49 protein-coding genes (2 of these 49 cut by a window edge) are annotated in these 56,626 nt (G+C 73.5%); 23 read left to right on the forward strand and 26 right to left on the reverse strand.

The features are described from left to right. The 9 genes from FRCN3DRAFT_RS0241325 to FRCN3DRAFT_RS0241365 form a co-directional block, all read right to left on the reverse strand. Window positions 1-393, reverse strand: the beginning of a protein-coding gene (locus tag FRCN3DRAFT_RS0241325) for a hypothetical protein (protein ID WP_007515577.1). It extends 960 nt beyond the left edge of the window; the window shows 393 of its 1,353 coding nt (coding positions 1-393); its start codon is at window positions 391-393; the stop codon falls past the left edge of the window. Further along, on the reverse strand, window positions 390-1,430 hold the full coding sequence (locus tag FRCN3DRAFT_RS0241330) for a class I SAM-dependent methyltransferase (protein ID WP_007515576.1): 1,041 nt from the start codon (window positions 1,428-1,430) through the stop codon (window positions 390-392). Before FRCN3DRAFT_RS0241330 ends, FRCN3DRAFT_RS0241325 begins: the two co-directional genes overlap by 4 nt. Before the next feature lie 153 nt (window positions 1,431-1,583). Next, window positions 1,584-2,726: an acetamidase/formamidase family protein gene (locus FRCN3DRAFT_RS0241335; protein ID WP_007515575.1), complete on the reverse strand. Its 1,143-nt coding sequence runs from the start codon at window positions 2,724-2,726 to the stop codon at window positions 1,584-1,586. Further along, complete coding sequence (locus FRCN3DRAFT_RS0241340; RefSeq protein WP_007515574.1) at window positions 2,723-4,027, reverse strand: aromatic ring-hydroxylating oxygenase subunit alpha; 1,305 nt, start codon at window positions 4,025-4,027, stop codon at window positions 2,723-2,725. The genes FRCN3DRAFT_RS0241335 and FRCN3DRAFT_RS0241340 overlap by 4 nt, the downstream gene beginning before the upstream one ends. A gap of 94 nt (window positions 4,028-4,121) precedes the next feature. Then, window positions 4,122-5,576, reverse strand: coding sequence for an amidohydrolase family protein (locus FRCN3DRAFT_RS0241345; protein ID WP_007515573.1), 1,455 nt, complete (start codon window positions 5,574-5,576; stop codon window positions 4,122-4,124). A gap of 3 nt (window positions 5,577-5,579) precedes the next feature. After that, window positions 5,580-6,800, reverse strand: a complete 1,221-nt coding sequence (locus FRCN3DRAFT_RS0241350) for a methyltransferase (protein WP_007515572.1) — start codon at window positions 6,798-6,800, stop codon at window positions 5,580-5,582. A 149-nt stretch (window positions 6,801-6,949) separates the two neighbouring features. After that, window positions 6,950-8,011, reverse strand: coding sequence for an alcohol dehydrogenase catalytic domain-containing protein (locus tag FRCN3DRAFT_RS0241355; RefSeq protein WP_232794416.1), 1,062 nt, complete (start codon window positions 8,009-8,011; stop codon window positions 6,950-6,952). Window positions 8,012-8,577: 566 nt separating this feature from the next. After that, window positions 8,578-9,411: a DUF7507 domain-containing protein gene (locus FRCN3DRAFT_RS55720; RefSeq protein ID WP_007515570.1), complete on the reverse strand. Its 834-nt coding sequence runs from the start codon at window positions 9,409-9,411 to the stop codon at window positions 8,578-8,580. A 171-nt stretch (window positions 9,412-9,582) separates the two neighbouring features. Continuing rightward, window positions 9,583-10,362: a L,D-transpeptidase gene (locus FRCN3DRAFT_RS0241365; RefSeq protein ID WP_035931262.1), complete on the reverse strand. Its 780-nt coding sequence runs from the start codon at window positions 10,360-10,362 to the stop codon at window positions 9,583-9,585. Window positions 10,363-10,910: 548 nt separating this feature from the next. Here FRCN3DRAFT_RS0241365 and FRCN3DRAFT_RS0241370 point away from each other — a divergent pair. From FRCN3DRAFT_RS0241370 to FRCN3DRAFT_RS50440, 3 genes are all read left to right on the forward strand, one after another. Further along, window positions 10,911-11,414 (forward strand): VOC family protein, encoded by a 504-nt coding sequence (locus FRCN3DRAFT_RS0241370; protein ID WP_007515568.1) that lies wholly within the window; start codon window positions 10,911-10,913, stop codon window positions 11,412-11,414. Next, window positions 11,411-11,896, forward strand: coding sequence for a nuclear transport factor 2 family protein (locus FRCN3DRAFT_RS0241375; protein ID WP_157845335.1), 486 nt, complete (start codon window positions 11,411-11,413; stop codon window positions 11,894-11,896). The genes FRCN3DRAFT_RS0241370 and FRCN3DRAFT_RS0241375 overlap by 4 nt, the downstream gene beginning before the upstream one ends. 341 nt (window positions 11,897-12,237) lie before the next feature. Beyond that, the gene (locus FRCN3DRAFT_RS50440; protein ID WP_007515807.1) at window positions 12,238-13,566 is read left to right on the forward strand and encodes a PucR family transcriptional regulator; all 1,329 of its coding nucleotides are present in this window, start codon (window positions 12,238-12,240) and stop codon (window positions 13,564-13,566) included. 98 nt (window positions 13,567-13,664) lie between these two features. Here the strand turns inward: FRCN3DRAFT_RS50440 and FRCN3DRAFT_RS0241385 are convergent, their stop codons facing one another. The 3 genes from FRCN3DRAFT_RS0241385 to FRCN3DRAFT_RS0241395 all read right to left on the reverse strand — a co-directional run bounded on the left by FRCN3DRAFT_RS0241385 (window position 13,665) and on the right by FRCN3DRAFT_RS0241395 (window position 17,013). Then, entirely contained in the window at window positions 13,665-14,489 is an 825-nt protein-coding gene (locus FRCN3DRAFT_RS0241385) for an SDR family oxidoreductase (RefSeq protein ID WP_035932117.1), read from the reverse strand. Between the two features lie 278 nt (window positions 14,490-14,767). Then, entirely contained in the window at window positions 14,768-15,916 is a 1,149-nt protein-coding gene (locus FRCN3DRAFT_RS0241390; protein WP_027141406.1) for an acetyl-CoA C-acetyltransferase, read from the reverse strand. A 116-nt stretch (window positions 15,917-16,032) separates the two neighbouring features. Then, window positions 16,033-17,013, reverse strand: coding sequence for a LysR substrate-binding domain-containing protein (locus FRCN3DRAFT_RS0241395; RefSeq protein WP_007515810.1), 981 nt, complete (start codon window positions 17,011-17,013; stop codon window positions 16,033-16,035). Between the two features lie 83 nt (window positions 17,014-17,096). Between FRCN3DRAFT_RS0241395 and FRCN3DRAFT_RS0241400 the strand changes: the two genes are divergently transcribed. The 9 genes from FRCN3DRAFT_RS0241400 (at window position 17,097) to FRCN3DRAFT_RS0241440 (ending at window position 25,796) form a co-directional block, all read left to right on the forward strand. Further along, window positions 17,097-18,602, forward strand: coding sequence for a 2-hydroxymuconic semialdehyde dehydrogenase (locus tag FRCN3DRAFT_RS0241400; RefSeq protein WP_198536225.1), 1,506 nt, complete (start codon window positions 17,097-17,099; stop codon window positions 18,600-18,602). 23 nt (window positions 18,603-18,625) lie between these two features. Further along, window positions 18,626-19,420 (forward strand): 2-keto-4-pentenoate hydratase, encoded by a 795-nt coding sequence (locus tag FRCN3DRAFT_RS0241405; RefSeq protein WP_007515812.1) that lies wholly within the window; start codon window positions 18,626-18,628, stop codon window positions 19,418-19,420. Then, on the forward strand, window positions 19,417-19,836 hold the full coding sequence (locus FRCN3DRAFT_RS0241410; RefSeq protein ID WP_007515813.1) for a RidA family protein: 420 nt from the start codon (window positions 19,417-19,419) through the stop codon (window positions 19,834-19,836). Before FRCN3DRAFT_RS0241405 ends, FRCN3DRAFT_RS0241410 begins: the two co-directional genes overlap by 4 nt. Before the next feature lie 30 nt (window positions 19,837-19,866). After that, window positions 19,867-20,442, forward strand: coding sequence for a 3-hydroxyanthranilate 3,4-dioxygenase (locus tag FRCN3DRAFT_RS48925; RefSeq protein WP_007515814.1), 576 nt, complete (start codon window positions 19,867-19,869; stop codon window positions 20,440-20,442). Between the two features lies 1 nt (window position 20,443). Further along, entirely contained in the window at window positions 20,444-21,517 is a 1,074-nt protein-coding gene (locus tag FRCN3DRAFT_RS0241420; RefSeq protein ID WP_007515815.1) for an amidohydrolase family protein, read from the forward strand. Beyond that, entirely contained in the window at window positions 21,514-22,806 is a 1,293-nt protein-coding gene (gene kynU / locus FRCN3DRAFT_RS0241425) for a kynureninase (protein WP_007515816.1), read from the forward strand. Before FRCN3DRAFT_RS0241420 ends, kynU begins: the two co-directional genes overlap by 4 nt. 2 nt (window positions 22,807-22,808) lie before the next feature. Next, on the forward strand, window positions 22,809-24,251 hold the full coding sequence (locus FRCN3DRAFT_RS0241430) for an FAD-dependent oxidoreductase (protein WP_007515817.1): 1,443 nt from the start codon (window positions 22,809-22,811) through the stop codon (window positions 24,249-24,251). Further along, on the forward strand, window positions 24,248-25,036 hold the full coding sequence (locus tag FRCN3DRAFT_RS0241435) for a tryptophan 2,3-dioxygenase (RefSeq protein WP_232794417.1): 789 nt from the start codon (window positions 24,248-24,250) through the stop codon (window positions 25,034-25,036). Before FRCN3DRAFT_RS0241430 ends, FRCN3DRAFT_RS0241435 begins: the two co-directional genes overlap by 4 nt. 121 nt (window positions 25,037-25,157) lie before the next feature. Then, entirely contained in the window at window positions 25,158-25,796 is a 639-nt protein-coding gene (locus FRCN3DRAFT_RS0241440; RefSeq protein WP_007515819.1) for a LysE family translocator, read from the forward strand. A 54-nt stretch (window positions 25,797-25,850) separates the two neighbouring features. Here the strand turns inward: FRCN3DRAFT_RS0241440 and FRCN3DRAFT_RS0241445 are convergent, their stop codons facing one another. Together FRCN3DRAFT_RS0241445 and FRCN3DRAFT_RS0241450 are read right to left on the reverse strand one after the other, a co-directional pair. Then, the gene (locus tag FRCN3DRAFT_RS0241445; RefSeq protein WP_007515820.1) at window positions 25,851-26,699 is read right to left on the reverse strand and encodes a patatin-like phospholipase family protein; all 849 of its coding nucleotides are present in this window, start codon (window positions 26,697-26,699) and stop codon (window positions 25,851-25,853) included. A gap of 341 nt (window positions 26,700-27,040) precedes the next feature. After that, window positions 27,041-28,381, reverse strand: coding sequence for a hypothetical protein (locus FRCN3DRAFT_RS0241450; RefSeq protein WP_007515821.1), 1,341 nt, complete (start codon window positions 28,379-28,381; stop codon window positions 27,041-27,043). A 363-nt stretch (window positions 28,382-28,744) separates the two neighbouring features. Between FRCN3DRAFT_RS0241450 and FRCN3DRAFT_RS0241455 the strand changes: the two genes are divergently transcribed. From FRCN3DRAFT_RS0241455 to FRCN3DRAFT_RS0241470, 4 genes are all read left to right on the forward strand, one after another. After that, on the forward strand, window positions 28,745-29,533 hold the full coding sequence (locus FRCN3DRAFT_RS0241455) for an alpha/beta hydrolase family protein (RefSeq protein WP_007515822.1): 789 nt from the start codon (window positions 28,745-28,747) through the stop codon (window positions 29,531-29,533). Between the two features lie 68 nt (window positions 29,534-29,601). Next, window positions 29,602-30,153, forward strand: a complete 552-nt coding sequence (locus tag FRCN3DRAFT_RS0241460; RefSeq protein WP_007515823.1) for a helix-turn-helix transcriptional regulator — start codon at window positions 29,602-29,604, stop codon at window positions 30,151-30,153. Beyond that, the gene (locus FRCN3DRAFT_RS0241465; protein ID WP_007515824.1) at window positions 30,150-30,869 is read left to right on the forward strand and encodes an ABC transporter ATP-binding protein; all 720 of its coding nucleotides are present in this window, start codon (window positions 30,150-30,152) and stop codon (window positions 30,867-30,869) included. Before FRCN3DRAFT_RS0241460 ends, FRCN3DRAFT_RS0241465 begins: the two co-directional genes overlap by 4 nt. Beyond that, window positions 30,869-32,374 (forward strand): FtsX-like permease family protein, encoded by a 1,506-nt coding sequence (locus FRCN3DRAFT_RS0241470; protein WP_007515825.1) that lies wholly within the window; start codon window positions 30,869-30,871, stop codon window positions 32,372-32,374. The genes FRCN3DRAFT_RS0241465 and FRCN3DRAFT_RS0241470 overlap by 1 nt, the downstream gene beginning before the upstream one ends. Window positions 32,375-32,564: 190 nt before the next feature. Here FRCN3DRAFT_RS0241470 and FRCN3DRAFT_RS0241475 read toward each other — a convergent pair whose 3' ends face one another. The 6 genes from FRCN3DRAFT_RS0241475 to FRCN3DRAFT_RS0241500 form a co-directional block, all read right to left on the reverse strand. Continuing rightward, on the reverse strand, window positions 32,565-33,803 hold the full coding sequence (locus tag FRCN3DRAFT_RS0241475; RefSeq protein ID WP_051467528.1) for an ABC transporter substrate-binding protein: 1,239 nt from the start codon (window positions 33,801-33,803) through the stop codon (window positions 32,565-32,567). A 161-nt stretch (window positions 33,804-33,964) separates the two neighbouring features. Continuing rightward, window positions 33,965-35,227, reverse strand: coding sequence for a branched-chain amino acid ABC transporter permease (locus FRCN3DRAFT_RS0241480; protein ID WP_007515828.1), 1,263 nt, complete (start codon window positions 35,225-35,227; stop codon window positions 33,965-33,967). Beyond that, window positions 35,220-36,131, reverse strand: a complete 912-nt coding sequence (locus FRCN3DRAFT_RS0241485) for a branched-chain amino acid ABC transporter permease (protein WP_007515829.1) — start codon at window positions 36,129-36,131, stop codon at window positions 35,220-35,222. The genes FRCN3DRAFT_RS0241480 and FRCN3DRAFT_RS0241485 overlap by 8 nt, the downstream gene beginning before the upstream one ends. Beyond that, window positions 36,128-37,081, reverse strand: coding sequence for an ABC transporter ATP-binding protein (locus FRCN3DRAFT_RS48930; RefSeq protein WP_007515830.1), 954 nt, complete (start codon window positions 37,079-37,081; stop codon window positions 36,128-36,130). Before FRCN3DRAFT_RS48930 ends, FRCN3DRAFT_RS0241485 begins: the two co-directional genes overlap by 4 nt. Further along, window positions 37,078-38,016, reverse strand: a complete 939-nt coding sequence (locus FRCN3DRAFT_RS48935; protein WP_063630344.1) for an ABC transporter ATP-binding protein — start codon at window positions 38,014-38,016, stop codon at window positions 37,078-37,080. Before FRCN3DRAFT_RS48935 ends, FRCN3DRAFT_RS48930 begins: the two co-directional genes overlap by 4 nt. 1,007 nt (window positions 38,017-39,023) lie before the next feature. Continuing rightward, the gene (locus tag FRCN3DRAFT_RS0241500; RefSeq protein WP_007515832.1) at window positions 39,024-39,599 is read right to left on the reverse strand and encodes a TM2 domain-containing protein; all 576 of its coding nucleotides are present in this window, start codon (window positions 39,597-39,599) and stop codon (window positions 39,024-39,026) included. Window positions 39,600-39,866: 267 nt separating this feature from the next. Here FRCN3DRAFT_RS0241500 and FRCN3DRAFT_RS0241505 point away from each other — a divergent pair, with 267 nt between their 5' ends. Further along, window positions 39,867-41,234: a hypothetical protein gene (locus FRCN3DRAFT_RS0241505; RefSeq protein ID WP_007515833.1), complete on the forward strand. Its 1,368-nt coding sequence runs from the start codon at window positions 39,867-39,869 to the stop codon at window positions 41,232-41,234. 215 nt (window positions 41,235-41,449) lie between these two features. Here the strand turns inward: FRCN3DRAFT_RS0241505 and FRCN3DRAFT_RS0241510 are convergent, their stop codons facing one another. The 3 genes from FRCN3DRAFT_RS0241510 to FRCN3DRAFT_RS48940 all read right to left on the reverse strand — a co-directional run bounded on the left by FRCN3DRAFT_RS0241510 (window position 41,450) and on the right by FRCN3DRAFT_RS48940 (window position 44,365). Continuing rightward, complete coding sequence (locus tag FRCN3DRAFT_RS0241510; protein ID WP_007515834.1) at window positions 41,450-42,580, reverse strand: acyl-CoA dehydrogenase family protein; 1,131 nt, start codon at window positions 42,578-42,580, stop codon at window positions 41,450-41,452. A gap of 17 nt (window positions 42,581-42,597) precedes the next feature. After that, the gene (locus FRCN3DRAFT_RS0241515) at window positions 42,598-43,770 is read right to left on the reverse strand and encodes an acyl-CoA dehydrogenase family protein (protein ID WP_007515835.1); all 1,173 of its coding nucleotides are present in this window, start codon (window positions 43,768-43,770) and stop codon (window positions 42,598-42,600) included. A 73-nt stretch (window positions 43,771-43,843) separates the two neighbouring features. Next, the gene (locus FRCN3DRAFT_RS48940) at window positions 43,844-44,365 is read right to left on the reverse strand and encodes a MarR family winged helix-turn-helix transcriptional regulator (RefSeq protein ID WP_007515837.1); all 522 of its coding nucleotides are present in this window, start codon (window positions 44,363-44,365) and stop codon (window positions 43,844-43,846) included. Between the two features lie 386 nt (window positions 44,366-44,751). Here FRCN3DRAFT_RS48940 and FRCN3DRAFT_RS48945 point away from each other — a divergent pair, with 386 nt between their 5' ends. The 3 genes from FRCN3DRAFT_RS48945 to FRCN3DRAFT_RS0241535 all read left to right on the forward strand — a co-directional run bounded on the left by FRCN3DRAFT_RS48945 (window position 44,752) and on the right by FRCN3DRAFT_RS0241535 (window position 49,207). Then, window positions 44,752-46,950, forward strand: coding sequence for a glycerol-3-phosphate dehydrogenase/oxidase (locus FRCN3DRAFT_RS48945; protein ID WP_007515838.1), 2,199 nt, complete (start codon window positions 44,752-44,754; stop codon window positions 46,948-46,950). A gap of 65 nt (window positions 46,951-47,015) precedes the next feature. After that, entirely contained in the window at window positions 47,016-48,533 is a 1,518-nt protein-coding gene (locus FRCN3DRAFT_RS0241530) for a dihydrolipoyl dehydrogenase family protein (protein WP_007515839.1), read from the forward strand. A gap of 161 nt (window positions 48,534-48,694) precedes the next feature. Then, entirely contained in the window at window positions 48,695-49,207 is a 513-nt protein-coding gene (locus FRCN3DRAFT_RS0241535) for an NUDIX hydrolase (RefSeq protein ID WP_269799877.1), read from the forward strand. A 54-nt stretch (window positions 49,208-49,261) separates the two neighbouring features. Here FRCN3DRAFT_RS0241535 and FRCN3DRAFT_RS0241540 read toward each other — a convergent pair whose 3' ends face one another. Both FRCN3DRAFT_RS0241540 and gnd read right to left on the reverse strand, forming a co-directional pair. Further along, the gene (locus tag FRCN3DRAFT_RS0241540; RefSeq protein WP_007515841.1) at window positions 49,262-50,377 is read right to left on the reverse strand and encodes a DMT family transporter; all 1,116 of its coding nucleotides are present in this window, start codon (window positions 50,375-50,377) and stop codon (window positions 49,262-49,264) included. Between the two features lie 281 nt (window positions 50,378-50,658). Further along, on the reverse strand, window positions 50,659-51,678 hold the full coding sequence (gnd, locus tag FRCN3DRAFT_RS0241545) for a phosphogluconate dehydrogenase (NAD(+)-dependent, decarboxylating) (protein ID WP_007515842.1): 1,020 nt from the start codon (window positions 51,676-51,678) through the stop codon (window positions 50,659-50,661). A 479-nt stretch (window positions 51,679-52,157) separates the two neighbouring features. Between gnd and FRCN3DRAFT_RS0241550 the strand changes: the two genes are divergently transcribed. From FRCN3DRAFT_RS0241550 to FRCN3DRAFT_RS0241560, 3 genes are all read left to right on the forward strand, one after another. Then, complete coding sequence (locus FRCN3DRAFT_RS0241550; protein ID WP_007515843.1) at window positions 52,158-53,204, forward strand: dihydroxyacetone kinase subunit DhaK; 1,047 nt, start codon at window positions 52,158-52,160, stop codon at window positions 53,202-53,204. 61 nt (window positions 53,205-53,265) lie between these two features. After that, complete coding sequence (gene dhaL / locus FRCN3DRAFT_RS0241555; protein WP_007515844.1) at window positions 53,266-54,054, forward strand: dihydroxyacetone kinase subunit DhaL; 789 nt, start codon at window positions 53,266-53,268, stop codon at window positions 54,052-54,054. A 276-nt stretch (window positions 54,055-54,330) separates the two neighbouring features. Continuing rightward, window positions 54,331-55,938 carry a serine/threonine-protein kinase gene (locus tag FRCN3DRAFT_RS0241560; protein WP_007515845.1) on the forward strand — a complete coding sequence of 536 codons (1,608 nt, stop codon included), beginning with the start codon at window positions 54,331-54,333 and terminating at the stop codon, window positions 55,936-55,938. A gap of 57 nt (window positions 55,939-55,995) precedes the next feature. On the opposite strand, the gene FRCN3DRAFT_RS0241565 is transcribed toward FRCN3DRAFT_RS0241560, so the two are convergent. Continuing rightward, on the reverse strand, window positions 55,996-56,626 hold the 3' portion of the coding sequence (locus FRCN3DRAFT_RS0241565) for a L,D-transpeptidase family protein (protein ID WP_232794419.1). Its footprint extends 263 nt past the window's final position; only the last 631 of its 894 coding nucleotides appear in the window; its start codon lies beyond the right edge, outside the window; the stop codon is at window positions 55,996-55,998.

A 56,626-nucleotide genomic window follows, 5' to 3' on the forward strand; every position in this document is an offset into this window, starting at 1 on the left:
CGCGTCCGCACTCTGCCCCGTGGCCGCCTCGATGAGCAGGGCGCCGAGGTAGCGGTTGCCCATCCGGATCGGGTCCCCATGACCGCGCCAACCGTCGCGGCAGGCGACCGGGGCGTCCGCTCTCCCCAGTGCGTCGCTGAGGACAGGCCCGAGAGCCGGGCCGACCAGGAGCGCGGCCATGGCGACGGCGGTGCTACCGCGGGCCGTCTGGTCGGCGGCGGGGCCGGAGGCGGTCGGTTCCGAGGCGGCGAGGAGGTTGCCCGTCATGTCGAGGAGGCGAACCGAGCGGCCCGCGGCGGCGGCGAGCTGGGCGAGCAGGCCTGGCCATTCGGCCCCGTCGAGGGCGGCGGCGACGAGATCCGCCTCCAGCCGGGCCAGGTCGGGGCCCGTCATGGCGGCGGCGCCTGACCAGGTTCGGTGGCGACGACGACGAGCTGGCCGGGCAGCAGCTGCCGGGTCGTCCACGGGACCAGACCGACCTCGGCGAGCCAGGACAGCAGCGTGGGCAGCTCGATGACCTCCGCCTCGTAGGTGTTGGCGAGGATCGTGAGCGCCATCGACTGCGGCAGGCTGCTCTCCAGGTCGGGCGCGGTGGGCGGCTCGGCGGGGCGGAAGTAGTCGGAGATGACGACGAACCCGCCGGGGCGCAGGGCGCCGCGGGCGCGCAGCAGCAGCGCCTTGGCGAGGTCGGCTGACTGCAGGCCGATCACGTGGCCGATCGTCACGACCGCCGCCTCCCCGATGGGGAGTACCGCGTCGAGGTAGCTGCCGGCGAGGACGTCCAGGCGGTCGGCGACACCGTGCTCGGTGGCGGCCGCCTCGGCGAACGGGGTGATCGTCGGCAGGTCGACCGCCAGCGCCCGGGCGCGCGGCCAGGCGAGCAGCATGCCGATCGCCCACGGCGCCGCGCCCGCGCCGAGGTCGAGGACCAGCGCGCCGGGGCCGGGGTCGGGCAGCAGGGCGGCGGTGGCCCGGGCGACGGCCTGCTGGGTGGGAGCGCTCGCGGCCGCGAGCCGGCCGTAGAACAGGCCGGCGTCGTCCTCGACGGAGCGGGTCGGCCGGCCGCGCCGCAGCGTCGCCGACAGCTCCGGCCAGGCCGTGCGCGGTCCGGGCGAGTACCGGACCATCTCGACCATCGACAGCGGCGCGTCGCGCAGCAGGTAGCCGCGCGCCGCCGGGGTCAGCTCGAAGCGCCGGTCGCCGGCCGTCGTCAGCAGCCCGACGCTGACGAGGTAGTCGAGCACGACGGCGAGCCGGCTGCCGGCGACACCGGTCGCCTCGGCCAGCTCGTCGAGGCGACGCTGCCCGCCGGCCAGTTCCTCGAACACGCCGAGGTCAAGCGCCGCGACCACCAGCCAGTACCGGGTGTAGCCGGTGATGACCTCCCAGATCGGGGTCGGCGGCCCGCCCGAGTGCGCCAACCCACCCACCCCCGCCCTCCCAAAAAATCTGATCGTGAATCTGTGGCAGATGGCGCCCTCTATGGGCCTTCTGAGGTGACACACCCGGACGTTCGGAGCGTGTCACCTCAGGGAGCCTATGGGCTCCGCCATCTGCCACGATCCGACGTTGGGCGGCGGGGTCTACAGGGCGGGGAAGTCGCTTTTGCGGATCTTGCAGTGGACGCCCTTGACGTCGTCGACGACCTGACTGACGGCGAAGTCGGCGGCGGCGGACAGGTAGGCCATCGCGTTCGCGCGGCTCATCCCGACCTTGGTCGACAGGAAGCCGATCGCGGCGCGGGTGGCCTTGCGCATCGCCTCGTCGAGGTCGCGGTCCATGCCGACCGGCAGCCAGTACTGGTCGGTCTCGCCGAACGGCTCGCGCAGCGCGCCGATGACCCGGTCGGCATCGTGGCCCTTGAGCACATCGAGGACGACGGTGGCCCGCAGCGGAGCCTCCAGCGCGGTGAGCGCGACCTCCCCGTCGCCCTGGGCGTAGTGCGGGTCGCCGACGTAGAACAGGCCGCCGTCGACCTGCACGGGCAGGTAGAAGGTGCTGCCGGCGCCGAGCAGGGCGATGTCGTGGTTTCCACCATGCGCCCCCGGCGGGACGGAGCCGACCGCGGCGGTGGTGTCCGGGGCGACGCCCATGATCCCGAGGAACGGGGCGAGCGGGAAGACTGCCTCCGCGTTCGGCAGGCCGGGGTTGCCGAACGGCAGGACGCCGTAGTCGACGCCGCCGACGGTGCGGGTTCGGGTGAAGGTGAGCACCGAGCCGTAGCGCTCGGGATGGTCCTTGTCGGCGTCGGGCTGGCGGACGGTGCCCTCGGGGAACTCGCCGGCCAGGCAGCCGAGGCCGTGGCGGTTGCTGATCACGCCGAACGTGGCACGCAGCTCGAGGCCGACGACGCGGACACGCAGCACGTCACCGGCGACGGCGCCGTCGACCTGGATCGGGCCGGTGACGATGTGCGGGCCGGCGTCGAAACCGTGCTCGATGCCGGACGCGGCGATCGCGACCTGGTCGGCCGGGATCTCCTCGGGCCGCACGCCGTGGGAGCCGAAGTAGGCCACCGGGTCGCGGCCCTGGTCCTCCATGACGCCCTCGTGGCTGACCGTGTCGACGGTGACCGCGGTGCCGGGGGCGACGCGCAGGACGGGCTCGGCCGCCGCGTTCGGCAGGAAGCCCCAGCGGACTGTCTCCGGCGTGGACGCGAGGTAGGCGTTGCCCGTGGCCGCGCTGCTGGTACTGCTGCTGGTACTGCTGCTGACGGTGGTGGTCATGCGGCAACCTCACGGTCGGTCGGGTCGGAGATCGGCGCGAGGGCCGGGGTGCCGGCGCCAACTCCGGTGCCAAGGTTGGCGCTGGCGCTGGCGCTGGTACTGGCGCTGGTACTGGTACTGGCGGACGAGGTGCGGCGGCCGCCGTCGGGCCAGTTCTCGGTGTAGCGGCGCACCAGCCACTGGTTGAACTGCTGCTGCGCCTCCTCCAGGTAGGAGTACCGGCCGCGCGGGGCGAACCGGCTGGTCAGGCCGCGCTGGACGCCGGTGGTCGCCAGGACATCCTGGGCGACGATGCCGTTCACGCCGGCCTCGGAGAGCTGGAATCTCTCCTCGAAGAGCCGGTCGCGCAGCGCCTCGGGGTGGAAGAGGTAGTGCACCTCGACCTCGATGTGGCCGGCGTCCTTCGGCCGGATCAGGAAGTAGAACGCCTGGTCGGGCGCGACGCCGAGGCACAGCGTCGGCGGCACCAGCGCGAACGCCGCCCGTGAGCGTTCCTCCTGCGTCAGCCCCGGAAAGATCGGCAGCAGCGCCTTCTGCAGCGCGTTGAAACCGCCGTCGGGAAACAGGAACCCGTTGGTGCGGGCGATGGCGGCGTCGTCCGGCCCGTACGGCAGGAACGACGAGCGGTTGGACGGGCAGAAGTCGTGCACGCCCGCGTGCAGCCGGCTGGCGTGGTAACCGTCGTTGAAGTTCTCGAACATGATCTTCCAGTTCCACGGCATGGAAGGGCTCTCGAACGACTTGCGGGACACGCACCGGCCGAGCTCGTAGTGGGCGAACAGCTCGTCGAGCTTGGCCAGCCGCGGCGCGAGCGGCTCCGGGGCCGCCCGGAGGCTGGTGAAGACGAAGCCCTGCCAGACCTCGACCGGCAGCGACGGCAGACCCCAGCGGGACCGGTCGAAGTCCTCCGTGCGGTCCATCTCGCGGGCACCGACGAGGCCGCCGTCCAGGCCGTAGGTCCAGTGGTGGTAGGCGCACTTGAACGCCCGGCAGTTGCCCCGGCCCTCCGAGACGAGCATGCCGCGGTGCTGGCAGACCGGGGAGAGCACCCGGACCGCGCCATCCTGGCCGCGGACGAGGGTGAGCCGCTCGCCGATGATCTCGACGTTGACGAAGTCACCGGGGTTCGGGACATCGGACTCGCGGCCCAGGCAGAGCCACTCCTGGCCGAAGACAGCCTCCTTCTCGAAGGCGAAGAACTCCTCGTCCGTGTAACAGGTAGCCGGCAGCGTGCTGGCCTGGGACGTGGGCAGGACGGAGGCGGCGAAAGACTCCAGCAGCTGCGGGGTGAGTACCGTCATAGCCTCTTCTCGCGTCTCGTCTCCGCGCGTCTCGTGCACGCGCGCGTCGTGAAATCGTCTACGGGTTCCGTGTCGGAACGGTTAAAGGGGACGGTTAGACCAGGGGCCAGCGGGCCTTGTTCGGCAGGCCGGAGCGGGCGGTGATGGCCTCGCCGGCGGCCTGCGCCTCGGCGTACAGGCGGTCCTCGTCGAGGGTCGTGTGGTGGTAGTTCTCGACGACCCGGCGGCCATCCACCCAGACGCTGTGGACGCCCCGGCCGTCGGCGGACCAGACCAGCTGGTTGGCCACGTTCAGCAGCGGGCGCCACTCGGGCCGATCGGTGTCGTGCGCGACCAGGTCGGCCTTGCGGCCAGCCTCCAGCACACCGATCTGGTCGGTGAGGCCAAGCCCGCGCGCGCCCGCGAGCGTCGCCATCTCGAAGGCCTGCTCTGCGGGGAACATGGTCGCGTCGCGGCGGGCGTCCTTGAACAGGCCGGCGACCAGGTAGGTCGCCCGCATCAGGTCGGAGTAGTTCGACGCGTTGTTGCCGTCGGTGCCGATGGCGACGTTCACGCCCCTGGCGACCATCTCCGGGAACTTGCCGATCTGGGTGACGCCATACGACACCTTCAGCGCCGTCGTCGGGCAGTGCGCGACGGACGTGCCGGCCTGCGCCATCAGGTCGATCTCGTTGTCGTCGACGTGGACGGCGTGCGTCAGGATCACGTTGTCGCCCAGCACGCCGAGGTCGGCCAGGTGCTCCATCGGGCGGCGGCCGTAGGTGGCGAGGAAGTGCTCCGGGTCCAGGCGCGCCGGGGACATGTGGAACGACAGGCCGGTGCCGCGGTCGCGGGCGAGCTCGGCCGCGGCCCTCCACAGGTCATCGGTGCAGGTGGTGTGGCCGACCAGGATCGGCCAGGCCGACAGCCGCCCGTCCGCGACGCTCGCGAACCGGTCCAGCTCGTCGACGAGGCCCTTGATCGCCTCGTCCGTCGTCTGCCGGTAGACCTCGGGCTCCGGCGGCAGGTCCCAGGTCCAGCGGCCGACCCGGCCGCGGATGCCGGTCTCGACCAGCCCGTCGACGACGGCGTCGAGGAAACGGATCGTGCCGGCCTCGAGGAACGTCGTGGTGCCGGTGCGCAGCATCTCCAGCGCCGCGAGCTGGCCGGAGATCCGCTCCTCCCGCTCGGTGTGGTGCGAGTACAGCGGGGTGAGCCAGACGAAGACGTTCTCGAAGAAGGGTGTGTCGTCCGGGACGTATCCGCGGGTCAGCGGCTCGCCGGTGATGTGGATGTGGGCGTTGACCAGGCCGGGGGTGAGCACGAAGCGCCGACCGTCGACCAGCTCGCGGGCGCGCAGCGCGGCGAGTACGTCGGCGGTGCGCCCGACGGCGGCGATCCTGTCCCCGTCGATCGCCACCGCGCCGTCCCTGATCACCCGGCGCTCGGCATCCATCGTGACGACGAGCGCCCCCGAGATGATCGTGTCGACCTCGCGGGGAAGGGCTCCGTCACCGGCGCCGGCAGCGACCTGAGGCCGGGGTTGGGGCTGGGGCTCATCGGGCGGCATGCGTTACTCCCGGCTCTTGGACGGAGGGTAGACCGACCCGAGGGGCCGTAGCCCGGGCCGTGGGACAGGCCGGGCGGCAGCCGCGGGGCCGGCGCCGGGGCCGGGGCGGGTCGCGGTGAGCACGATCTGGCCGGGCAGCGGCGTGTAGGTCGGCCCGGGGACCAGTCCGGCGCCGCGCGCCCAGCCGTGCAGGTCGTCGGCCCGGAACGCGCCCTGGCCGCCGGTGGTCGCGAGGATCGTCAGCGCCATGAGCGTCTCGGTGGTGGCGGCGGGCGATGGCACCTCGGGGCGCGGGTAGTCGGCTACGACGAGTGTTCCGCCGGGCCGCAGCGCGGCGGCGGCCCGGGCGACGAGGCGGCGGGCGGCGGTGCGCGGCTCGATGCGCAGCACGTGGCCGAGGACGACGACATCCGCCCCGCCCTGCGGCAGTTCCACCCGGTGGAAGCTGCCGGCGACGACGTCCAGCCGGTCGCCGGCCGGGTCCGCGGCCACCGCCTCCCGGGTGACGTGGACGACCTCGGGCAGCTCGACGGCGAGCCCACGGGCGTCCGGCCAGGCGTCGAGGAACGCCAGCGCCCACGGGGCCGCACCGGCGCCCAGGTCGACGACCAGCGCCTGGTGCCCGCTCGGGGCCGCGAGCTCGCGCGCGACGGCGGCGGCCACGACCCGTTGGACCGGCGCCGTGCCGCGCGCGAGGTTCGGGTAGAAGGCGCCTGGGTCGTCCTCGACCCGGGCGCTCGGCGCGCCACGACGCAGCGTCTCGGCGAGCTCCGGCCACCGCTCGTGCGGGCCGGGCGCCGCCCGGACCAGCCTCGCCATCGACCGCTGGCCGCCCGCGAGCAGGTAGTTCGCGGCGACGAGGCCCAGGTTGTAGACGAGCCGCCCCGAGCCGGCGGCGTGGTCGGCCGACGCGGGCGACGCGGGCGACGTGGGCCGTGCGGCCGGCGCGGGCGGTGGCTGGGACTCGGGCCCCACCGCCGGGACCTCGGGGGTGGCCGTGAGCAGCTCCATCGCGGCCAGGGCGTCGGCGAGCAGGCCGGCGCGGTGGATGTCGACGCCGACCGCCTCGGCCAGCGCCGCCGCGTCGAGCGGCCCGGACGCGAGTGCCTCGAACAGGCCGAGGTCCAGCGCGGCGACGAGCGCCCAGTACCGGCGGAAGCCGTGGATGATCTCCCAGACGGGCGCCGGCGTAGGCGGCGCCGGCGGCATCGCCGGCGGCCGCATCGCTGGAGGCTGCGTCGGTGGCGGAAGCGGGCTCGGCCGCCACCCTGACGGGGGGTTGGGGGCGGCCGAGCCCGCGCTCTGGGGGGCGGGCGCGGGGGCAGCCGCGGGCGTCGGAGGGGGCACGGGCATCGGAGCGGAGGAGGATTCGGTCACGGCCGTAGCAACACCTTGCCGATCGCCCGCCGTTCCTCGAGCCGGGTCTGCGCGGCCGCGGCCTCGGTGAGCGGGAACTCCGCGTCGACCGGGGTGACGAGGCCGCCGCGCCAGTAGCGCTCCAGCACCTCGGCGAACTCGCGCGCCGGGTACGGGTCGGAGCCGAGGAGGCGCAGGCCGAAATGGAAGGCGTACTCCAGCGGAATCGTCACCTCGGGTCCCGTGGTGTCACCGACGAAGACCAGCCGGCCGCGCGGCGCGAGGCTGAAGATCGACGCTGGCCAGGTGGCGGGACCGACATGGTCGAGCACCATCTCGACGCCCCGGCCGCCGGTCGCCTCCCGCACCGCCGTGACGACCTTCTCGGTCGGCGTGTCCGCGTCGGCCAGCACGAGGTGGTCGGCGCCGATGGAGCCCGCGAACACGAGCTTGTCCTCGCTGGAAGCGGTGGCGATGACGGTCGCGCCGAGCTGCTTCGCCAGCTGGATCGCCGCGAGGCTCACACCGCTGGCGGCGGCATGGACGAGCACCGTCTCCCCGGCGGTGAGGTTTCCGGTGGCGCCGACCGCGTGCCAGGCGGTGGACCAGATCGTCGGGATCAGCGCCGCCTCCGCCAGCGGCACCTGGGCGGGGACGGGGTAGGTGTTACGCGCCGGGACCTTGACGTACTCGGCGTAGCCACCGGGAGCGGTGGCGCCGATGATGCTGGCCGCGTGGCAGTAGCCGTCGTCGCCGGCGAGACAGGCCGGGCACTCCCAGCACGACACCGCCGGATTGACGACGACCCGGTCGCCGGCGGCGACGGCCGTGACGTCCCGGCCGACGGCGGTGACGACGCCGGCGACGTCCATGCCGGCGACGTGCGGCAGCGCGAAGCCGGGGATCTTGGCCGGGCCGCGCCGCTGCATGATGTCGAGGTGGTTCAGGCCGCAGGCGGCGACCTGGACGACGACCTCGCCGGGCCCCGGTGCCGGATCGGGAAGCGACTCGACGGCGAGCACCTCGACGCCACCGAACCCGTTCTGCACGACCGCCCGCACGCCCGCCTCCGTTGTCACAGTGATGCACCGGGCCGGGCCTCGGGCGCGCGGCGCCCGTGGTCACGCCTCGTCGCGGGGCCCGGTGAGACAACCACCGCCAACGCTTTGTAGCGGCGCCCACGGGCGCGACGGAGAACGTCTGGCGCCCACGGGGGCCGAGTGTTGGCGACTGCGGAGAACGTAGGCCGCCGCCGGCGGCCGACCGATGTGCCCGGCGCACAAACGCGCCCGCCGGCCACCGGGCGGGGCGCACGTCAGTCCGCTTCGAGGCCGAGCTCGCGTAGCACGCCCGAAACGCGCCGGGCCACGGACAGGTGCGCCCGAACGCGCCGTCGACGACGACCGTCGACGAGGACGGTCGACGACGACAAGGCCCGGCGCGTCACGGGACGCGCCGGGCCATATCCGTGTTCAGGACTGCCGGGTTCAGAAATGCCCGCCCGCGGGCCAGACCGCGGCACCGGGTCGCGGGCGGCGGCCGGACGGCGGCCCCCAGCGGTGCCTCAGCTGGGACTCAGCTGAGGCACCGCCGCTGGACTCAGCCGAGCCACAGCTCTGGTCTCAGCCTTGGTCTCGGCGGAGGCTCAGCCGGTGACCTGCACGGGGGCGGCACCGACCGGGCTCACTCCGGCGGGCGCCGCGCCGGCACCGACCGGGGCGGCTCCACCGCCGCCAGGACCTGCGCCCGCAACGGGCGCGGCACCACCGACGGGGGCAGCGCCACCGACAGGAGCGGCTCCCCCGCCGGGAGCGGCCACGGAGCCAGCGGCCGGGGCGGCGGCCGGTGCCGGGTCGGCCGCCGCCACGGGCCCCGCCTCGGCCGCCTTGCCTTCGGCCACCGAGTCGACGGGAAGCGACCCGTCAGGACCCGCCGGGGTGGAACCGATCGTGGCCGCGTCGGGCTCGGTGGCGGCCAGCGGGGCGGTGGGCTGGTCGTCGGGGATGGTGAGGTTCGCCGGCGGCGAGGTGACGATCGTGCCCTCCGACTCGATGATGCCGGTGGCGGTCGAGACGTCGGTGATGAAGGTCTTGTCGAAGTCGCCCTGGGTCGTCACGTAGGTGGCGGTGCAGGTCTTCGACGTGCCGGCGGTGAGCGGCCCGTCGGGGCATGCGACCGGCGAGAGACCGGCGAGCGCGTCCTGCACGGCGACGCCGTACAGCGTCTTGTCCCCGTTGTTCGTGACCACGTAGGACAAGGTCAGCGTCTGGCCTGGCCCGGTGAACGACGCCGGCTGGGACGACGTGGCCAGGGCGAGCGGGTATGTCGGGGCGTCGGCGCTCGCGGCGTCCGGACCGAGGATGACGACGACTCCGGTCGTGGCTGCGAACCCGACCAGGGCGAACGCGGCGGGCGCCGCCAACCGTGTGGAGACAAGAGACAACCGGGCCCGGGGCCCGGACCTGTCGGCAATACGCACTACAGCTCCTCGAACTTCAAGCCCGGCGCGCCGGCGAGATGCCTCGTCGGGGCGTTCGGCGGGACGCGGTGGGCAATACTCTCCGCACGCAATAGTTACACAAGGTAATCAGCTAGCTACATAGCGCTGATCGGCGTGTCGAGAGCAACCGGACGTACCCGGAGCGGGCCGCTAGAAGACGGGACTGCCGGTGATCGTGATCGGCGAGCCGGCGGGAACGGCACGCAGCCGCGCGAGATCGGGCAGATGCAGACGGACACAGCCATGCGAGACCTGGGCACCGCTCTCGCCGATCGCGGCGTCGGCGCCGAGCGGGCCGTGGATGCCGACGATCGCGTCCCCGGAGGAGTCCCAGTCCGTGATCTTCGTGGAGTGAGCCGACGTCACCAGGATGTAGTCGCCGTAGCCGGGCCCAGGCGGCGGGGCGAACAGGGCCAGGAAGAACTCGCCCGTGGGGGTCGGGTCATCCGGGGTGCCGACGCCGGCCGGGGCATCGAGCGTCATCTTCCCGTGCTCGTAGAGGCGCAGCCGCTTCGCCTCGACGTCGATCGCGATCCGGTAGGCACTGCTGACCAGCCGCACGTCGGCGGTGCGGATCCAGGCGGTGGAGAAGTTCGGTCGCTGCGCGAGACGCACCCGCAGCCAGCCGGGCCGAGTGTCGATCACCGGCAACGCCGACGGCCCGCCGCGCCACCGCCCGGGCACCATACCGTCGCGAGCCCCCTCGTCGGGCACGGTGAACCGCGGCACGTCGTGGGAGAGCTGGGCGATCACCGTGACGTCGGGCGGCACGGTGACCCCGGCGGTGGCCCCCGGCTGCGGGGTCGCCCCCGGCGCGCCGTCCAGCAGCTCACGAGGCTGGTCAGCGCGGTCGACCACCAGGATGAGGGCCGCCAGCACGCCGGCGGCCAGCGACAACGCCGCCGCCGCGAGTCCCAACCTGGATCTCATGCCAGCCTCCCTCATGACCCACGGCTCCTCCGCGCCGCATCGCTCAGTAATCATCAAAACACGTATAGCAACAGGCGCGGCCATCTGGCCGAGCCAGGCGGGTCGGGCCACCGCCCGGAACGGGGCCCGCCAGGCCGTGGCCGAGGGTGACGAGAGGCCCGCCGCCCAGAGCCACACCCGCGGAACGCGAGGCGAGAGAGCGGCGGCGGGGGGATTTGTGCCGACAGCACATCGGTCAGACCGAGTCGCCGTTCCTACCATTCCGGCGAGACAGGTGGCCCGCCATCGGCGTCGGGCCGGCCGCCGCGGCGCGGGCTCGCGACCGGCCGCCGTGCCACGCCGCATGCGGGGTACAGCAGCACTGACCAGATCCTCACGCGGGTTCTCGAACCCGAGTTCCGCGCGGCACGTCCACGCCGCGCGCGGGCCCGCCGCGCGGAACTCGCCGCCTGGGCCGAACAATGCGAGCCTGCCCCACCAGGGCGTGGCCCGACAGAGCCGACCGGCCGGTGCCGCCTGGCACCGGCACCTGCAGAGGAGTGACGCCGGTGACCACCGAAACGACGCAGTCCGCGGCATCCCCGGCGAGCGCGGGCGGCTCCGGGATCAGCCAGCCCCGCTGGACGCACATAGCACTACCGAGCGGCGACCTCGACAAGTCGATCGAGTTCTACACGACCATGACCCCGCTCGTCGTCGTCGCCACCCGCGCGGACGCCGACGGCCGCAACGCCTGGCTGTCCAACCCGGGCCAGTGGGAGACGCCATTCGTCCTGGTGCTCTCCGCGTTCAACTCGGCCGCCGGCACCCAGCAGGGCATCATGAAGCCCTTCGCGCACATCGGCATCGAGGTCCCGAACCGGGAGGACATCGACGCGATCGCCGCGAAGGCCCGCGCGAACGGCAGCCTCTGGTGGGAGCCGAGGGACATGCCCGACCCGATCGGCTACATCTGCGCGGTCCACGACCCGGACGGCAACGTCGTCGAGTTCAGCCACAACCAGGGCGTCTTCTCGACCGTCCGCCAGCTGTGGGGCCCGGAGTCGTCGTGACGGCCCGGGCCTCCCGCCCCGCCCAGGCCGATCCGGCGGGCGGCGCGGCACCGGCCGGCGCGGCACCGGACGGCGCAGCCGCAGGCGGGGCGGCGGCCGGGGCCGGCTGGAGTGGGCTGCCGGCGCCGGCCGCAGCCTACGTCGCGGCGATGAACACCGGCGACCCAGACGCGATCGCCGCCTGCGTGACCGTCGACTTCCGCAACGAGCACGCCTCCCCGCGCGGCCGCGGCTGCGAGGGGCGGACGACCTACCGGGAACGGCTGCCGGGCTTTCTGGCCGCCTTCCCCGGCCTGCGCTACTCCCCCGACCCGGACCAGGCGCCGGTCGCCGCCGGCGGCCGGGTGGCCATGCCGTACGTGATGACGGCGACGCTGCCCGCCGGCCCGCTCCGGCTGCGCGGCCTGTGGCTGCTGACCCTGCGGGACGGGCAGGTCTCGGCCCGGCTGGACTACTGGGACAGCGGCTCCGTTCCGCCCTAGTCCGCGCGTGGGAGTCCGCGCGTGGGAGTCCGCGCGGACGAGCGGTGAGCAGCCGGCGAGCAGCCGGCGAGCAGGCAGGGCGCTGGACGGCCAGGCAGGACGCTGGGTGACCCCGCCCGCAGGGTCGACCGATGTGACAATGCCGTCCCATCCACATGACCGCGGCGGCGACACAACGTGCGTGCGATCCTCACAGAGGTGCCCGAACCGGGAGGCCGGCCGCGCAAGGACGCCGGGGCACCGATCAGGCGAGGTAGCGAGGGCGACATCGAGGTCGCCGACCGTCGACAGCGAGGTCGGCATCGATCGTCCCCAGGCCACCCTCGAGAGGACCTGACGTCGTGGCGAACCCCGAGCTCCTCGCCGTTGCTCGGCCCGAGCGGCAGGTGATCGCCAGCCCGCCTACCGTGATCTCCGTGCCACACCAGTCGTCCCGCCCGCCCCGGTCCATGCCGGCGCCACGGCGCGACCCGGCGGAGCTGGCCAGGGAGCTGACCGAGCTCGCCCTGTCCGGCAACGGCTGGCGCCCGATGATCCGCACGATCGCGTCCGCCACCGGTCGGTCGGTGCGCCTGCTCGACGTCCACGGCGCGGTGCTCGCAGCCAGTGGCGCGGCCGGCGCCGAGGCCGCCGGCCTCACCCCGGACGAGACACCCGCGGTCAGCGGGGTCGTCGGCGGCGTCCCGGCGCTGCTGGCCCGCCCCGGGTTCACCGAGGTGACCTGCGAGGACGGCTGGCGGGGCCGCGGCGCGACGGTGCGCGCCGGTTCCCGCTACGTCGGCCTGCTACTGGTCGCCGTCGAACCAGGCGAGACCGACCTGGGCTGGCTGGACGCGCGGGTGAGCGCCGCGCTCACCGCGCTCGCGATCGTCGCCGTCCGGCAGGACGCCGAGGCGGCGGCCCGCGCCGAGAGCGCCAGCCGGCTGATGAGCGAGCTGCGTTTCGGCTCGCCGCGCGGCCACGACGAGCTGCTGCGCTCCGCCGCCCGGTTCGGCCTCGACCTCACCGTCCCGCACGCCGCCGCGCTGTTCTACTACGACGGCCGGCACGGCCGGACGTGGACCACCGGCCTGACCTGGATCGAGAACGGGGCCGCCCAGGACGCCGAGCTGGGCTGGACTGTCCTTACCGGCGACGTCGAACGCGAGCTGGCCCGGATCCGGGACCGGTTGCAGGGCATGGTTGGGCCGGACCGCCCGGTGCTCGCCGTCGCGGGTCCCGTCGTCACCGACAACGGTCACGACGTGACAGAGACCGCGGCCTCGTTCGCCGAGGCCGAGTCGGTGCTCGCGTTGCTGCGCCACCGCGACGGCGCCACCACCCTGCTGCACTCCCAGCTGGGCCTGGCCGGGCTGCTGCTGGCCGTGCCGCGTGGCCGGCTGGAGGCGTTCACCCGCGCCGAGCTCGGCCCGCTGCTGGAACGCCCCGACCTGCTGGAGACCCTGGCGGCCTGGCTGGAGACCAACGGCAGCCGGGCCGCCGTCGCCGAGCGCATTCACGTCCACCGCAACTCGGTCGGCTACCGGATGAACCGCGTCCGCGACCTGCTCGGCCTGCACGAGGACGAGCCCGCCCGGATGTGGCGCCTGCACGCCGCCGTCGTCGCCCGCGAGGTTCTCCAGGCCCTCTCGGTGCCCCCGCCGCCCGACCCGGACAGCCGCCGATCCTGACAGTGCCACAATCCCACGTTCCAGGGATCAGGGACCAAGGACCAGGAACGCGTGAACGAACGCACCGCTCGGCTCGCGGGGGGGGCGGGCGGACGACGTCAGCCTTTCGTGCGGGTGGCGACGTGGAAGCCCGGTAGCTCACCGCCGCCGTGGACCTCGAGGTCGGCGCCTGTGACGTAGCCGGCGAGCGGCGAGGCCAGGTAGAGGCAGGCCGCGGCGACGTCCGCCGGCACGGCGGCGCGGCCCATGGGCACGACCGCGTCGATCGCGGCGGTCGCGTCGCCGTAGAAGCCGCCGGCGTCGACGGCCGTGTTCGCGAGCCCGACCGTGACGTGGTTGACCCGCACCTTCGGCGCCCACTCCAGCGCGAGGGACGCGGACAGCGCCACCAGGCCGGCCTTGGCCGCCGCGTAGGCGGACGAGCCCGGCGCCGGCCGTCGCCCGGACACGCTGCCGATGTTGACGATCGCGCCGCCGGCCTCCTGGGCCTGCATCACGGCGTTCGCTGGCTGGCTGACGTAGAACGCGGCGTGCAGGTTGAGCGCGACGACCCGCTCGAAGAACCGTGGCGACACGGTCGCCGCGTCGGCGACGGGCGCGCCGCCGGCGTTGTTGACGAGCACGTCGAGCCGTCCGTGCCGCTCGACGGCGGCGTCGACCACGGCCTTGGCCTGGGTGGCGTCGCGCACGTCGGCGGCGACGAAGCTCGCCGCGCACCCGTCGACCACCGGCGCCATTTCGGGCTCCTTGCGCCCGCACACGACGACGTCGGCGCCGGCGGCGAGGAACGCAAGCGCGATGGACCGGCCGATTCCCCGGGTGCCGCCGGTGACGATCACCGACTTGCCGTCGTAACGCGGCCCACGCTCGGCCGCCGTCGCCGCCGCCACGACCTCGCCGTCAGCCCGCGCCGCCTCACCCATCCGGCCCACCTCACCCGCGAGATCCATCACAGTATGTAATCGTTCACGTGCGGCTGAGCGGGCCACTGACGGGCGAACGCCGACCCGCCGGTGGGGTGACCTGCCCCAACGACAACCGCCCGCATGCAGCCCTCCCGCCAAGCGCACCGGCGAGCACGGAAGCGTGGCAGCTCACCGTGCCCATAGGCACGCTCATCTGCCACAGATCGAAACCGCGGAACGGAAGCGTGGCAGATGGGCACGTCTATGGGCACGGTGAGCTGCCACGGTTCGCTGCGTCAGAGGCGTTCGAGGATCGTGACGTTGGCCTGACCGCCGCCCTCGCACATGGTCTGCAGGCCGAAGCGGCCGCCGGTGCGCTCCAGCTCGTGAAGAAGGGTGGTCATCAGCCGGGCGCCGGTCGCGCCGAGCGGGTGGCCAAGCGCGATCGCGCCGCCGTTGACGTTGACCTTGTCCACGTCTGCACCCGATTCGGCCGCCCAGGCGAGTACGACCGAGGCGAACGCCTCGTTGATCTCGACCAGGTCGATGTCGCCGAGCGTGCGGCCGGCCTTCGCCAGGGCGTGCGCGGTGGCCGGGATCGGCGCGGTGAGCATCCAGACCGGGTCGGCGCCGCGCACCGACAGGTGGTCGATGCGAGCGCGCGGGGTCAGCCCATGCGTGCGCACCGCTGCCTCGCTGGCGATCAGGAGCGCGGCGGAGGCATCGGAGATCTGGCTCGACGTGGCCGCCGTGACCCGCCCGCCCGGGGTCAGCGTGGGCAGGGACCGGATCTTCGGCCAGTTCGGCGCGCGCGGCCCCTCGTCGGCGGAGAGCCCGAACGCGGGCACGATCTCACGGTCGAAACGCCCCTCGGCGCGGGCCGCGATCGCCCGCTCGTGCGAGCGGACCGCGAACTCCTCCATCGCGTCCCTGGTCAGCGACCACTTCTCGGCGATCATCTCCGCCGAGCGGAACTGGGAGACCTCCTGGTCCCCGTACCGGGCGCGCCAGCCCGCCGAGCCGCTGAACGGGTCGGAAAAGCCGAGCGCCTGCCCCGCGGTCATCGCGTAGGAGATCGGGATGGCGCTCATGTTCTGCACGCCGCCCGCGACGACCAGGTCGGCGGTGCCAGACATGACAGCCTGGGCGGCGAAGTGCACCGCCTGCTGGGATGAGCCGCACTGCCGGTCCACGGTCGTCCCCGGCACGTGCTCGGGCAGGCCGGCGACCAGCCAGCAGGTTCGCGCGATGTCGCCCGCCTGCGGTCCGACGGTATCGACGCATCCGAAGATCACGTCATCGACCGCCGCCGGGTCGACACCGGACCGCTCCATCAGTGCGCCGATCGCGGCCGCACCCAGGTCGGCGGGGTGCACGCCCGAAAGCGCTCCCCCACGCCGCCCGACCGGCGTCCTGACCGCTTCGACGATGTAAGCCTCCGCCACGAGCACAGACGCTACCAAGCGCTTGCTCGGGAAACCAGCGATCCGCCGGCACCCGGTGGGAGGTCGACACTCAGCTGGATGGCCGACACCCCGCAGAGCCGGTCGGCGACCCGCCGCTACGCCGTGGCCCGGGCGCGCGGGCCGACGGCGGCACGCAGGTCGACGGCGGCGGCGCGCAGGCAGTCGGCTAGCGCGCGGGCGGCCGGTGTGGGCGGGCGGCCGACGGGCTCGGTGACGCCGACCGACGAGCCGAGCGAGGGCAGCGCGACGGGCAGGTGACACAGGCCAGGCTCGCCGCGGATGACGAGCTCGGGCAGGGCGGCGATCGAGTCGGTGTGCAGCAGCAGGTGGCGGGTGGTCAGGATCGACATGCACTCGACCCGGTCGGGCGGCAGCGGCAGCGCCTCGTGCAGGAAGGCCGCCTCCAGTTCGCGGCGCAGCGCCGTCTCCGCGACCGGTACCACCCACGGGTAGTGCATGAGGTCCCCGAGCCGGACGGTCCCGGCCCCGGCGGCGGCAGCAGCGGTGGCGGCCGCCGCCGGGTGCCCCGCGCGGGCGACCAGGCGGATCGGCTCGCGGTAGAGCGCCTCCTGGCGCAGCCGCTTCGCGTCGTCGAGCACGGTGAGCCGGCCGACGACGAGATCGAGCGTGCCGGCGAGCAGCTCGGCGGTGAGCGCCTCCGGGTTGGCCTCCCGCACGATCACGGTGATCCTCGGCCGCGTGCCCTTGAGCCGCTCGATCGCCAGCGGCAGCAGCAGGTTCGAACCGGCGAGGTAGGTGCCGACGGCGACCGTGCCGGTGTCGGCGCCGGCGAGTTCCGCGAGGTGGTCCGACGCCGAGCGCAGCTGGGCGAGCACGGCCCGGGCGTGGTCGACGAACGCCTCCCCGAAGGCGGTCGGGGTAAGCCCCCGCGGGCCGCGGTCGTAGAGGAGCACGCCAAGGATCGACTCGACCTCCTGCAGCGCCCGCGTGACCACCGGCTGCGTCACGTGCAGCCGCTCCGCGGCTCGGACGACACTGCCGGTGGAGGCGACCGCGTCGACGAGGACGAGATGTCGGATCTTGAGACGTCCGTCCAGGAGCTGAGGCCGTTCCATCCCGCGAAGCTATACCCATTCAGGCATAGCTCCCCGCCCCCTTGGTATTTGCGGAACATATCTGGGGGCCAGACACTGGACCCATGCAGTCCCCCGGCCGATCGGTCGCCAGCCCCGGCCAGGCGCCTGCGCCGCCCATGCTCCGCGGCTTCGTCGACGGCGGCTACGTCGAGTCCGCCGGCGACGCCTGGGACAACGTCGACCCGGTCGACGGGTCGGTCCGCGCCCGGGTCCAGGAGGCCGACGCCGCGCTCGTGGGCCGGGCCGTCCGAGCCGCCCGCGCCGCGCTCGACGGCGCCTGGGGCCGGACGTCGGTGGCCGAGCGGGCGACCCTGATGCGCCGGGTCGCGGACCGGATCGAGGCCCGGTCCGAACAGTTCGCCCGCGCCGAGAGCGGCGATACCGGCAAGCCGCTGGCACAGGCCAGGGAGCTGGACGTCGCCCGCGCGGTCGCCAACTTCCGCGCGTTCGCCGACACTGTCGCCGCCGCCGGCCAGCCGTCCTTCCTCACGGAGCTCCCCGGCGGGAAGCGGGCGCTGAACTACGCGGTGCGCAGGCCGCTCGGTGTCGTCGCCGTGATCGTGCCGTGGAACCTGCCGCTGCTGCTGCTGACCTGGAAGGTCGCGCCGGCGCTGGCCTGCGGCAACACCGTCGTCGTCAAGCCCAGCGAGCACACCCCGTCGACGGCGACGATGCTGGCCGAGGTGCTCGCCGAGGCCGGCGTCCCCGACGGCGTCTACAACGTGGTGCACGGCTTCGGCCAGGGTTCCGCCGGCCAGTTCCTCACCGAGCACCCTGGGGTCGACGGGGTGACGTTCACCGGCTCGTCGGCGACCGGCGCCGCGATCATGCGGTCGGTGGCGCCCCGGGTCCGCCCGGTCTCGTTCGAGCTGGGCGGCAAGAACGCCGCGGTGGTGTTCGCCGACGCTGATCTCGAGGCGACGCTCGCCGGCCTGACCCGCTCGGTCTTCGCGAACACCGGTCAGGTCTGCCTGTGCACCGAACGGGTCTACGTCGAACGGCCCGTCTTCGACGAGGTGGCGAGTGGACTGGTCGAACGAGCGAAGGCGCTGAAGCTGGGCCACCCGGACGACCCGGCGACCACCACCGGCCCGCTGATCTCGGCCGAGCACCGCGAGAAGGTGCTGACCTACTACCGGCTCGCCGAGGAACAGGGCGCCCAGGTCCTCGCCGGTGGCGGCGTGCCGGCGCTCGGCGGCGGGCTCGACGGCGGGTCGTGGATCGAGCCCACGCTGTGGACGGGGCTCACCCACGCCGACCGGCCGATGCGCGAGGAGATCTTCGGCCCGTGCGCGGCCCTCGTCCCGTTCGACACCGAGGACGAGGCCGTCGGTCTCGCCAACGACACCGACTACGGTCTCGCCGCGGCGGTCTGGACGACGAACCTCTCCCGCGGCCACACGGTCGCCCAGCGGATGCGGGTGGGCCTGTCCTGGGTGAACACCTGGTTCCTGCGCGACCTGCGCTCCCCGTTCGGGGGCATCGGCCTGTCCGGCATCGGCCGGGAGGGCGGCGAGCACTCGCTGGACTTCTACACGGAGCTGACCAACGTGTGCGTCGCCCTGTGAGCGAGCGACGGAGGGAATCAGAGATGCCGCGTCCGGCGGGGATGACCGGGGAGACGACGGACCACGCGGACTACCTCGACGGGGCGCGGCTGCGGGTCGAGGCGGTGCCGCAGCTGCCACCGGGACTGGCGCTGGCGGACGCGTACGAGATCCAGCACGCCGTCGTCGGCCGGCGGTTGGCGCGCGGCGAGCGGCTGGCCGGCACGAAGCTCGGCATGACCAGCCGGGCCAAGATGGCGCAGATGGGGATCTCCGAGGTCATCTGTGGCCAGCTCACCGACGCGATGGCGGTCCCCGACGCCGGGACGGTGGATCTCGCAGGGCTGATCCACCCCAGAGTGGAGCCGGAGGTGGCGTTCCGGCTGGCCCGCGACGTCGACCTGGCCGATCCCGGTGTCGACATCGTCGCCTGCGTCGACGCCGTGGCGCCGGGGCTCGAGATCATCGACTCGCGCTACGCGGACTTCCGGTTCAGCCTGCCGGATGTGGTCGCGGACAACACCTCGGCCGCGTTCTTCGTCGTCGGGCCGTGGCGGGCGCTGGACGACGCGACGCGGGGGGCGCTCGGCGACCTGACGGTCGAGCTGGTGATCGACGGCGCGGTCGTCGAGCGGGGGTCGACCGGTGAGATCCTCGGCCATCCGTTGGACGCGCTGCGGGCGCTGGTCCCGCTCGCGCGCGAGCGGGGGTTCCCGCTGACGGCCGGGCAGGTCGTCCTGGCCGGCGCGGCGACCGCGGCCGCGCCACTGCGCCCCGGCCGGGTCCAGGCACGGGTCGAGCGTCTCGGCATCGCGAGCGCCGCCGCGAGGTATGCATGATCACCAGACCCGGCGCTGGATCCGCAGGCAAGGCGAAGCCGCGCGGGCGGTTCCCGCATGTGAAGCGCGCCGGCGACTTCGTCTACGTGTCCGGGACGTCGTCGCGGCGGCCGGACAACACGTTCGTCGGCGCCGATGTCGACGCGATGGGGACGACGTCGCTCGACATCCGGGCGCAGACCAGGGCCGTGATCGAGAACCTCGGCGCGCTGCTGGCCGAGGTCGACGCGAGCCTGTCCGACCTGGTCAGCGTCACCGCCTATCTCGTCAACATGAACGATTTCGGTGGCTACAACGAGGTGTGGGCCGAGTTCTTCGACGAGACCGGGCCGACCAGGACGACCGTCGCCGTCCACCAGCTGCCCCACCCACTGCTGCTGGTCGAGATGCAGGCCGTCGCGCATGTTCCGAGATAGCGAGACAGAGAGACAGAGAGAGGCCGGCTCATGACGCTTCCGCGGCCGATCGACTTCCCGAAGTGGATCGAGGAGAACCAGCACCTGCTCAAGCCGCCGGTGGGCAACAAGACCCTGGTGGTGGGCGACGACTACATCGTGCAGGTCGTCGGCGGCCCGAACGCCCGCACCGACTACCACGTCGACCCGTACGAGGAGTGGTTCTACCAGCTCAGGGGCAACATGCACGTCGACGTCATCGACGACGACGGCACCCCGCGGCGCATCGACATCCACGCGGGCGAGACCTGGCTGCTGCCGCGGAACGTCCCGCACTCGCCGCAGCGGCCCGAGGCCGGCTCGATCGGCCTGGTCGTCGAGCGGATCCGCGAGGAGGGGCTGCTGGAGAAGTTCCAGTGGTACTGCCCCGAATGCGCGGCCCTGGTACACGAGACGGAGCTGCAGGTCCGCGACATCGTCAAGGATCTGCCGCCGGTGTTCAACGCCTTCTACGCCGACGAGCAGGCCCGCACCTGCCCGAAGTGCGGCACCGTGCACCCGGGAAAGACCGTGCACCCGGGAACGGGGGCACCGCCGGGGAACACCGATCGTCCGGGCGAGCACTGAGATGGGCCCGACGGGCGAGATCATCGACGTCCACACCCACTACGTCCCGAGGGGCTGGCCGGACCTCGGCCCGGGCACGCCGACACCGCGGTTCGAGACCGAGTCCGAACTTATGATCATGCTGCGCGGCCAGGAGTTCCGCCGGGTCGCCGCGGACTGCTGGGGCGCCGAGCTCCGGCTGGCCGACATGGACGCCGATGGCGTGCGCAGGCAGGTCGTCTCGCCGACGCCCGTCTTCTTCTCCTACGCCCATGACGTCGCCCAGGCATCGAAGATCGCGCGCATCCTCAACGACCTCGCGCTCAAGATCTGCGCGCCGGCGCCCGATCGGCTGCTCCCGATGTGCCAGGTGCCGCTGCAGGACCCCGACGCCGCCTGCGCCGAGCTCGAGCGCTGCCTGGCCGCCGGGCACGTCGGCGTCGAGATCGGCAACCACGTCGGCGATCTCGACCTCGACAGCGAGGGCGTCGTGACGTTCCTGCAGCACGCGGCGGCGCTCGGAGCCCCGGTCTTCGTGCATCCATGGGACCTGCCGAACTCGCCCCGCCAGGACCGGTGGATGGCCCAGTGGCTGGTCGGCATGCCGGCGGAGACGCACCTGTCGATCCTCGCGATGATCCTCGGCGGCGTGTTCGACCGGGTGGACGAGCGGCTGCGGATCTGCTTCGCCCACGGCGGCGGGTCGTTCGCGTTCTGGCTCGGCCGGTTCGGCAACGCCTGGCACCGGCGGGGCGACGTGGTCGGTACGTCGGCCCACCCGCCCGAGCACTACCTCGGCCGGTTCTACGTCGACTCGGTGGTCTTCAACGAAGGCGCACTGCGGCTGCTCGTCGACACGGTCGGCGCGGACCGGGTCGTCGTCGGCAGCGACTACCCCTATCCCCTCGGCGAACGCCCGGCCGGCGCCGTCGTCCGCGCGGCGGAGTTCCTCGACGACGCGACCCGCGCCAGGCTTCTCGCCGGCAACGCGGCCACGTTCCTCGGCCTCGCCGACGCCACCGCCTCGGACCCAGCCGGCCCTGCCGGCCCTGTCCGCCCAATCGGGGCGGCCGGGGCTGGGGCGGCGCCGTCATGAGCCTGGTCCGTCAACTCGGGCAGGAGCGCCGCGCCCTGGAGCTCGACGCCGGCGACCCGCTGCCCACCCGGCGAGGCGAGTTCCACGTCCCGCCGCATGGCGACGGCGAGGCGGCCTACTTCGCGGGCAACTCGCTCGGCCTGCAACCGAAGGCGCTGCGCGCCCGTCTCGGCGAGGAGCTCGACGACTGGGCGAGCCTGGGGGTCGAGGGCCACCTGGAGGGCCGACGGCCCTGGCTCTCGTACCACGAACTGCTGCGGGAGCCGGCCGCCCGGCTGGTGGGGGCCCTCCCCTGCGAGGTAGTCGTGATGAACTCGCTGACGGTCAACCTGCACCTGCTGATGGTCAGCTTCTACCGGCCGATCCCCGAGCGGCACGCGATCCTCATCGAGGACGCGGCGTTCCCCTCCGACAGCTACGCGGTGCGCAGCCAGGCCGCCCTGCACGGCTACGACCCGGACGAGGCGGTCATCCGGCTCACGCCCCGCCCGGGCGAGGCGGCGCTGCGTTCCGAGGACGTCGTCGCCCACCTCGCCGAGCACGGTCGCAAGGTCGCGCTCGTTCTGCTGGGCGCGGTGAACTACTACAGCGGCGAGCTGCTCGATATCACCGCGATCACCGCCGCCGGGCATGCGGCCGGCGCGATCGTCGGCTGGGATCTGGCCCACGCCGCCGGCAACGTCGAGCTCCGGCTGCACGACGCGGGCGCCGACTGGGCGGCCTGGTGCTCGTACAAGTACCTCAACGCCGGCCCCGGCTCGCTGGCCGGCGCCTTCGTCCATGAGCGGCACCTGGCCGACCGGAGCCTGCCGAAGCTGGCCGGCTGGTGGTCGACGGACCCCTCGACCCGCTTCCAGATGGCGCCGGCCGTCAGCCCGGTCGACTCCGCCGACGCCTGGCAGCTGTCGAACCCGCCGATCCTGTCGATGGCGGCCGTGCTGCTCTCGCTGGAGATGTTCGACCAGACCGGCATGGCGGCACTGCGCGCCAAGAGCCTGCGCCTGACGGCATACCTGGAGACGCTGCTCGACGAGGTGTGCGCCGGGCGGCCGGCCGAGCTCGTCACGCCACGCGAGCCGGCCCGCCGCGGCGCGCAGCTCTCGGTGCGCGTCCACGGCCGCGACGTCGGCCCGCTCACCGAGCGGCTGCGCCGGCGGCACGGCGTCTTCGCCGACGCCCGCCGCCCCGACGTCATCCGCCTGGCCCCGGCGCCGATGTACACCACCTTCCACGACTGCTGGCGGGCCGCCGCCGCGCTCGCGGCCGTGCTCGACGACGGACGGGGGTGACCATGGACGACAAGCGGGTGGTGATCGTGGGCGCCGGCCTCGCCGGCTGCCTGCTGGCGACGCTGCTCGGCCGGCGCGGGGTAGAGGTCGACGTCTACGAGCGGCGCGACGACCCGCGCGCGAGCGCGGCCGAGCGCGGCCGTTCGATCAACCTCGCGATCTCGGCCCGCGGGCTCGCCGCGCTCGGCCAGGTCGGGCTCGGGGAGCAGGCACTGTCGCGGGCGCTGCCGATGCACGGCCGGATGGTGCACGACCCGTCCGGCGCGGAGAGCTTCCGGCCGTACAGCGCGGACGGGACACGCGCGATCAACTCGATCAGCCGCGCGGAGCTCACCCGTGCCCTGCTCGATGTCGCCGCGAAGACCCCCGGTGTCCGGCTGTTCTTCGACCACCGGCTGACCGGGGTGGACCTCGCCACCGGCGAGCTGCGGTTCGAGACGGGCGAGGGGCCGCGGCTGGCGCGGGCGGACGTCGTGCTGGCCTGCGATGGTGCCTTCAGCGCCGCCCGCCGCGCGGTGACCTTCAGCGCCGGTTTCACCTACAGCCAGGACTACCTAGCCCATAAATACAAGGAACTGACGATTCCGGCGCGCGACGGCGACTTCGCCCTGGACCCGGACGCGCTGCACATCTGGCCGCGCGGCGAGTCGATGATGATCGCCCTGCCGAACCTGGACCGGTCCTTCACCTGCACCCTGTTCTGGACCGCCGAACAGTTCGCGGCGCTGACGACGCCGAGCGAGATCGTCGAGCATTTCCGCGCGCACTATCCCGACGTCGTCCGGCTCGCCCCGAACCTGGTCGACGACTACCAGCGCAACCCGCTCGGGTCGCTGGCGACGATCCGCGCCTGGCCGTGGGTGCACCACGGCCGCAGCGGCGGGGACAGCGGGAGCGACAGGCGGGGCGGGGACGGCACAAGCGGCCAGGCCAGCGTCGGCCCCAGCGCCAAGGCCACGGCCGGCGGCAGCAGCAGCGGCGGCGGCGGCGGCGGCGCGATGCTCGCGCTCGTGGGAGACGCGGCGCACGCGATCGTCCCGTTCTTCGGTCAGGGCGCGAACTGCGCCTTCGAGGACTGTGTCGAGATCGACCGGTGCCTGGCGGAGACCGGCGGCGGCTGGCCCGCGGCGCTGACGAGCTACGAACGGCGCCGCAAGGCCAACTGCGACGCCATCGCCGAGATGGCCCTGGACAACTTCGTCGAGATGCGCGACCGGGTGAACTCGCACGTCTTCCAGGCCAGGGTCGCGGCCGAGCACTGGCTGGAGCGCCGCCTCCCGGGCCGCTACGTCTCCCGCTACGAGCTGGTGAGCTTCACGACCATGCCGTACGCCGAGATCCCCGGCCGGATACGCCGGCAGAACCAGCTCACGACCCTCGCCGCGGGCGCCCTGACCGGCGCCGCCGGCCTGGCGGCCGCGACCATCCTCGGACGCAACCGTTGACCGCCGAGACCGGCCAGGATGACATGACCTACGGCGGCTATCTGCACCTCGACGAGCTGCTGTCCAGCCAGCATCCGCGCACCGACGAGCACGACGAGCTGCTGTTCGTGATCATCCACCAGGTCTACGAGCTGTGGTTCAAGCAGATCCTGCACGAGCTCGACCTGTTGCGCCGCCGCCTGGAGAATGGCGACGGCGTCGGGGCCATGCAGACCGCCAGGCGGGTCGCGAAGATCCTCAAGACGGTCGTCGGCCAGCTGGACGTCCTGGAGACGATGACCCCGCGCCAGTTCGCCCGCTTCCGCCCGGAGCTCGGATCCTCGAGCGGCTTCCAGTCCTTCCAGTTCCGCTGGATCGAGGCCACCCTCGGCCGCCGCGACTTCGCCGACTCCGGCACCCCGGTCGACGCCACCCTCGACGCCATCCTGCACCGCCGCTCGATCTTCGACTCGCTGCTGCGCTACCTCGCCACCGCCGGCTGGGCGCTGCCCGACGAGATCCTCGACCGCGACCCCCGCCTGCCCTGGCCGGGTGGCGACGAGCTCGTCCAGGCGGCCCTCGCCGAGGCGTACGCCGACGAACGCGGCGTACCCGCCGGGGTGTGCGAGGCCCTCGTCGACATCGACGAGGGCATCCAGGAGTGGCGCTACCGGCACGTCAAGATGGTCGAACGCATCATCGGCGCCAGGACCGGCACCGGCGGCTCCCCCGGCGCCGCCTACCTGCGCTCCACCCTCTTCCACCCGAGCTTCCCCGACCTCTGGCAGGTCCGCTCCCGCCCCTGACGGCCCAGGTCAGGAGAGCGCGCCGACGGTACGGGCGCGCCGCGTGCGGGCTTGCGCTCGGCTCGTGGTCGCGGCGTTCGCGGCCTTCGGCGTTCGCGGCGTTCGCGGATAGGATCCCTAAATGATCTCTGGTGGGCAGCTTGCCGGGTTCGCCGTCGCCGCGTTCGTCCTGATCGTGGTGCCGGGTCCGAGCGTGCTGTTCGTGGTCGGGCGGGCGCTGTCGTTGGGGCGCGGACCCGCGATCCTGAGCGCGGTCGGCAGCGGGCTGGGCAACTACGTCGTGGCGGTGCTGGTCGCGTTCGGCCTCGGCACGCTGGTGGAGCGCTCGGCGATCGCCTTCCTGGCCGTGAAGCTGGTCGGCGGGAGCTATCTCGTCTGGCTGGGCATCCAGGCGATCCGGCACCGCCGTGAGCTGGCGGCGGTGGCCGGTGAGCGTGCCGAGGTCGTGACGAGGTGGCGGACGGTCCGGCAGGGTTTCCTCGTCGGCGTCACCAACCCCAAGGCACTGATCATGTTCGGCGCGGTGCTGCCCCAGTTCATCAGCCGCGAGTCGGGCAACGTGCCCGTCCAGATGCTGCTGATGTCGCTGCTCGCGATCGGGATCGGGCTGGTGTCCGACAGCGGGTGGGCGATGGTCGCGAGCGCCGTGCGGTCATGGTTCGCCAGGAACCCCCAGCGCCTGGCGGCCATCGGTGGCGCCGGCGGCCTGGCCATGATCGGGGTGGGCCTGAACGTCGCCGTCACCGGCCGCCACACCTAGTCACTCCGCTCGCTTCCCGTCAGCTCCGGTCGGGTCCGGTCGGGTCCGGTCGGCTCAGGCAGCCCAGAAGGCGCGGACAGCCTGGGCGAGGGACCAGCCCTGGCGGCGGCCCGCGCGAGCGGAGGCGGGACGGACGGCCGGGTCGAGCGGGTCCGGACCGAAGGCGGCGCGGGCCCCGTCGTCGGCGGTGACGACCAGGACGCGGCTGCCCGCCTTCTCCAGGTCGTGCACCTCGTCCTCGATGCCCAGGAACGGGCCGCGGGCGGGGGTGGTCATCGGGGCCACGACGAGAACGGTGTCGTGCCCCACGGCGAGCGGGGCGTTGGTCGCCGAGCCGGAGCCGCCGTCGAGGTAGCGGCGGCCGTCGATGCTCACGGGCGGCCAGATCCCGGGGACGGCGCAGCTGGCCGCCACCGCGTCGACCATCGGCACGCCGGAGTCCCCGTCGAAGGCGACCAGCGTGCCGCGCTCGGCGTCGATCGCGGTGACGACCAGCCGGCGCGCCGGCCACTCGTGCCGGGGCAGCCGGGCCTCGATGACGCGGCGCCGCTCGGCCTCGGTGACGGTCGGGGTGGCCAGCGCCATCGCGCCGATCCGGGACAGCGCGCCGGGCAGGTCGCGGGCACCGCTGATGGCCTCGCCGAACATGTTCGCCAGCAGATCGACGTCGAGCTTCACGGTGAGCTCGGCGCCGGCGCCGGCGCCCTCCAGGTGGGCGGCGAGCTGCTCGTCGAGGCTCTGCTCGGTCCGCAGCAGGGCGCCGACGACCGAGCCGGCGGACGTGCCGATCACGGTGTCCGCCGCCGCCAGGTCCGACCCGCCGTGGGTGAGCTCCGCGAGCAGCCCGATCTCCCATGCGATCCCGGCCACCCCGCCCCCGCCAAGCACCAGCGCCCGCGACATCCGCCCACCTCTTTCTTGGTTCGCTCCGTGCGGGCACGGCGCTCCGGCCCCGTACTCGCTTCGCTCCCACGGGACCTCCGCGCCGCGTCCTCCTCCGCTCACGTGCGCTGCGGCGACCTCCGCTGCGGCCCAACCCCTTCGCTGCGCTCGGGGCCGGGCCTCCGCGCAGGCGCGCCTCCGCGCCGCACGGTCACCTACCGCTGAACGTCACCAAACGACAAACGCTGGATCCGGACGGCCACCTCGCTTCGCTCGTGGGGTGGGCCTCCGCGCTCACGCGGTCGCCCGCCGTTGAACGTCACCAATCCACGCAGGCTCCGTTCTTGGGGTCCTGGGGTGTCCTAGACGAGCTGGTCGCGGAGGGTGGCGGCCGCGGCGCGGACCTCGTCGTCGAAGGCTCGGCGCAGCTGCTCACGACGCTTGCGGCGGGCGGCGGTGACGGTCTCCGGAGTGACCGGCCCCGGGTCGACGGCGGCCGGATCCGGCGGGCGGGGGACGCTCGGCGGGTCGGCGAACTCGCGGTAGAGCAGCCAGCAGCCATGGATCCCGGCGAGCAGGTCCTCCAACAGGTCGACGGCCGGCCGGCGCGGGTCGAGCGGGGTGAGCCGGTCCGGCAGCACGAGCGTCTCGCCGAACTCGTCGTCCTCGTCCTCCTCGTCGTCGTCATCGTCGTCGAGGCCGCGCGGGTCGTCGAGGTCATCGTCGTCGGAGCGGTCGCCCACGCCGCGGATCTGGATGGCCAGGCCCTCGGCCGGCAGGATCGGCGGGCGAACCTGCCGGCGCGGCAGCCGCCCCTCGCCCTCGTCGTCCGGGGACGGCGGGCCGTCCTCGACGATCTCGGCGACCCATTCGAAGATGTCGTCCAGGTCGGGGTTTCGGCCCTCGGCGACGACCATCGCGTGCGCGATCAGGTCCAGCACCGCCTCGCGGGGCGAGTCGCCGCCTTCGACCTGGTGAAGCACCAGGGTCGGCGTGCGGTGTGGGAGCGGCTCGATCGCGTCGGCCTCGGAGACCACCTGGGTGACGTCGAGGTCGGCGTACCGCGCGGCGACGATCGCCGCCGCGTGCAGCCAGTGCGCCGCCGCGATCGCGGCCGCCGTCGGCTCGACGTCGGTGAACAGCGCGCGGCAGCCAAGCGGGTCGGCGCGCAGCAGCGTGTCGGCGGCGGCCACCTGCAGCGGCGACGCGTCCGCGCGGCTGAGCGTCACCGCCTGGCGGGCCCGGCCGGACAGCTCGCCCAGCTCGGCCCGTTCGACGGCGTCAAGCTCGGCGCGCACGTCGGCGGCGACCTGGGTGGTCAGCTGGGTGTCGGCGATCGTGTGCAGCGCCCGGCCGACCCGGTGCGCCGCCTCCTCGACGACGACCACGGCCTGCTGGATCAGCCCGTCGTGCGGCAGGTGCGGCTGCTCGATCGCCACCACCGCGTTACCGAAGACGTCCCGGCCGCGGCCGGTCAGGCTGTCGTCACCCGTCGGCAGCGCCTGCAGCGCCGACTCCTCCGGGTGCGTGTAGGTACGCCAAGCCGCCGCGGACAGGAACGTCAGCGTGCGCGCCAGTTGCAGCGCGTCCGACTCGTCGACGGACACTGGGAGCCGGGCGACCTTCGCCGCGACGTCACCCAGCCCGGTATCCCACGACACCACCAGCGTGCGGTCGTGGACGTCCACCGCGTACCGGCTCATCGGCGGCCACCTCCCCGTGCGCCCGGGCACGGCCTGTCGGCATGATGCCCGGAGGGCACCGCCCCGTTGGCATGATGCCCGCCAGGTGCGAGAGAAACATGATCATTCCTCCCCTGGAGGGCGGGCACACCCCCGTGATCAGGCTACGTCTAGCCAGGCGTCCTGGCACCGCCAGCCGCACAAGGCGTCCGCCACGGGTCGACCTGCCCCCACCTTGTCTGGCTCAATGCGGATACCGACAGCCAGCCGAGCCACGATGTACATCGAAAAGCAACCTCACGGTTACATTTGCCGTCACATTTGCGCGATCTCGTCACCACGCCCGCGCCGGACCGTCGCCGGTCCGCCGGGGAGGATGACGGCATGAGGCCCGTGATCCGCAAGTACGGCCCCGATCCGGCTCAGTTCGGTGAGCTGTGGCTGCCCGATGCCACCGCGGGTAGCTCGGCCACGGCAGGTGGCTCGGCCACGGCGGGCACGGTCGTCGTAGTCCACGGCGGGTTCTGGCGGGCGCGTTACGGCGCGTCGTTGGGGTGGCCACTGGCCGCGGACCTGGTCCGACGCGGGTACGCCGTGTGGAACCTGGAGTACCGGCGGGTCGGCCTGGGAGGCGGCTGGCCGGCGACCTTCGCGGACGTGGCGGCCGGAATGGACCTGCTCGCCGATCTTCCCGTCGACTCGTCCCGTGTAGTCGCGATCGGGCACAGCGCGGGTGGCCAGCTCGCGACGTGGGCGGCCGGGCGGGCGAAGCTGCCCGCCACCGCCGCGGGTGCCGGGCCGCGCGTGGAGCTGACGGCGGTGGTGTCCCTGGCGGGCGCACTGTGGCTCGCGGACTGCGCGCGCGACGGCGTCGGCGGGACGGCCGCCCTCGACCTCATGGGTGGCGGCCCGGACGACCTGCCGGCGCGGTACCGCCTGGCCGACCCGTCCGCCGCCGTCCCGCTGCGGGTACCGGTCGTATGTGTCCACGCCCGCGCCGACGACGAGGTGCCGTTCGACCAGAGCGCCCGCTATGTCGAGGCCGCCACCAGTGCCGGCGCCCCCGCGAGCCTCCTCGAGGCCGCCGGCGACCACTACACGCTGGTCGACCCGTCAGCCCCCGACTGGTCCCTGGTCGTCGACACCCTTCCCGGGCTTCTCGGCACCGGGTAGGGCCGGGCGGCTCCCGCTGGCACCTGGTGGTCTTGACGTCGACTATTCACTCACTACATAGTTGCGCGGTGTCCTCGACCGGATCCGTCACGTCGCACGTCCTGCTCGGCCTGCTGGCCGGCGGGCCCCGGCATGGATACGAGCTGAAACGGTCCTACGACGAGCACCTGCCGCGGGCGCGGCCGCTGGCGTTCGGGCAGGTGTACACGACGCTCGCCCGGCTGGTACGCGACGGCCTGGCGACGCCCACGGGGCAGGACCAGGCTGGCGGCCCCGAGCGCACCAGCTACGCCATCACCGCCGAGGGCCGCACGGGCCTGCGGGCATGGCTCACCGCGGTGGAGCCGCCGGCGCCGCACGTCGCCGGCACGCTGCTGGCCAAGGTCGTCGTCGCCCTGTTCGCGGCGGACGCGGCCACCGCCCGGGACTACCTCGTCGCGCAGCGGGCGGCACACGCCGCCAGGCTGCGCGAGCTGACCGCGCTGAAGGCCGACCCGGCGACGGGACTGTCCGACGTGATCGCCCTCGACTACGCCATCACCCACCTCGACGCCGACCTGCGCTGGCTGCGCACCACGCTGGAACGGGTCGCGGCTCACGCCCAGGAAGACCCTACATGAGCACCGTCCTGCTGGAGGCCCGCGGCCTCGTCCGGTCATACGGGACCATCCCGGCCCTGCGCGGGGTGAACCTCACCATCACCGAGGGGGAGATCGTCGCGGTGACCGGTCCCAGCGGATGCGGCAAGTCCACCCTCCTGCACTGCCTCGCCGGCATCCTGCGCCCGGACGCCGGCGAGGTCGTCTACCGCGGCCGGCGCATCGACTCTCTGTCCGAGGCCGAGCGGTCCCGGCTGCGGCGCACCGAACTGGGCGTGCTCTTCCAGTTCGGGCAGCTCGTGCCGGAACTGCCCGCGGTGGAGAACGTGGCTCTCCCGCTGCTGCTGGCCGGCACCAGTCGCCGCCACGCCCGCACCGCCGCCCTGTCCTGGCTCGAACGGCTCGGTGTCGCCGAGTCGGCGGACGCGCTGCCCGGGGAGATGTCCGGCGGCCAGCGGCAGCGCGCCGCGCTGGCACGCGCGCTGGTCACCGAGCCTCGGCTGCTGTTCGCCGACGAACCGACCGGCGCGCTGGACACCCTGGCGGGCGAGCAGGTCCTCGGGCAGCTGGTGCGGCTCGCGGCGCGGCAACGGACGACGGTCGTCCTGGTCACGCACGACCCGAAGGTCGCCGGCTACGCGCACCGTGAGATCTCGCTGCGGGACGGCGAGATCGACCCGACGGGGCTCGGTCTCGCCGGCGCCGGGCTGGCCATGTCGAACGCCGAGGGCGCGTGATGAGGCCCGGGACGCTCGTCCGGCTGGCGTTCGCCGGCAGCCGGGCCGATGCCCTGCGCATCGCGCTCACCGCGTTGTCCGCGACGCTGGCCACCCTCGCTGTGCTGGCCGCCGCCACGGTGGTGGCCATTCCCGAACTCGCCGGCCCCCGCCCGGGGAGCCTGGCCAACAACATGACCTACCGGAGCGCCCTGCTGAACGAGCCCGGCCTGCGGCCCGGCGTGGTGATCGCCCTGATGCTGCTGACCATCCCGGTGCTGGCGCTCGCCGGGCAGTGCGGACGCCTCGGGGCGCCGGCGCGCGACAGAAGGTTGGCCGCGGTCCGGCTGGCGGGCGCGACCCCTGATCAGACCGTCTCGCTGGTCGCCGTGGAGACGGGGCTCGCGAGCACCCTCGGCGTGGGTATCGGATTCGGGATCTACCTGGTGGGACGGCGGGTGCTGGCCCGGCCGAACCAGGACGGCCGGCTGCCGCTGCCGACGGATGTCCTGCCGCCCTGGCCGGCGTTGCTCGTGATCGCCCTGGGGCTACCGGTCGTCGCCGCCCTGGCGGCGGCGCTCGCGCTGCGGCGGGTCCGGGTCACGCCGTTCGGCGTCGTGCACCGGCAGCGGCGCCCGGCGCCCCGGCCGTGGCCGGCCTTCCTGATCGTGCCGGGCGTGGCCTGTTTCGCCGTGCTGCGACCGCTCCTGCGGTACACCGAACGCCACCGGCTCGACGTGCCGGAGTGGGTCTTCGTCATGCTCCTGTTCGTGGGCACGCTGGCCGCGCTCGCTGGCATCCTGCTGGGCACGGGCTGGATCTCGCAGGCGGCCGGGCGGGTTCTGCACCGGACGGCGCGCCGGCCGGCCGCGCTGCTCGCCGGCCGCCGGCTCGTGGCGGACCCGTGGGCCGGCAGCAGGGTCTTCGCCGCGATGCTCACCTGCGTCCTGTTCGGTGGTGGCGCCGCAGGGATGCGGGCCTACTTCGCCACCGGGGCCGACGCCCAGCGGGCCTACGACCAGTGGTGGAGCGTCCAGCAGGGGTACGCGTACTCCCCGGGTGGCGATGACTTCTCAACCCGGGCGATGGACCTGGTCTACGCGGCGGTGCTGGTGGGCCTGACGATCGCGACGCTCGGGCTGCTGGTCGCCCTCGCCGAGGGGATCGTCACCCGCCGCCGGACCTACGCGGCGCTGGTCGCCTCCGGGGTGCCCCGCGGCGTCCTCGCCCGTTCGGTGTTCTGGCAGGCCCTGACACCTGCCGTGCCCGCGGTGCTCGTCGCGTTGGCCGTCGGTGTGACGATGACCCGGTCGCTGCCGATCGAGGTGGGTACCCAAGGCCCGGTCGAGACGTCCACGGGCGGCCTCACCACGATGGCCCCCGACCTCACCCCGAGCGTCCCCATCCCGTTCGCCGACCTGGGGCTGTTCGCCGGCGGCGCGATCCTCGCGATCGTCGCGATGACCGGCCTCGCCCTGCTCTTCCTACGCCCGAGCGTGTCCGCGGACGAGCTGCGCACCACGTGACGCGGCGACCCGTCGACGCGATGGCGACGTGGCGACGGCGCGCCACCGCCGTGCGGGCGGTCACCTGCCCGTTCCCGGGGCCACCGCGCGTCGCGCGGTCGCCTGTCCCCGCGGTCGCCGCCGCCCGTCTGGGCACACGGCGACCGCGGGAACCCGGTCACCCGATCGGAATGATCACCCGATCAGGTGACTACTTGGCGCGGACGTACGTCTTCGCGTTCGGGCCCTCGTAGAGCGGAGCCACGATCTTGAGACGGACGTCGGCGGTCGCGTCCGGCTTGACGATGAAGGACTGCCTGGTCGGGGAGATGCCCGGCTTCGAGTAGTCCAGCTTGCCGGTCAGGCCACCGGTGTCCAGCGTGGTCAGGCCCTTCTTCGCGGCGACGATGCCGGCGGGGGTCAGGTCACCGGCGGCGCAGGCCGCTTCCAGGATCTTGGCCATCACGGTCGCGGTCGCGTAGCCCGTCGAGAGCGCGGGGGTCGGGATCGCGTCGGCCTTGCCCACCGCCTGCCGGTAGGCGGCCAGCACGGTGGCGGCCTCGGCCGTCGGGAGGGTGCCGTTCCCGCCGGCGAAGTAGAACCGGTCCAGGATGACGTCCTTCGCGTCGCCGGTCAGCAGGTCCGGCGTGTAGGTCGGCCCGTTACCGATGAGCGGGACGTTCAGGCCCTGGGTCTTGGTCGCGGCCGCGAGCGCGGCGGTCTGCGTCGGCGTGCCGGTGATCGCGATGACCCCGACGCCCTGACCCTTGAGGGCGGTCACCTGGGAGCTCAGGTCGTTCTGCAGGGGGCTGACCTTCTGCTCGAAGACCTGGGAGCCGTTCTGCTGCGCCCAGTACTTCACGCCGGCGTCGGCGTTGGTGCCGTACTCGCTGTCGTGGTAGATGTGGCCGATCTTGACGCCCTTGGCGATGAGGCCCTTCTCGAGCAGGTAGTCCAGGCCGTTGATGGACTCGACGTCATAGGTCGAGCCGACGATCGCGTAGTTCGGGTTGTCCGAGATGGACTGCGACCAGGCCAGCGGGATCGCGACCATGTCGTCGGCGGTGAGGTCCTCGGACAGCGCGGTCGCGATGGCCGAGCCGAGCACCATCTGCATCGCCGCGACCTTGGGCTTCATGGCGGCGTACGCGGTGGTGGCCTTCTGGACGTTGTAGCCGCTGTCAGCGTTCTCCAGCTTGACGGTGTACGTCCCGCAGATCCCGCCGTTCTTCTGGTTGTAGTCCTTCCAGAAGTTGTCATAGGCGATCGCGAGGTCCTTGCCGCTGGCGGCGAAGAACCCGGTCACGTCGTTGAGGTTGCCGAGAGTGAGCTCGGTTCCGCTGATCCCTCGGCCGGTCTTGACGACCTTCGCGCTTCCGCTGGCCGCGGGCCCCGCGGGTTTGTCGTCGTCACCCTTGGTACTGCAGGCGGCGGCCAGCACGGTGACCACCGAGAGGCCTAAGGCCAGCGAGACGCGGCCTGCTGACCGCCATCGCGGCCCGCGGCCCCGCCCAGCCATGACTGAGGACATAGAGGTTCCCTTCTTCCCCCGGCTCACCCGAATGGCGAGTCCGACACACGTCGTCTGGCAGGTTTCGTCCCGGCGGTTCGTCAGCCGCCGGAGGTCGCGTTGGCCGGCGCGCCCGCCGGGACGGACGCGGCCTCGCCGGTCGCGGCCACCTCGGCGGTAGCGCCCGCCGATGCGCGCTCGCCGCCCGGCGGAGCGGTCCCACCGCCCTCAGGTGGCAGCCCGTCGTCTCTTCGGCGCAGCGCCGCGGCGCGGCGACGGCGTACCAGCGCGTAGGCCATGCCTGCGAGCCCGCGCGGCTGGAAGAGGACGAAGAGGATCACTGCGATGCCGTAGGCGTACTTGGCCGCTTCCGCGGAGGTGACGCCGCCGCTGCCGGGCTCTGCCAGGAACGGCAGGCTTTCGCTGTACTGCTCGAGCAGCAGGGGCAGCCCGACGACGAAGACCGCGCCGGCCATGGCACCACCGACCGAGCCAAGACCGCCGAGCAGGATGATCGCGAGGTACTGGATCGAGACCTCGACGGTGAACGACTCGGGCGCGACGCTGCCGATCGACAGCGCGTACAGCACCCCGGCCAGCCCCGCGTACATCGAGGACACGAGGAACGCCCTGGCCCGGTAGCCGGTGACATCGATGCCGGTGACCGCGGCCGCGATCTCGCCGTCCCGGACCGCCCGCAGCGCCCGCCCTGGCCGAGACCGCAGCAGGCCGTAGGCGAACCAGGCCGCGAGCACGAGCAGGACGAGGCCCAGGTACCACAGCCGCTCCGAGCGGCCGAACGGCACGCCCAGCACCTCGAGGCCGGAGTCGTCGTCGTCGAAGACGAACCCGAACAACGAGAAGTCCGGGGTGCGCCGGCCGTTGTAGCCGCCGGTCAGCGTGGACGCGGAGTTCAGCACATGCTGGCCGACGAACACCAGCCCCAGCGAGGCGATGCCGAGGTAGATCCCCCGCAGCCGGGCGGCGACCGGGCTGAACAGCAGGCCGGCCAGCCCGGAGATCAGCACGGCGAGCACCATCGCGACCAGCGGTGGCAGGCCGAGCCCACCCAGGTGACGGCTGCCCAGCGAGCTCGGTTCGCTCGCCAGCCAGCAGTAGCTGATCGCGCCGACGGCGAGGAAGAACGCGTGCCCGAGCGACAGCTGCCCCGTCGTGCCGACGAGGATCGTCAGGCCGATCGCGCCGATCACGGCCGCGAAGATCGAGAAGCCGACCCGCAGCCAGAACTCCTCCAGATACAACGGCAGCGCCGCCAGGATCAGCAGGGCCACCAGCAGCGACACCAGGGGCAGCCGAGTGGCCAGCGCCGCGCGCGGCCCATGGGAGACACGAACGTCAGACACGGGCCAGCTCCCTCGTGCCGAACAGGCCGGCGGGACGCGCCAGCAGGACCGCCAGCATCAGGACGTAGGGCACGGCCCCGCCGAAGTCGCCGCCGAGGAACTGCAGATGCTCGGCATAGCCAGCGATCAGGGACTGGACGACGCCGACGAGCACTCCGCCCGCCAACGCGCCGGTGGTCGAGTCCAGGCCGCCAATGATGGCGGCGGGGAAGGCAAGGAACGCGACGGTGCGGATCGACGGATCCAGGCCGGGCGTCGGGCTGCCGGTCAGGAAGACGGCGGCCACGGCAGCGAGCCCGCCGGCGACCAGCCAGGCCAGGGCGCTGACCTGCCAGTGCCGGATCCCCATCAGCGCGGCCGCCTCCGCGTCCTCGGCGCTGGCACGCAGCGCCACTCCCCAGCTGGTGAACCGGAAGGCGGCGAAGAACGCCAGGATCAGGACGACCGCCGTCCCCATGGCGATTAGCCGGTTATAGGAGAGCCCGACGCCGCCGACCGAGAAGGCCCCGGTCCCCCAGGGCTGGTCCAGGGAGAGCACGTGCGAGCCGATCCGCCGGGTCAGGTCGGTCGCGATCACGATGTCCAGACCCAACGTCATGATCGTCAGGGCGGCGACCTGCCCCTCGCTGGCCAGCCCCGTGCCCCGGCCCACCCGGGAGAACAGCAGCCGCTCGAGGGCGACGGCCAGCAGCGCCGTCCCGGCGACGCCGATCGCCACCGCGGCGGCGAACCCGATCGACGGCACGAGCCGGGCGGTCACATAGGCGCCCACGAAGAGCATCGAGCCGTGCGCGAAGTTGAGCACCTCACTCGCCTTGAAGATGATCACAAACCCGAGCGCGATGAGCGCGTACACCGCGCCCTGCGAGATCCCGTTCACCAACAGCGAGACGAACGTCGTCACGGCTGCTCCTTCCTCGTGCTGACCGCGACGGATCCCTCGTCCACGCCGGTGCCCTCGGCGGCGGCATCGCTCTCGGGGCTGTTGCTCTCGGGGGTGACGATCTCGGGGGTGACGATCTGGGCACTGGCCGCGGTGTCGTCCTCGTCGCCGGTGCCGAGGTAGGCGCGGATCACGGCCGGGTCGCGGCTGACCTCGGCCGGGGTGCCGTCGGCGACCACCCGGCCGAAGTCGAGCACCGTGACACGGTCGGCCAGGGACATGACCATGGTCATGTCGTGCTCCACCAGCAGGACCGTGATCCCGAGGGAGGCCCGGATCGCCCGGATCGTCGCCGTCATCTGGGCGGTCTCCACCGCGTTCATGCCTGCGACCGGCTCGTCCAGCAGAAGCACCCGCGGCTCCGTGGCCAGTGCCCGCGCCACCTCGACCCGCTTGCGGTCGCCGTACGGCAGGATCCCGACCGGGACGTGCAGGCGCGCGCCCAGGTCGAGGAACTCGGCGATCTCGCGCGCTCTGGCCCGGTGGAGCCGCTCCTCGTGGCGCGCGGAGGGAATCCTCAGGCCCGCGCCGAGAAAGCCCGTGCGCATCAGGTGATGCCGGCCGACCATGATGTTGTCGAGCACCGACTCGTACGGCGAGCCGGCCAGGTTCTGGAACGCGCGGCCGACCCCGAGCGCCGTGACCCGGTGCGGCCGCCGGCCGGTCAGCTCCGTACCTCCGAGCAGCACCTGGCCGGACGTCGCCTGGTACACCCCGGAGATGACGTTGAACAGCGTCGACTTCCCAGCGCCGTTCGGCCCGATCACCGCGTGGATCGTCCCCGGCTCGGCCCGCAGCGAGACGTCGGCGAGCGCGGCGAGCGCCCCGAACCGGACCGTCACGCCCTCGACCGCCAGCGGCTCGGCCACCGCCACCGGGTCGATGACCCCGGCCGGCGTCGTGGCGCTCACTGTGCCTCCCCCGCGTGCACGCCGCGCTGGTCGGCCGCGGCACCGGCCCGGCCGCGCGGGCGGGGCAGGATCCGCCGAGCCGGCGACGGCTGCCACCGGGACAGCGTCCGCGCCGGGACCGCCGAGATCGCCGGCTCCCCGGGTTCGGGATTCGGGGGCGCGGGGCTCGCCGGATCCCCGGGGGCGGGGGGCTCGGCACCCGGTGGGGCCTCACCCGCTACCGCCAGGTAGCGCCGGGCGACCTCGTCGGAGGCGGCGAGCTCGGCGGACGGCCCCGACAGCGAGGTGCGCCCGAGCTCCAGGACGTAGGCCGCCTCGGAGAGCGAGAGCGCCATGGCGGCGTTCTGCTCGACGAGGACGACCGAGACGCCCTGGGCGTTGATCTCCCTGATCGCCGCGCCGATCTTGCCGATGACCTGGGGAGCGAGCCCCAGCGACGGCTCGTCGAGCAGCAGCATCCGGGGCGCCGACATCAGGCCGCGCCCGATCGCGAGCATCTGCTGCTCGCCGCCGGACAGCAGCACCGCCCGGGAGTCCCGCCGTTCGGCCAGCAGCGGGAAGAGCTCGTAGACCTGTTCGCGGGCCTGGGCACGGGCGGCCCGGCCGCGCACCGACATCCCGCCCGCTCGGAGGTTCTCCTCGACGGTCAGCCGGCCGAAGATCCGACGCCCCTCGGGCACGTGCACCAGCCCGAGCCGGACGACGTCCGCCGCGCCCCGGCCGGCGAGGTCCTGGCCGTCGAACCGGATCGTGCCGGCGGTGACCTTCCCGCCGTGCATGCCCAGGGTGCCGGACACGGTGCGCAGCAGCGTCGACTTGCCCGCGCCGTTGCTTCCCAGCACCGCGACGACCTGCCCGGCGCCGACCGACATCGTCACGCCACGCAGTGCCCGGACCACGCCCGCATAGACCACCTCGAGTGAACCGACGTCCAACAACTCAGGCTGGCTTCCAGCAACCACGCAGGACCTCCGCGGCACCCAGGACCCGCCGATCTCAAGATCAACGGGAGACAGTTGCACAATGAAACGTGTCGCAGGTCACCAGGATTGCGGTATCGGGCCGAAGACACAAGAGACTCGGGCAAACACGCACAGCACCGGCCAGCCGGGCGCACGAGCCGCCGGGCTCGCGGCGACCCGACCAGGGCAGGTCGAACGTCCGGCCCACCCAACCCGCGCCGAACCCACGCCGGCAACGGATCGGAGCCGGGCGCGAAACGGCGGGTCGCACCCGTCGCGAGCCCCGTCAGCAAAGATCAGCAAGCTGATGGGGACACGCGCCGAGACCGCCGGGACTGTCGCGAGTGGGCAGCCGGCACCGCGTTGCCGTGGTCGCCCGCGCGAGACCGATCAGCGCGAGAGCGGCCGACCCAGGTCAGCACGGAACGCATTCACGGCACCGCTGGTGACTAGTACGACACCCAAGTAGCTGTGTCGTGGGTCACAAGGATCACCGCATGAGGCGGCAAGTGCAAGCAATCCGTGCGATGAGGTTGGAGACCGCTCAGCCGCCGACCACCGACGGACGAACGGCCACCCGTCACACCCGCACGGCCCAGCGGACGAGGCGGACGCCGGGAACGCGGCGGACGCGGCGGACGCGGCGAAACGCTCGGCGGGGTTCAGCCGGCAGGGCCTCCTGGCCCAATGCCGTCACTTCGGCCAAGGCTGGCCGGTGGCCCCCCGCCGCGCCGCGGACTCGATCAGCGGCGGGACACCGCCGCGCCATGGACCTGACCGGCGGCGGGACACCGTCACGCCGCGGACTCGATCAGCGGCGGGACACCGCCGCGCCGCGGGCTTGATCAGCGGTTCTGTATCCGGATCCGAACGGGCGAGGGCCCGAGGTTCGGATCCGGATACAGTCCTGGTGATCTTCCGGGCCGCGGGCAAGCGACCGGCGCCGACGGCGGCCCCAGGTCGCTTCCGGGGAAGTACTACTAGTCGCGCAGTGGGCGGCCGAACTTGTCGCGGACGTTGCCGGTCAGCATCATCACGCCGTCGATGAGCGACCAGATGCCGAGGCCACCGCAGGTGAGCAGCTGCGCGACCGCGATCCCGTAGTCGCCCATGTACCAGCGACCGGCTCCCACCCCGCCGAGGAGGAGCTGCAGCAGACCAGCCGTCAGCTTGTCCTTGTCCGAGAGTGGCTCGCCGGTGACCTGGTGCCGGCCGAACGGCGCGGACGGGTCGGCGCCGTACGGGTATCCGGGCCCGTAGCCGGGGGCCGGCGGATAGCCCGGAGCCGGCGCGTACCCGGGGCCCGGCGGGTAGCCACCCGGCTGACCGTACCCGGCGTTGGGGTCGACACCGGGTGGGTAGCCGCCGGTGGGCGGGTACGGCGCGTTCGGGTCCCCGTAGCCCGGAGCGGGCGGGTAGGGCGTGTTCGGGTCCCCGTAGCCGGGGGCGGGCGGGTAGCCCGAGCCGGGCTGCGGGTAACCCGCGCCAGGCGGAGGCTGGTCGGGCCCGGGCTTCGCGTACGGGTCCGGCATCTGGCCAGGCGCTGGGGTCGTCATAGTGGCTCCAAGTGTTCCCGGGCTCCGCGGAACCGTACCAGCGACGATTCAGGCGCATCGCGGGACCGTCCCCCACCCGACACCGGGCCACACGGACGGCCAACAGGTAGCTATTCGGCACGGAAAGCGCACTACCGGGCCACGCCCGCGCCGGCGCGTCCGGGCAGTCGACCTCGGTCCGTGATGACAAGGTCACCGCGATGAGGGGCCGGTGACGAACGGACATCCCGGCCGACCCGACGGACAGCCGGTGGCCGGAGCGCACGCATGGACAACCTCTCGGTGATCACATCCGCGCGCGGCGAGCGGCCGCCCCCGCCACCCGGGCCACCCGGGCCACCGGCGGTCCCCAGACCGGCGGAGGGCCCGGCTACGGCGACGGCGACGGCGACGGACGCCTCCGCCGCGTCCGACCGCGCGAGCGCACCGCCGCCAGCGCCAGCGGCCGGCCGGACTGCCGCCGACGCCTACGCCTACGCCGAGGCGCCGACCATCGTCCTGCCCAGGCCGAGACCGGGTGAGGCGTCGCGGACGACAGCCGGCCCGGGCGGCTCGGGCGGCCCGCGCCGGTCTGGCCGGACGCACGATGGCGCGGCGGCGGCACGCCGCGCCGTGGCCACGGCGTCCGGCTCGGCTCGGGCGACGTTGGAACCGCTGGGCGGCCAGGTCGAGCGGCTGATGCGCGAGCGGCTGGGGGTGACGCTTCGCGCGCCCGGCCGAGGCGGCCGGATCTTCCTGACCATGGCTGGCGGCGCGGTCATCCTCATCGCCCTCGGCTCGGTGGTGCTGGGCATCGGGGGCGGCCCGGCGGCGCTGCGGCCGCTCACGTCGGCCGTCACCCCCACCACTGCGGTGGCGGACCCGACCGGTGAGCCCCGCCCGCCGGTGAACGAGGTCGCGGGTATCCCGATCACCGCGACGCGGACCTACCTGCTGACCACCTACGCGCCCGGCAGCGGCCACCGGAGCCGACTGGAGGCCTCACCGCGCGAGCTGCCGGTGGGCCGGCAGTACCAGCACCTCCCCCGCCGCGGTGACGACCACCTGTCCACCGCGGAGGTCGTGTTCCCGGTGCTGCCGGCGCCGGCAGCCTGCGTGAGCCGGGTGGAGCTGCGGCTGACGCTGCTCGGGACCGAGGGAGCGCCGGACGACGAGGGGCCCTACCCGCTGGCCGCCTACCCGTCGGCGCTGACCAGCCTCGCGACCGGGAAGGTCCCGAGCACCGTCCCGACACTCGACCTGGTCGCGAACCGTCCCCGTGGCAGCCTCAACTGGTCCCGCTACGACGAGACGCGGCCAACGGGCGACCTACCGGCCGGCGAGCAACCAGCCGGTGACCAATCGGCCGGCGACCTGGCCGCGGCCGACCAGCCCACCGGCGGCGACGCCACGGGGGCGGTGGCGCCCGGCGGACCCGTGGAGATCAGCGCGGACATCACCGAGCTCTACCAGCGCTGGGTCGCCGGCATGCCGACGGCGGAGGGGAACCTCGGCGTCCCACCCGGCACGCCGCTGGTGCTGGCCATACGGCCCGCCCTCACGAACGTCCTCGGCACCTGGCGGCACACCTACGGCGGCAGCGCCACCAGCACCCCGCCGCGCCTCGTCTGGGACCGCCGGGTCCACTGCGCCTGACGTCTGGCCCGGCCGGGGCCAGTCCAGGCATGGCCCCGACCTGGCCCGACCTGGCCAGCCCGCGTTCCGCGGCCTGGCATGATCGCGATTTCCGCCCTCCGGGGGTCGTATCCGCGGCCCTTCCACGACCACCAGAGGGCGCAAACGGCGATCCCGCCAACGCGTTGGCGGTGACGGCGGCGGTGACGGCGGCGGTGGCGGTGGCGGTGGCGGCGCTAGCCGACTGGTGAGGGAGCGTCGATGCTGAGGGCCGCGATCCGGTCGAGGTGCTGGCCGGTGTCGCCGAAGGTGCCGACGAGGCGCTTGGCGCGTTTGTAGAAGAAGTGCGCCTCGTGCTCCCAGGTGTAGCCGATCCCGCCGTGATACTGGATCATGGCGCCGGTCGCCCGCTCGGCCGCGTCGCCCGCCTTCGCCTTGGCGACCGCGACGGCGAGTTCGGAGTCGGGCAGCGCGGCGTCGACGGCGTGCGCAGCGTAGAGCGCGGCGTGCTCGGCCATGAGGACGCCGACGTGCAGGTCGGCGAGCGTGTGCTTGATGAACTGGAAGCTGCCGACCGCCTTGCCGAACTGGACCCGGGTCTTGTCGTACTCGATGGTCCTGGTCAGCGCGGCCCGGGCGATGCCGACCAGGTCGGCGGCCGCGAGCACGGCACCGCGCCGGTTCAGCTCGGCGAGGACGGCCGCGTTCGACTCCGGCAGCCGCTCGCCGGCGGCGCCGTCGAGGGTGATCGCGCCGAGGCGGGTGGTGCCGTCAAACGTGCCGAGCGCCGTGACGGTGACGGACTCGGACGTCGGGTCGACGAGGTAGAGGCCGATCCCACCATCCGGTTCCTTCGCCGCGACGACCACCGTCCGGGCGACCCCGGCGTACTCGACCGGAGACGCCGTCCCGGTCAGCCGCGCGCCTCCCGGACCGGTCTCGGCCGTCACACCCACCCCGGACTGGTCGAACGAGCCGCCGGGGGCACGCAGCGCCACGGTGGCGACGAGCTCGCCGGAGGCCAGCGGGGCGAGCACGGCCGCGCGCTGCGCCGGCGAGCCGGCGAGCCGGACGGCCTCGCCCGCGAGCACGGTCGGCAGCCACGGCCCGGGAACGGCGCCCGCGCCGAACGCGCGGGCGAGCACCTGCGCGTCGAGCAGGCCGAGGCCTATCCCGTCGTTGTCCTCGGGCACCAGCACGGCGAGCCAGCCCTGCTCGGCGAACGCCTTCCAAAGCTCGGCCGGGTGGCCGTCGCCCGTGGCGTCCTCGAACACGGCGCGCACGGCGGTCAGGTCGAACCGGTCGGCGAGGAAGTCGCGGACGGTCTCGGCGAGTGCCCGCTGCTCGTCGGTCAACGCGAAGTGCACGGCGATTCCCCTTTTCGCTACCGCGGCAGGCCGAGCACTCGCTCGGCGACGATGTTGCGCTGCACCTGCGACGAGCCGCCCCAGATCGTCACCGACCTGGTCCAGAACGCCTCGAACTGCAACGAGGCGAGGTCCAGACCGTCGACCGGGCTGGTGACGACGCCATCCAGGCCGAGCAGGTGGTCGAACGTCTCGAAGAGCTTCTGGTAGGTCTCGGACCACTGCAGCTTGGTGATCGACGACTCGGAGCCGAGGTCACGGCCCTGCTCGACCTGGGTGAGCACGTGCATCGCGTGGTAGCGCAGGCACTCCAGCTCGACGAGGCGGCTCGCGAGCTCGCGGCGCAGCGTCGGGTCGGTGTCCCGGCCGAGCCGACGCGCGGCGGCGACGATCTGGTCGTAGCCGCGCCGGTAGGTGGCGTACTGGGAGATGCCGGACGCGCCGCGCTCGAACGAGAGCAGCATCATCGCGGTCTTCCAGCCGTTGCCGACACCGCCGAGGCATTCGGAGGCCTTGACCCGGGCGTCGGTGAAGAACACCTCGGCGAACTCGCTCGCGCCGCTCATCTGGCGCAGCGGGCGGGCCTCGACTCCCGGCTGGTGCATGTCGATGAGCAGCATCGAGATGCCCCGGTGGGCCTGGCTGCCCGGCTCGGTGCGCACCAGGGCGAACAGCTTGTCGCCGTGCATGGCGTTGGTCGTCCAGATCTTCTGGCCGTTGACGACGTACTCGTCGCCGTCGAGCACCCCGGAGGTGCGCAGCGCCGCGAGGTCGGAGCCGGCGCCAGGCTCCGAGAAGCCCTGGCACCAGATCACCTCGTTGCGCAGCATCGGGCCGATGATGTCGCGCTTCTGCTGGTCGGTGCCGATCGCCATCACCGTCGGCGCGAGGAACGTCAGGCCGAGCGCGTTGGCCGACTGCGGGGCGCTGGCGAGCGCCATCTCCTCGTCGTAGATCGCCTTCATTCCCGGGGTGCCGCCGCGGCCGCCGTACTCCGTCGGCCAGGCGATGCCCGCGAAGCCCGCGTCGTGCTTGCGGCGCTCCCAGTCGCGGCGCAGCTCAAAGCCCTCGTCGTCGGAAACGCTTCGCCAGAAGCTCGGGTCCCGCCAGGCGGCCGGGATGTTGGCGACGAGCCAACCACGCAGCTCCGTGCGGAACTTCTCCTCCTGCGGGGTGAACGTCAGGTCCATGGTGCTCGCTCCGCGACTCGTCGGTAACGTCGACTCGTTGGCAATGTTGACTCGTTAGTAACATGACGGAGGATCAGGTGACAGCTGACGGTCCCGCCGCCGACCGGGCCGCGCCCTTACGGGCGGCGGTCCCATCCGGACGGGACGTCTGCGGGTCGGGCAGCTCGTTGTAGCGGGCGAGCAGGCGGCCGAAGACAGCCAGGTCCTCGTCGGGCCAGCTGTCCAGGCGCGTCTGCATCCGGGCGCGCAGCGTCTTGTCCACCTCGTCGAGGGTCGCCTGGCCGAAGGTGCTCACCCGCACGAGCTGGACCCGGCTGTCGGCGCGGTCGGACTCACGGTCCACCAGGCCCGCGGCGACCAGCTCGGTCAGCTGCCTGCTCACCGTCGACTTGTTCAGCCGGAAGAAGGCGACGAGGTCGGCCGCCCGCGCCTCACCCACCTCAGCGAGGTACAGCAGCAGTGAGTACGCCGCGAGCGACAGCCCCGGATGCAGTTCGCTCGCCTCCCCCCGGACCCGCCGGACCAGCTGCGCGAGCTCGCTGTAGATGGCCGCGGCCAGGTCCTCACGCCCGGGCTCAGCAGGCCGTCGCGTCATCCTGCTCCCCTGGTACCGCCATCCTTGCCCCCTACTACCTGGATCCACCTGGATCGGGCTCTGAACACGCCAACTTCGTCTTCGTCAGTCGCCCTTCCCCCGAACCAGCGCCCGGAACGGGCCGCGGGTACGAGGCTGCGCCAGGCGACGGGCCCTGCCCGCCCCTGCCCGCGGCCGCGGGCAGGGGCGGGCAGGCCTGAAGAAATTTGGTTGAGTTAGGCAACTGAAACCGTATGACAGTCTGCCCGGTCGCCGCCCGACATCGGACCACTATCCCGACTGAGTCGCCGGCCCCGTCGGCGGCCGGCGACGACGCCCGGCACGATGGTGTCGGGCGGCCACGCGCCGGCCCACTCCCCGGTCGCAGGAGCCAGGAGGTACACCCGATGACCGGATCGGCCCATTCGGCCGGCCCAGCCCCGGCCCCGAACGCCCAGACCGTCGAACGAGCCGGCGGCCCAGGCCAGCTCGGTCCGGACGCGCGGGCGGCGGCGCTGCGACGCCTCGCCGAGGAGACGTTCGACGTCCTGGTCATCGGCGGCGGCGTCACCGGCGCCGGCACGGCGCTCGACGCGGCGTCCCGCGGCCTGTCCGTCGCCCTCGTCGAGGCCCGTGACCTGGCGGCCGGCACCTCCAGCCGCTCCAGCAAGCTGATCCACGGCGGTCTGCGCTATCTCGAGCAGCTCAACGGCGCGCTGGTGCGCGAGGCGCTGCGGGAGCGGACGCTGCTGTTGGACACGCTCGCCCCGCACCTGGTCCGTCCGGTGCAGTTCCTGCTGCCGCTGACCCACCACGGCTGGGAGCGCGCCTACATCGGCAGCGGGGTGCTGCTGTACGACACCCTCGGGCAGGGCCTGTCCCGGATCGGCGGCCCCGGCTCCAGCGCCCCACGGCCGACCCGCAGACCTCCCCGGCTGCTGCCCTCCCGGATCGCCGACCTCCCGGCGGACCTCCCGGAACCGGTGGCCTCGCCGAGCGGGGAGTGGCCCCGCGCCGGCGGCCTGCCGATGCACCGGCATCTGACCCGCAAGGCGGCGCTGCGCGAGTTCCCGTCGTTGCGTCCGGACGCACTGGTGGGCGCGATCCAGTACTGGGACGGGCAGGTCGACGATGCCCGGCACACGATGTTCGTCGCCCGCACCGCCGCCCGCTTCGGCGCGGCGGTCGTGACCTCCGCCAAGGTCGTCGACCTGCTGCGGGAGGGCGACGGGGTGACCGGCGCGGTCGTGCGCGACCTGGAGACCGGCGACGGCACCGGCACCGGCGACGGCTCGGGATCCCAGGAGATCCGCGTCCGGGCACGGCGGACGATCAGCGCGACCGGCGTGTGGACCGACGACGTGCAGGCGCTGCTGGGCCGGCGGGGGCCGGTGTCCGTGCGCGCGTCCAAGGGTGTCCACCTGGTCGTCCCGCGTGACCGCCTGCTGGGCGCCACCGGGCTGATCCTGCGCACCGAGCGCAGCGTGCTGTTCGTCATCCCGTGGGGCAACCACTGGATCATCGGCACCACCGACACCGACTGGGACCTCGACCTGGCCCACCCGGCCGCGACCCGCGCCGACATCGACTACCTGCTCGACCAGGTCAACCGGGTGCTGCGCACCCCGCTCACCCACGACGACATCGTCGGCGTGTACGCCGGCCTGCGCCCGCTGCTCGCGGGCCAGTCCGACGACACGGCGCAGCTGTCCCGCGAGCACGCCGTCGTCGCCGCCGCGCCCGGGCTCACGACCGTCGCCGGCGGGAAGTACACGACCTACCGGGTGATGGCCGCCGACGCGGTCGACGCGGCGGTGGCCGGGCTGCCGAGGACCGTCCCGCCGTCGTGTACCGACAAGGTCCCGCTGCTCGGCGCCGACGGCTACCTCGCCGTGTGGAACGGGCGGGAGCGGCTCGCCGAGCGCGCCGGCCTGCACGTCGCCCGGATCGAGCACCTGCTGCGCAGGTACGGCACCCTCGCCGAGGAACTCGTCGACATGGTCATCGCCGACCGGCGACTGGCCGCGCCGCTGCCCGGTGCCGAGGCCTACCTGGCGGTCGAGGCGGTGTACGCGGCCACGCACGAGGGCGCGCTGCACCTGGAGGACGTGCTGGCCAGACGGACGCGGATCTCCTTCGAGGCACCGGACCGAGGCCTGGCGGCCGCCCGCCCGGTGGCCGAGCTGATCGCCCCGGTCCTCGGCTGGGACGAGGCGCGGGTAGGCGCCGAGGTCGAGCTGTACGAGGCCCGCGTCGCCGCCGAGCGCGCCTCTCAGCGTGCCGGCGACGACCCGGCCGCGGACGCCGCCCGCCTCGCCGCTCCCGACGCCCGCCGTCTCCCCTCCGTCCGCGCCACGCCCCACCCCAAGCCAGCCGCTCCCCGCCCCAAGCCAGCCGCCGCGGAGCCGACGCACGCGGATCACGACGCCGAGCCGCCCACTCCCGCCGGCGGTGTCTCGATCAACGCGGCCGCCGCCAGCGCGGCGGCCGGCCTGCGGGCGGCCCGCCGCGTCGTCATCGGCGGCATCGCCGGCTCCCGCGCCCATCCGACCGACCCGGCCACCGACGACACCGGCCCCGACCACTCCGGCGGCACCGCCGCCTAGCCCGAAGCCGTCTAGCCTGGGCACGTCGGCCGAGCGCGGTCGGGCCGGAGACGAGGTGGCGCCGGATGAGCAACGCGGACGCGGGTGGCGTGGAGACGTTCGACGTCGTCGTCATCGGGGCTGGGCCGGCCGGGGAGGTGGCGGCCGGCCGGCTCGCCGAGGCGGGTCTGTCGGTCGCGGTCGTCGAGCACGAGCGGGTGGGCGGCGAGTGCTCCTTCTGGGGCTGCATGCCGAGCAAGACGCTGCTGCGCCCCGGCGACGTGCTCGCCGCTACGCGGCGCGTGCCGGGCGCGGCCGGTGCGGTGACCGGAGAGATCGACGCGGCCGCCGCGTTCTCCCGCCGGGACGAGATCGTCGGCGGATTCTCGGACAAGGGCCAGGTTCCCTGGCTGCGCGACCGCGGGGTGACGATCGTCCGGGGTCGCGGCCGGCTCGCCGGCCGGCGGCTCGTCGACGTGGACACGACGAAGACCGTGGTCCCGGACGAGTCGGACGGGAAGCCCCGCCGGCTGGCGGCGCGCCGGGCGGTGGTGCTGGCGACCGGGACGACGGCGGTCAGGCCGCCGATTCCGGGCCTGGCCGAGGTCGAGCCGTGGGACAACCGGTCGGCGACCGGCGCCACGACCGTTCCGCGCAGGATGGTCGTGCTGGGCGGCGGCGCCGTCGGCACCGAGCTCGCGCAGGGGTTCCGCCGGCTCGGCGTCGTCGAGGTGACGATCGTCGAGGGCCAGCAAGGGCTGCTCGCCCACGAGGAGCCGTTCGTCGGCAAGGAGGTCGCCGAGGCGTTCGAGTCCGAGGGGATCACGGTCCGGACCGGGCAGAAGGTCACCGCGGTGCGCCGCCAGCAGGCGGCGTACGACGAGCGCCGCGGCCCGGTCGTCGTGACGCTCGACAACGGTGACCAGGTCGAGGCCGACGAGATCCTCGTCGCGGTCGGCCGGCATCCCGCCACCGACGACCTGGGCCTGGAGACGGTCGGCCTGACGCCCGGCCGCCCGGTCGAGGTCGACAACCACCTGCGCGCGGTCGGCGTGCGGACGGCGACCGGGTCCGGTGACGAGGGCGACGAGGGCGCCGGCGACGACGGCTGGCTGTTCGCCGTCGGCGACGTGAACGGGCGGGCGCTGCTGACCCACATGGGCAAGTACCAGGCGCGCATCGTCGCCGACATCGTCGCCGGCCGTACCGACCCGTCCGGCGCCGAGCCGGTCGAGGTCGCCGGCAGCCGCGCCATCCCCCGGGTGACGTTCACCGACCCGCAGGTGGCGGCCGTCGGTCTGACGGAGGCCGCGGCGCGCGACGCCGGCCTTCGGGTCCGGGCCGTCTTGGTCCCGACCACCGGCGTCGCCGGCTCGTCCGTACGCGGCGTCGGCCTCGTCGGCACCTCCCAGCTGGTCGTCGACGAGGACCGCCGCGTCATCGTCGGCGCCACCTTCACCGGCCAGGACGTCCAGGAGCTGCTCCACTCGGCCACGATCGCCCTCGTTGGCGAGATCCCCCTCGACACCCTCTGGCACGCCGTCCCGTCGTTCCCCACCGTCAGCGAGGTCTGGCTCCGCCTCCTGGAGACCTACGGCCTCTAGCCGCGCCGCGACCCGTTGGCCTGATCGGCGTTGGCCTGATCGGCGTTGGCGCCCTCCGGCGGTCGCGGAAGTGCCGCGGCCACGACCCCCGGAGGGCAGAAATCGCGATCATGCCCAGCAGCGAGCCGTGAGGGCGGCGTGGCAGGGCGTCGTACGCTCGGTTGAGGTGGTCAGCAACGGGAGGGTGGGGTCCGATTCCTGCGCGGACACGGCACAGCGCGGGGCTGCTGCTGTACCGAGATGTGGCGGATGGGCTCGAGGTGCTCATCGCGCACATGGGCGGGCCGTTCTGGGCACGCAAGGACGAGGGCGCCTGGTCGATCCCGAAGGGCGAGTCCGAGCCGGACGAGGACCTACGCGTCGCCGCGGCCCGGGAGTTCGCCGAGGAGTTGGGATCGGCGCCGCCCGACGGCCCGTGGATCGAGCTCGGTGACGTGCGCCAGTCCGGCGGGAAGGTCGTCACGGCCTACGCGCTGCGCGGCGACTTCGACCCGGCCGCCGCCGTGAGCAACACCTTCGAGCTGGAATGGCCCCGCGGCTCAGGACGGGTCCGGACCTTCCCCGAGGTCGACCGGGTGGCATGGTTCGACCTCCCGACCGCCCGCGCCAAGCTCGTCCGCGGCCAGCTCCCCTTCCTCGACCGCCTCCTCGACCAGCTCGGCTCCCATCCGTGATCTTTTCGGAGCTCGGGGTGGCGCCGCTGTCTGGAGACGCCCTCGACATCGCGATCACCCCGCTGGTCCTGCCAGGCGGGCCCCTGCCTGGCGGGGCTCTGCCTGGCAGGGCTCTGCCTGACGGGGCTCTGCCTGACGGGACTCTGCCTGACGGGACTCTGCCGCCGCCAGGCCGATGACGGCGGTCAGGAGAAGGAGGGCTCCCGCCAGGGTCGCGGCCGTCAGTCGCTCGCCGAGCAGGGTGAGCGCGAGGACCGCGGCGCTGACCGGTTCGAGCAGGAGCACCGTCGCCGTGGTCGCGGCCCGCACGACGGCGGCGCCAGCGAAGTAGAGCGGGTACGCCAGCGCCGTCGGCACCGCCGCCACGTACCCGAGCAGGAGCAGGACTCGGCCGAGGCCGGCGGCATGGGGCAGGAGCCCGCTGGCGGCGGCCCAGGGCAGCAGCGCGGCCCCGCCGATGCCGAAGGCCCACGCCGTCAGCGTCGCGGGCTCGTCCCCTGTCCCGGCTCCTCCGGGTCCCCCGGCCTGCCCGGCCCACCGGGCGAGCAGCGTCGTCAGGGAGTAACCGGCGGCCGACAGGAGCGCCAGCGCGACGCCCAGGGGACGGGCCGCACCACCCTGGTTTCCCAGGACGAGGACTCCCAGCCCCGCCACCGCGCCCACGACCGCCACGGCGCCGGCTCCGAGCCGCTCGCCCAGAGCGAGCCGGGCCCCCAGCGCGACCAGGACCGGCCCCGCCCCCAGGGTCACGATCGTGCCCACCGCGACCCCGGTCACCGCGACCGACGCGAAGTAGGCGGTCTGGAACACGGCCAGGCCCACGCCTGACCCGATCCGTACGAGGAGCCGACGCCTCGCCGCCCCGCCGGCCCGGGCACGGGCCCTTTGGGGTGCGGTGACCCCCGGCGAGGCGAGGTCCGGGCGCACGCCGGCCGGACGGGCGGCGCGGGCGCCGTCCACTCGCGCCGGACGGATCCGCCGCGGGATCCCGGCCAGGAGCAGCAGGGCAAAGCCGCCGACGAAACGCCAGAAGGAGACCGCGATGGGTCCGAGATTGCTCGATTGGTAGACGAGGTCCACCGCCGTTCCGGTGGTGCCCCAGGTGATCCCGGCAATAGCCAGGTAAGCCAGCCCCCGCCGTACAGGCAGGCTGGCGCCAACATTCGACACGGCGCTCTCCGCAAGGGGATGTGATGGTCGCAGATCCCGGATGCGGGCAGCACGACCAGAGCGCCGGACTCCCTCAGGCCGATCTCAGATCGGCGAGGACCGGCGCGGCGGTCTTCCCCTGCGGCCCGCCTTACGCGGCGGGCGGCGCGAGCGCCGTGAAGGTCATGGACAAGAGGCTACGGACGCGAGGCGCGGCCGTCTCCTCGTCCGGCTTGCATACCCCGCCAGGCGGACGGGCGGACGAGTTCTCGTACGCCTGGCAGGGCACGGCGGCGGTCGGGTCAGCTCGCGGGCTTCTCGTGGTGGCCGCCGAACTGCTTGCGCATGGCGGAAAGGATCTTGTCGGAGTAGAGGGACTCGCCGCGGGAGCTGAAGCGCTCGTAGAGGGACGCGGTGAGCACGTGCGCCGGGACGCCCTCCTCGACGGCGGCGAGCACCGTCCAGCGTCCCTCGCCGGAATCCGACACCCGGCCGCCGAAGGAGGCCAGCTCCGGGTCCTCGACGAGGGCGACGGCGGTCAGGTCGAGCAGCCAGGAGGCGACGACGCTGCCGCGCCGCCACACCTCGGTGACCTCCGGGATGTCGAAGTCGTACTGGTAGTACTCGGGGTGCGTGAGCGGGGTGGTCTCCGCGTCGTGGCCGGCGGCCGAGGTCCGGCCGATGCCCGCCTTGTTCAGCACGCCGAGGCCCTCGGCGAAGGCGGCCATCATGCCGTACTCGATGCCGTTGTGGATCATCTTCACGAAGTGGCCGGCCCCGATCGGGCCGCAGTGCAGGTAGCCCTGCTCGGCCTGGGTGGGCTCGCCCGAGCGGCCGGGGGTGCGCGGCGCCGTGTCGACGCCCGGGGCGATGGTGGCGAACAGCGGCTCCAGCCGCTTCACGACGTCCGGCTCACCGCCGATCATCAGGCAGAAGCCGCGCTCCAGGCCGAAGACGCCACCCGAGGTGCCGACGTCGACGTAGTGGATGCCCTTCGGCACCAGCGTCTTGGCCCGCTCGATGTCGTCGCGGTAGTACGAGTTGCCGCCGTCGATGATGATGTCGCCCGGCTCGAACAGGTCGGCGAGCTGGAAGACCGTTTCGCCGGTCAGCCCGGCCGGCACCATCACCCAGGCCGCGCGCGGGGTGGTCAGCGCCGCGGCGAACTCCTCCAGCGAGTTCGTTCCCGTCGCCCCCTCGGCCGCGAGCGCGGCGACGGCGTCCGCGCTGACGTCGTACACGACGCACTCGTGGCCGTCCCGCTGAAGCCGGCGCACCAGGTTGGCGCCCATCCGGCCCAGGCCGATCATCCCCAGTTGCATGTCGTCTCCGCTCGTCCCCGCACCGGGCGCCGCCGCCAACCGCGGCCACCGCCCCTGTCGCCTACCGACCTACCACCGGCTCGACCGGCCCTACCCTCACTATCGCCACCACCCGTGCCGGCCCGGCCACGACCCGCGCGGTAAGCGGGGTCGTCCGTCTTCCGGTCCGGAGGGCCGGCCAGCGAGGTGTGATCGCCCGGGTTCTTCATACTCCGTCCGTCGCCGCCCGACCTGGGCGCTGGGACAGTAGACCCCTCGACGTAACCGGTTCGCCACGCGCCACCGCCCGGACGGCCGGCACGGGGGCTTTCGGCGGCATCCGCGACTGGCCGGGGCGGTTCTTGATCCCGTGGTGGGCGCGGGTGTAGACCCGACAGAGCCCTCCCGGCCGCCGTCGATGGCAGACCGCGGTGCCCCCAGTTGAGTGAGACCCGAGTCGGGTGAGACCCCGAGTCGGGTGAGACGGAGTGTCGTCGACGATGACCGCTCAGGACGCGATACCGGATCAGATCATCGTCAGCACACCGCGCCGGCAGTTCGTCAACGATCCGGACGACGTCGTCGAGGAGGCCCTGGAAGGGCTGGAGGCCGCTTACCCTCGACTGATCCGCTGGAACCGGGACCCCAGCTTCGTCGCGCGCGCCGAGCCGGCGCCCCCCGGACGGGTCGCGGTCGTCTCCGGCGGCGGCTCCGGCCACGAGCCGCTGCACGTCGGCATGGTCGGCGAGGGGATGCTCGACGCCGCGGTCCCGGGCGCGGTGTTCGCGAGCCCGACCGCCGGCCAGATCCTGGCCGCCACCCAGGCCGCGTCCGGCGGCGCGGGGGTGGTGCACGTCGTCAAGAACTACACCGGTGACGTGCTGAACTTCGAGATCGCGGCCGAGTTCGCCACCGACGACGGGATCATCGTCAGCCAGATTCTCGTCGACGACGACCTGGCGACCACCTCGATGACGGGCGACGGCCCCGGGCGGCGGGGCACGGCCGCCACCGTCGTCGTCGAGAAGATCGTCGGGGCCGCGGCGGCGGCCGGAGCCGACCTGGAGCGGGTCAGCGCGCTCGGCCGGCGGGTCGCGGCGACGTCGCGGTCCATGGCCGTGGCGCTCGCCGCCGGGGCGCATCCCGGCGCCGCGCGCCCGTCGTTCGAGCTGCCCTCCGACGAGGTGGAGTTCGGCGTCGGCATCCACGGCGAGCGCGGCGTCGGCCGCCGCACGTTCGCGTCCGCCGACGACCTCGCCGACCAGCTGATCCGCCCGCTGGTCGCCGACCTGGCGATCGGCCGGGGCGACCGGGTCATCGCGATCACCAACGGCCTGGGAGCGACGACCGGGCTGGAGCTCGCCGTCATCCACCGCCGGGTGACGAAGATCCTCGCCGCCGCCGGCATCACGGTCGAGCGGGCGCTGGTCGGCCCGTATGTGACGTCGCTCGACATGGCCGGCTGCTCGGTGACCCTGACCAGGGCCGACGACGAGCTGCTCACCCTCTGGGACGCCCCCGTCCGCACGATCGCGCTGAGCTGGTAGCCCGCGCGGCGCACCTGGACCCCGGGCCGGCGGGCCCTCGACGCAGATGAGGCAGGTCGACATGGTCGGTACGGCGATCGGCGCGGACGCGGGCGACGAAGCCCCTGGCCAGGAAGGCTCTCGGCCGGCGCCTGAGACGTCTGAGGCAACTGAGGCGCCGGAAGCGCCGGAGCGAGCCAGCGCGGCATCCGCCGGGCACGGCGACCAGGCCTCGCGGGAGGAGAGCGGGCGAGGGCTAGGGCTCGACCTCGACGCGGCGTACGCCTGGATCGCCTCCTTCCAGCGGCGGTCCGAGGCGGAGGCCACCGAGCTGGGCGAGCTGGACCGCCGGGCCGGCGACGGCGACTTCGGCGCGAACATCCGCCGGGCGCTGCGCCGGGTGGAGCGCCGCCTCGACGAGGCCCCGCCGGCGACCCCCGGCGAGCTGTTCCTCGGCGTCGCGCACGGCTTCCTCAACACCGGCGGCACCAGTGGCCCGCTGTTCGGCCTGTGGTTTCGCGGCATCGGCCAGGCCAGCGACGCGCCGGTGATGACGCTGGCCGCGCTCGCGAAGGGCGTCGACGTCGGAACGGCCACCGTCCAGCGCCTCGGCAAGGCCCGTCCCGGCGACAAGACCATGGTCGACGCGATGGCCCCCGCGGCCGACGCGCTCGCGGCGGCCGTCGCCGACGGCCTGGACGTGGCGGGAGGCGTCGCGCTGGCCGCCGAGGCCGCGCGCGCCGGCGCGCTCGCCACCGAGTCCATGCGCGCCCGCCGTGGCCGCGCCGCCTATGTCGGCGACCTCGCCCGCGGGGTTCTCGACCCCGGCGCCCTCACCGTCGCCCTCTTCTTCGACTCCGCCCTGGCCTAAATCGCGGTCGCCATCAGCGGCCGCGCCACCGGTTGCGGCGCCACCGGCGGCCGCGCCATCGGCGCAGGCAGGTATGCGACCGCGGCCCGCCGGCGAATCACCAAGGCGTGATTCCACCCGGTCCGCTCCGGGCCCCGAGACCCGTTGGCGCCTTCTATCCCGTCAAATGCCCGACCGGAACTCCGGCTCTGTCCGGCGAGTGGCATATTCAGCCGTGCGCGGCGTCTTTGCCCCGCAGTACCTCGCGGAACGGACAGGTGGGGGGCACCGCCGACGATGAGCGAAACCGGTGTTCGGGTTCAGGAGCTGCGGCCGGGCGATCCGGAGGAACTCGGCCGTCATCGGGTGGTGGGCCGGCTCGGCGCGGGTGGGATGGGCGTCGTCTTTCTCGCCGAAGGCCCTTTCGGGCGGGTCGCGGTCAAGCTGGTCCGGGAGGACCTGGCCGACGACCCTGAGTTCCGCCGCCGGTTCCAGCGCGAGGTCCAGGCCTGTTTCCGGGTCGGCGGCGCGCGCACGGCGCGCCTCGTCGACTTCGATCTCGCCGCGACTCGCCCGTGGCTCGCGACGGAGTTCGTGGACGCGCCGAGCCTGGCCGATCAGGTGCGTGTCGACGGGCGGCTCAGCACGGACGACCAGCTCCTGTTGGCATCCGGCCTGGCCGAGGCGCTGGTCTCGATCCATTCCACCGGCATGGTTCACCGTGATCTCAAGCCGTCGAACGTGCTGTGGACGCCGCATGGCCCCAAGGTCATCGACTTCGGCATCGCGGCCGCGGCCGACGCGGCCGCGCTGACGACGAACGGGCACTTCGTGGGCACTCCCGGCTGGCACTCGCCGGAGCAGGTGTCCGGTGAGGAGGCGACGGGCGCCGCGGACGTCTTCGCCTGGGGCTCGCTGATCTGCTATGCCGCGAGCGGACGGGCGCCGTTCGGCACCGGCCCGGTCGAGGTGATCCTGCATCGAGTCTCGCAGGGGGAGCCCAACGTCGACCGTGAGCTGATCGCGCCGGCGCTGCGCGGGCTGGTGGTGAACGCGATGGCCCGCGAGGCCTCGGACCGGCCGACGGCGGCGGACCTGTACACGGCCCTCGTCGGCTCGGTGCCCGGGGACGCGAGCTTCCCGGCGACGAGGGTTCTCGCCGGCGGTCCCGGCGACACCCCGCCGTCGACTCCCGTGCCCATCTCGTCGGCGGTCCCGCCCACCCGGCCGTGGTCCGCGACCGTCGTCGGTGGCGGGGACGGACAGCCGCCGGCTGCCCCGCCTCGGCACCGGCGCCGGCTCGCCATCGCGCTCGGCACCACGGCCGTGGTCCTGCTCGCGGCGGCGGGCACCGTCATCGGCCTCCTGCTGACCAGCGGCGGCGGAGACGGCGACGACAACGGTGGGAGCTCCGGTGACGGCGTCCAGTTCAGCGCGACCGCGCCGTGGCGGCTCACGGTCGACGACCAGATCGAGGGGGAGGACTCTGGCTGCACCGTCGACCTGGTCGACACCGTCAGCGGCGAGACGGGGCATTTCGCCGATATCTACGGACGCAAGACCCTGCAGATCCCGGCCCCCGGCGAGTACCGCTGGACTGCCAACAACGAGGCGTGTGTCCTGACCGCCACCGCGGGTTCCGGCAGCGTCGCGCTGCCCTTCGCCCAGCAGAGCTATTCCGGCGACACGGACGCGTTCCAGGCCGAGGGGCCGATCCTGGTCGACCCCGTCGATCTGGAGGAGGGCGGGGAGTGCGAGCTGACGCTGCGCGCGGTCGACGGCCGGACGCTGGACTTCGTCACGGCGCACCAGGGCGACGGCCCGGTCCAGCTCGACCCCGGCCAGCCGGGCATGGTCTACCTGGCCGAACCGTCCTGTGGCGTGAAGGTCTCGGCCAACTGGTGATCTGCCGCGCCCCGGGCGCGCATGACCTGGTGGTGGCGGCTAGCTGAGGTTCCGCGGCTAGCTGAGGTTCCGCGCGGCCAGGGAGGGAGCGTCACCCATGATGATCATGGGGTGACCGGCGGGCTGGAGCCAACGAAGGATCGACTCCAGTTCGTCCTGCGGAAGGCTGACGCAGCCCTTGGTCGGCGCCTTGTGGTCGACGTGTAGCCAGATGTCGCCGCCTGCCCGCTCGCCGAGCGGGCGGGCGGGGTCGGACGGAGGCCGGCCGGGGACCCGGTTGTAGTCGATCGCGACGACATAGTTGAACGCCGCCGACATCGGATCGTCGAGGTCACCACTGCCCGCGGCGAAGTACCGCGGCTGGTACTCGTAGGGCAGCGCGGTCCCAGGGTCGGGCAGCTTGCCGCCGGCGGCCGTCAGGCTGAACACGCCGATCGGCGAGCGGCGGTCGCCCTCGCGGTGGCCGGTGGTCCAGCCGTTCGCGCCGTTGCGGCCGGTGAGCGCGAGCCCCTGGCGCGTCCAGAGCGACGTCTCGTCGGCACGCTGCCACAGCGTCACCGCGTTGGTGGTCGACGCCCGGTCAGGGGCGCTGACGAGGATGACCTGCCTGGTCTCGGCGGGTAGCCGCGAGACGGCCCATTCGCCGACACCCGGGAGAGTGGCGGCGCTGACGATGCCGGTGCCCGTG

Origin of the sequence: Pseudofrankia saprophytica, from assembly GCF_000235425.2 — a bacterium.
Lineage (GTDB): Bacteria > Actinomycetota > Actinomycetes > Frankiales > Frankiaceae > Pseudofrankia > Pseudofrankia saprophytica.

Bases quoted from the DNA above. Each gene is read 5' to 3' on its own strand.
- FRCN3DRAFT_RS0241335 (WP_007515575.1), bottom strand. From the start codon at position 2,726: ATGACCACCACCGTCAGCAGCAGTACCAGCAGCAGTACCAGCAGCGCG.
- FRCN3DRAFT_RS0241340 (WP_007515574.1), bottom strand. From the start codon at position 4,027: ATGACGGTACTCACCCCGCAGCTGCTGGAGTCTTTCGCCGCCTCCGTC.
- FRCN3DRAFT_RS0241345 (WP_007515573.1), bottom strand. From the start codon at position 5,576: ATGCCGCCCGATGAGCCCCAGCCCCAACCCCGGCCTCAGGTCGCTGCC.
- FRCN3DRAFT_RS0241350 (WP_007515572.1), bottom strand. From the start codon at position 6,800: ATGCGGCCGCCGGCGATGCCGCCGGCGCCGCCTACGCCGGCGCCCGTC.
- FRCN3DRAFT_RS0241365 (WP_035931262.1), bottom strand. From the start codon at position 10,362: ATGAGATCCAGGTTGGGACTCGCGGCGGCGGCGTTGTCGCTGGCCGCC.
- FRCN3DRAFT_RS0241385 (WP_035932117.1), bottom strand. From the start codon at position 14,489: ATGGGTGAGGCGGCGCGGGCTGACGGCGAGGTCGTGGCGGCGGCGACG.
- FRCN3DRAFT_RS0241395 (WP_007515810.1), bottom strand. From the start codon at position 17,013: ATGGAACGGCCTCAGCTCCTGGACGGACGTCTCAAGATCCGACATCTC.
- FRCN3DRAFT_RS0241400 (WP_198536225.1), top strand. From the start codon at position 17,097: ATGCAGTCCCCCGGCCGATCGGTCGCCAGCCCCGGCCAGGCGCCTGCG.
- FRCN3DRAFT_RS0241405 (WP_007515812.1), top strand. From the start codon at position 18,626: ATGCCGCGTCCGGCGGGGATGACCGGGGAGACGACGGACCACGCGGAC.
- FRCN3DRAFT_RS0241410 (WP_007515813.1), top strand. From the start codon at position 19,417: ATGATCACCAGACCCGGCGCTGGATCCGCAGGCAAGGCGAAGCCGCGC.
- FRCN3DRAFT_RS48925 (WP_007515814.1), top strand. From the start codon at position 19,867: ATGACGCTTCCGCGGCCGATCGACTTCCCGAAGTGGATCGAGGAGAAC.
- FRCN3DRAFT_RS0241420 (WP_007515815.1), top strand. From the start codon at position 20,444: ATGGGCCCGACGGGCGAGATCATCGACGTCCACACCCACTACGTCCCG.
- kynU (WP_007515816.1), top strand. From the start codon at position 21,514: ATGAGCCTGGTCCGTCAACTCGGGCAGGAGCGCCGCGCCCTGGAGCTC.
- FRCN3DRAFT_RS0241430 (WP_007515817.1), top strand. From the start codon at position 22,809: ATGGACGACAAGCGGGTGGTGATCGTGGGCGCCGGCCTCGCCGGCTGC.
- FRCN3DRAFT_RS0241440 (WP_007515819.1), top strand. From the start codon at position 25,158: ATGATCTCTGGTGGGCAGCTTGCCGGGTTCGCCGTCGCCGCGTTCGTC.
- FRCN3DRAFT_RS0241445 (WP_007515820.1), bottom strand. From the start codon at position 26,699: ATGTCGCGGGCGCTGGTGCTTGGCGGGGGCGGGGTGGCCGGGATCGCA.
- FRCN3DRAFT_RS0241450 (WP_007515821.1), bottom strand. From the start codon at position 28,381: ATGAGCCGGTACGCGGTGGACGTCCACGACCGCACGCTGGTGGTGTCG.
- FRCN3DRAFT_RS0241455 (WP_007515822.1), top strand. From the start codon at position 28,745: ATGAGGCCCGTGATCCGCAAGTACGGCCCCGATCCGGCTCAGTTCGGT.
- FRCN3DRAFT_RS0241465 (WP_007515824.1), top strand. From the start codon at position 30,150: ATGAGCACCGTCCTGCTGGAGGCCCGCGGCCTCGTCCGGTCATACGGG.
- FRCN3DRAFT_RS0241470 (WP_007515825.1), top strand. From the start codon at position 30,869: ATGAGGCCCGGGACGCTCGTCCGGCTGGCGTTCGCCGGCAGCCGGGCC.
- FRCN3DRAFT_RS0241500 (WP_007515832.1), bottom strand. From the start codon at position 39,599: ATGACGACCCCAGCGCCTGGCCAGATGCCGGACCCGTACGCGAAGCCC.
- FRCN3DRAFT_RS0241505 (WP_007515833.1), top strand. From the start codon at position 39,867: ATGGACAACCTCTCGGTGATCACATCCGCGCGCGGCGAGCGGCCGCCC.
- FRCN3DRAFT_RS0241515 (WP_007515835.1), bottom strand. From the start codon at position 43,770: ATGGACCTGACGTTCACCCCGCAGGAGGAGAAGTTCCGCACGGAGCTG.
- FRCN3DRAFT_RS48940 (WP_007515837.1), bottom strand. From the start codon at position 44,365: ATGACGCGACGGCCTGCTGAGCCCGGGCGTGAGGACCTGGCCGCGGCC.
- FRCN3DRAFT_RS48945 (WP_007515838.1), top strand. From the start codon at position 44,752: ATGACCGGATCGGCCCATTCGGCCGGCCCAGCCCCGGCCCCGAACGCC.
- FRCN3DRAFT_RS0241530 (WP_007515839.1), top strand. From the start codon at position 47,016: ATGAGCAACGCGGACGCGGGTGGCGTGGAGACGTTCGACGTCGTCGTC.
- gnd (WP_007515842.1), bottom strand. From the start codon at position 51,678: ATGCAACTGGGGATGATCGGCCTGGGCCGGATGGGCGCCAACCTGGTG.
- FRCN3DRAFT_RS0241550 (WP_007515843.1), top strand. From the start codon at position 52,158: ATGACCGCTCAGGACGCGATACCGGATCAGATCATCGTCAGCACACCG.
- dhaL (WP_007515844.1), top strand. From the start codon at position 53,266: ATGGTCGGTACGGCGATCGGCGCGGACGCGGGCGACGAAGCCCCTGGC.
- FRCN3DRAFT_RS0241560 (WP_007515845.1), top strand. From the start codon at position 54,331: ATGAGCGAAACCGGTGTTCGGGTTCAGGAGCTGCGGCCGGGCGATCCG.